This window comes from Paraburkholderia ginsengiterrae, from assembly GCF_001645125.1.
Taxonomy (GTDB): domain Bacteria; phylum Pseudomonadota; class Gammaproteobacteria; order Burkholderiales; family Burkholderiaceae; genus Paraburkholderia; species Paraburkholderia ginsengiterrae.
The window spans coordinates 1-41122 of record NZ_LXKA01000346.1; the positions used below are offsets into that span (position 1 = coordinate 1).

Annotated in this window: 40 protein-coding genes and 1 pseudogene; 20 read left to right on the forward strand and 21 right to left on the reverse strand. The window is 63.3% G+C overall.

What is annotated here, in order from left to right:
- Positions 1-108: 108 nt before the first annotated feature.
- A complete protein-coding gene (locus A6V37_RS42910; RefSeq protein ID WP_064286602.1) occupies positions 109-927 on the reverse strand; it encodes a hypothetical protein in 819 nt (272 codons plus the stop codon).
- Positions 928-1379: 452 nt separating this feature from the next.
- Here A6V37_RS42910 and A6V37_RS29555 point away from each other — a divergent pair, with 452 nt between their 5' ends.
- The 3 genes from A6V37_RS29555 (at position 1380) to A6V37_RS29565 (ending at position 3325) form a co-directional block, all read left to right on the forward strand.
- Entirely contained in the window at positions 1380-2234 is an 855-nt protein-coding gene (locus A6V37_RS29555) for a carbon-nitrogen hydrolase family protein (protein WP_064270144.1), read from the forward strand.
- Positions 2235-2409: 175 nt separating this feature from the next.
- Positions 2410-2763, forward strand: coding sequence for an FKBP-type peptidyl-prolyl cis-trans isomerase (locus tag A6V37_RS29560; RefSeq protein WP_242665884.1), 354 nt, complete (start codon positions 2410-2412; stop codon positions 2761-2763).
- A gap of 100 nt (positions 2764-2863) precedes the next feature.
- Positions 2864-3325, forward strand: coding sequence for a DUF488 domain-containing protein (locus A6V37_RS29565; protein ID WP_064270146.1), 462 nt, complete (start codon positions 2864-2866; stop codon positions 3323-3325).
- Between the two features lie 48 nt (positions 3326-3373).
- Here the strand turns inward: A6V37_RS29565 and A6V37_RS29570 are convergent, their stop codons facing one another.
- The gene (locus A6V37_RS29570) at positions 3374-3604 is read right to left on the reverse strand and encodes a DUF2964 family protein (RefSeq protein WP_064270147.1); all 231 of its coding nucleotides are present in this window, start codon (positions 3602-3604) and stop codon (positions 3374-3376) included.
- 350 nt (positions 3605-3954) lie between these two features.
- Between A6V37_RS29570 and A6V37_RS29575 the strand changes: the two genes are divergently transcribed.
- Positions 3955-5028: a DUF6765 family protein gene (locus A6V37_RS29575; protein WP_064270148.1), complete on the forward strand. Its 1074-nt coding sequence runs from the start codon at positions 3955-3957 to the stop codon at positions 5026-5028.
- A gap of 101 nt (positions 5029-5129) precedes the next feature.
- Here A6V37_RS29575 and A6V37_RS29580 read toward each other — a convergent pair whose 3' ends face one another.
- Entirely contained in the window at positions 5130-5435 is a 306-nt protein-coding gene (locus tag A6V37_RS29580; RefSeq protein WP_064270175.1) for a hypothetical protein, read from the reverse strand.
- A 499-nt stretch (positions 5436-5934) separates the two neighbouring features.
- Between A6V37_RS29580 and A6V37_RS29585 the strand changes: the two genes are divergently transcribed.
- The gene (locus tag A6V37_RS29585) at positions 5935-6726 is read left to right on the forward strand and encodes an H-NS family nucleoid-associated regulatory protein (protein WP_064286604.1); all 792 of its coding nucleotides are present in this window, start codon (positions 5935-5937) and stop codon (positions 6724-6726) included.
- 22 nt (positions 6727-6748) lie between these two features.
- A complete protein-coding gene (locus tag A6V37_RS29590) occupies positions 6749-7234 on the forward strand; it encodes a hypothetical protein (RefSeq protein ID WP_064270150.1) in 486 nt (161 codons plus the stop codon).
- Positions 7235-7262: 28 nt separating this feature from the next.
- Here A6V37_RS29590 and A6V37_RS29595 read toward each other — a convergent pair whose 3' ends face one another.
- The 7 genes from A6V37_RS29595 to A6V37_RS29625 all read right to left on the reverse strand — a co-directional run bounded on the left by A6V37_RS29595 (position 7263) and on the right by A6V37_RS29625 (position 14802).
- The gene (locus A6V37_RS29595) at positions 7263-8135 is read right to left on the reverse strand and encodes a hypothetical protein (protein WP_242665883.1); all 873 of its coding nucleotides are present in this window, start codon (positions 8133-8135) and stop codon (positions 7263-7265) included.
- Positions 8129-8929, reverse strand: a complete 801-nt coding sequence (locus A6V37_RS29600; protein ID WP_064270151.1) for a MetQ/NlpA family lipoprotein — start codon at positions 8927-8929, stop codon at positions 8129-8131. Before A6V37_RS29600 ends, A6V37_RS29595 begins: the two co-directional genes overlap by 7 nt.
- The gene (locus A6V37_RS29605; protein WP_064270152.1) at positions 8926-10011 is read right to left on the reverse strand and encodes a formylglycine-generating enzyme family protein; all 1086 of its coding nucleotides are present in this window, start codon (positions 10009-10011) and stop codon (positions 8926-8928) included. The genes A6V37_RS29600 and A6V37_RS29605 overlap by 4 nt, the downstream gene beginning before the upstream one ends.
- Positions 10012-10045: 34 nt before the next feature.
- On the reverse strand, positions 10046-11992 hold the full coding sequence (locus A6V37_RS29610; RefSeq protein ID WP_064270153.1) for an arylsulfatase: 1947 nt from the start codon (positions 11990-11992) through the stop codon (positions 10046-10048).
- Positions 11993-12150: 158 nt separating this feature from the next.
- A complete protein-coding gene (locus A6V37_RS29615) occupies positions 12151-12693 on the reverse strand; it encodes a hypothetical protein (protein WP_064270154.1) in 543 nt (180 codons plus the stop codon).
- A 49-nt stretch (positions 12694-12742) separates the two neighbouring features.
- Complete coding sequence (locus tag A6V37_RS29620) at positions 12743-13390, reverse strand: response regulator (protein WP_064270155.1); 648 nt, start codon at positions 13388-13390, stop codon at positions 12743-12745.
- Positions 13391-13392: 2 nt separating this feature from the next.
- On the reverse strand, positions 13393-14802 hold the full coding sequence (locus A6V37_RS29625) for a cache domain-containing protein (RefSeq protein ID WP_064270156.1): 1410 nt from the start codon (positions 14800-14802) through the stop codon (positions 13393-13395).
- Between the two features lie 171 nt (positions 14803-14973).
- On the opposite strand from A6V37_RS29625, the gene A6V37_RS29630 reads away from it, so the two are divergent.
- Positions 14974-15171: a DUF3311 domain-containing protein gene (locus tag A6V37_RS29630; protein WP_064270176.1), complete on the forward strand. Its 198-nt coding sequence runs from the start codon at positions 14974-14976 to the stop codon at positions 15169-15171.
- Positions 15168-16649: a monocarboxylate uptake permease MctP gene (gene mctP / locus A6V37_RS29635; RefSeq protein WP_064270157.1), complete on the forward strand. Its 1482-nt coding sequence runs from the start codon at positions 15168-15170 to the stop codon at positions 16647-16649. Before A6V37_RS29630 ends, mctP begins: the two co-directional genes overlap by 4 nt.
- Positions 16650-16755: 106 nt before the next feature.
- Here the strand turns inward: mctP and A6V37_RS29640 are convergent, their stop codons facing one another.
- From A6V37_RS29640 to A6V37_RS29655, 4 genes are all read right to left on the reverse strand, one after another.
- Positions 16756-17439 (reverse strand): Fe2+-dependent dioxygenase, encoded by a 684-nt coding sequence (locus A6V37_RS29640; protein WP_064270158.1) that lies wholly within the window; start codon positions 17437-17439, stop codon positions 16756-16758.
- Positions 17436-18224 (reverse strand): tetratricopeptide repeat protein, encoded by a 789-nt coding sequence (locus tag A6V37_RS29645; protein WP_064270159.1) that lies wholly within the window; start codon positions 18222-18224, stop codon positions 17436-17438. Before A6V37_RS29645 ends, A6V37_RS29640 begins: the two co-directional genes overlap by 4 nt.
- A 10-nt stretch (positions 18225-18234) precedes the next feature.
- Positions 18235-20484, reverse strand: coding sequence for a TonB-dependent receptor (locus A6V37_RS29650; RefSeq protein ID WP_064270160.1), 2250 nt, complete (start codon positions 20482-20484; stop codon positions 18235-18237).
- 300 nt (positions 20485-20784) lie between these two features.
- Positions 20785-22017 (reverse strand): NAD(P)/FAD-dependent oxidoreductase, encoded by a 1233-nt coding sequence (locus tag A6V37_RS29655; protein ID WP_064270161.1) that lies wholly within the window; start codon positions 22015-22017, stop codon positions 20785-20787.
- A 209-nt stretch (positions 22018-22226) separates the two neighbouring features.
- On the opposite strand from A6V37_RS29655, the gene A6V37_RS29660 reads away from it, so the two are divergent.
- The 4 genes from A6V37_RS29660 to A6V37_RS29675 are packed head-to-tail and all read left to right on the forward strand — an operon-like array spanning position 22227 to position 27105.
- Positions 22227-22991, forward strand: a complete 765-nt coding sequence (locus A6V37_RS29660) for a DUF3348 domain-containing protein (protein ID WP_064270162.1) — start codon at positions 22227-22229, stop codon at positions 22989-22991.
- A gap of 10 nt (positions 22992-23001) precedes the next feature.
- On the forward strand, positions 23002-25791 hold the full coding sequence (locus A6V37_RS29665) for a DUF802 domain-containing protein (protein ID WP_064270163.1): 2790 nt from the start codon (positions 23002-23004) through the stop codon (positions 25789-25791).
- Positions 25788-26435: an OmpA family protein gene (locus A6V37_RS29670; protein WP_064270164.1), complete on the forward strand. Its 648-nt coding sequence runs from the start codon at positions 25788-25790 to the stop codon at positions 26433-26435. Before A6V37_RS29665 ends, A6V37_RS29670 begins: the two co-directional genes overlap by 4 nt.
- Positions 26428-27105, forward strand: a complete 678-nt coding sequence (locus A6V37_RS29675; protein ID WP_064270165.1) for a DUF2894 domain-containing protein — start codon at positions 26428-26430, stop codon at positions 27103-27105. The genes A6V37_RS29670 and A6V37_RS29675 overlap by 8 nt, the downstream gene beginning before the upstream one ends.
- Positions 27106-27168: 63 nt before the next feature.
- Here A6V37_RS29675 and A6V37_RS29680 read toward each other — a convergent pair whose 3' ends face one another.
- Both A6V37_RS29680 and A6V37_RS29685 read right to left on the reverse strand, forming a co-directional pair.
- On the reverse strand, positions 27169-27462 hold the full coding sequence (locus A6V37_RS29680) for a TFIIB-type zinc ribbon-containing protein (RefSeq protein WP_064270177.1): 294 nt from the start codon (positions 27460-27462) through the stop codon (positions 27169-27171).
- Positions 27463-27530: 68 nt separating this feature from the next.
- The gene (locus A6V37_RS29685; protein WP_064270178.1) at positions 27531-28301 is read right to left on the reverse strand and encodes a TerC family protein; all 771 of its coding nucleotides are present in this window, start codon (positions 28299-28301) and stop codon (positions 27531-27533) included.
- 119 nt (positions 28302-28420) lie between these two features.
- Between A6V37_RS29685 and A6V37_RS29690 the strand changes: the two genes are divergently transcribed.
- Positions 28421-29302 carry a LysR family transcriptional regulator gene (locus tag A6V37_RS29690; protein ID WP_064270166.1) on the forward strand — a complete coding sequence of 294 codons (882 nt, stop codon included), beginning with the start codon at positions 28421-28423 and terminating at the stop codon, positions 29300-29302.
- Here the strand turns inward: A6V37_RS29690 and A6V37_RS29695 are convergent.
- Both A6V37_RS29695 and A6V37_RS29700 read right to left on the reverse strand, forming a co-directional pair.
- Positions 29275-29736, reverse strand: a complete 462-nt coding sequence (locus A6V37_RS29695; protein WP_064270167.1) for a TerB family tellurite resistance protein — start codon at positions 29734-29736, stop codon at positions 29275-29277. The genes A6V37_RS29690 and A6V37_RS29695 overlap by 28 nt on opposite strands.
- Positions 29737-29920: 184 nt before the next feature.
- On the reverse strand, positions 29921-30244 hold the full coding sequence (locus tag A6V37_RS29700) for a DUF4148 domain-containing protein (protein WP_064270168.1): 324 nt from the start codon (positions 30242-30244) through the stop codon (positions 29921-29923).
- A gap of 207 nt (positions 30245-30451) precedes the next feature.
- Between A6V37_RS29700 and A6V37_RS29705 the strand changes: the two genes are divergently transcribed.
- The gene (locus A6V37_RS29705) at positions 30452-30643 is read left to right on the forward strand and encodes a hypothetical protein (protein ID WP_064270169.1); all 192 of its coding nucleotides are present in this window, start codon (positions 30452-30454) and stop codon (positions 30641-30643) included.
- Between the two features lie 132 nt (positions 30644-30775).
- Entirely contained in the window at positions 30776-31549 is a 774-nt protein-coding gene (locus A6V37_RS29710; RefSeq protein WP_064270170.1) for a hypothetical protein, read from the forward strand.
- Here A6V37_RS29710 and A6V37_RS29715 read toward each other — a convergent pair.
- A complete protein-coding gene (locus A6V37_RS29715; RefSeq protein WP_165614471.1) occupies positions 31521-32432 on the reverse strand; it encodes a LysR family transcriptional regulator in 912 nt (303 codons plus the stop codon). The genes A6V37_RS29710 and A6V37_RS29715 overlap by 29 nt on opposite strands.
- Positions 32433-32560: 128 nt before the next feature.
- Here A6V37_RS29715 and A6V37_RS29720 point away from each other — a divergent pair, with 128 nt between their 5' ends.
- Positions 32561-33709, forward strand: a complete 1149-nt coding sequence (locus A6V37_RS29720; RefSeq protein ID WP_064286607.1) for a M20 aminoacylase family protein — start codon at positions 32561-32563, stop codon at positions 33707-33709.
- A 29-nt stretch (positions 33710-33738) separates the two neighbouring features.
- Complete coding sequence (locus A6V37_RS29725) at positions 33739-34539, forward strand: transporter substrate-binding domain-containing protein (RefSeq protein ID WP_064270172.1); 801 nt, start codon at positions 33739-33741, stop codon at positions 34537-34539.
- A 36-nt stretch (positions 34540-34575) separates the two neighbouring features.
- Here A6V37_RS29725 and A6V37_RS29730 read toward each other — a convergent pair whose 3' ends face one another.
- Positions 34576-36069 (reverse strand): sensor histidine kinase, encoded by a 1494-nt coding sequence (locus A6V37_RS29730; protein WP_075643579.1) that lies wholly within the window; start codon positions 36067-36069, stop codon positions 34576-34578.
- Complete coding sequence (locus tag A6V37_RS29735; RefSeq protein ID WP_064286605.1) at positions 36066-36812, reverse strand: response regulator transcription factor; 747 nt, start codon at positions 36810-36812, stop codon at positions 36066-36068. Before A6V37_RS29735 ends, A6V37_RS29730 begins: the two co-directional genes overlap by 4 nt.
- Positions 36813-37033: 221 nt before the next feature.
- Between A6V37_RS29735 and A6V37_RS29740 the strand changes: the two genes are divergently transcribed.
- From A6V37_RS29740 to A6V37_RS42625, 3 genes and pseudogenes are all read left to right on the forward strand, one after another.
- Positions 37034-38929, forward strand: coding sequence for a cytochrome c biogenesis protein DipZ (locus A6V37_RS29740; RefSeq protein ID WP_064270174.1), 1896 nt, complete (start codon positions 37034-37036; stop codon positions 38927-38929).
- A gap of 49 nt (positions 38930-38978) precedes the next feature.
- Complete coding sequence (gene msrA, locus A6V37_RS29745) at positions 38979-39719, forward strand: peptide-methionine (S)-S-oxide reductase MsrA (RefSeq protein WP_082902801.1); 741 nt, start codon at positions 38979-38981, stop codon at positions 39717-39719.
- Positions 39720-40677: 958 nt separating this feature from the next.
- Positions 40678-41122, forward strand: a pseudogene (locus A6V37_RS42625) (hypothetical protein); the annotation flags it as partial.

Genomic DNA, 41122 nt, shown 5'->3' on the forward strand with positions numbered 1-41122 from the left:
GGTAGCGGTGGATCAGGTAGCGGTGGATCAGGTAGCGGTGGATCAGGCAGTGGCGGATCAGGCGGAGATGGATCGGGTAGTGGCGGATCGGGCAGCGGCGGCACAGGCTCAGGAGGGGATGGCGGTAGTAGCGGAGGGACAGGTGGGCATCATGGTGGCGATGGCGGCCACGGTGATGGCGGCCACGGCGATGGCGGTCACGGTGATGGTGGCCATGGCGATGGCGGTCACGGTAATGGCGGTCACGGTGATGGCGACCACGGCGATGGCGGTCATGGCGCCGGCGGTCACGGCGATGGTGGTCACGGCGATGGTGGTCACGGCGATGGTGGTCACGGCGACGGTGGCCACGGTGATGGCGGCCATGGAGATGGTGGTCACGGTGATGGTGGTCATGGCGCCGGCGGTCACGGCGATGGTGGTCACGGCGATGGCGGTCACGGCGACGGTGGCCACGGTGATGGCGGCCATGGCGATGGTGGTCACGGCGATGGCGGTCACGGCGACGGTGGCCACGGCGACGGTGGCCACGGTGATGGCGGCCATGGAGATGGTGGTCACGGCGATGGCGGTCATGGCGCCGGCGGTCACGGTGACGGCGGCCATGGCGACGGTGGTCACGGCGACGGCGGCCATGGCGACGGCGGTCATGGCGACGGCGGTCACGGTGACGGCGGTCATGGCGCCGGCGGTCACGGCGACGGTGGCCATGGTGATGGCGGTCATGGCGATGGCGGTCACGGCGCAGGCGGTCATGGCGACGGCGGTCATGGCGACGGTGGCCACGGCGATGGCGGTCATGGAGCAGGCGGTCACGGCGATGGCGGTCACGGCACAGGCGGCCGTGGTGATGGTGGTCATGGCGACGGCGGCCACGGCGGCAAAGGCAGCAGCGGTTCCGGCGCCGGCAACGCGGGCCAGGGTCACGGAGGCGGCTACGGCTCCGGCTCAGGCTCAGGCGGTCACGGCGGCGGCAACGGCCACTAACGAAGCAACGTCAAGGAGGCCATCGCGCGGAGGGCGGGAAACCCGGCCTCCCGCCGATGGCATCACGCAAAACGCGCGGACCGTCCACACCCCAGCGGCCCGCGCGCTCCATCAATCACTGAGTCCACGACCAGCGCGTCATACAGTGCGCCAAGCAAACAAGTTCAGTCATCGAAAGCACTCGCCAGAATCGGATTCCTCTCTCGCCCAACGACTCGCAGACAACATCCCGCGTCGACCGTCAAACCCCGCAGCCGGCTCACAACAGACACCTCCCACTTACGCACACCCAGCCGCTCGTGTTCAAATACCGCGGTCCAGCCCGCCCATGTCGAAGAGAACAATCGACGTAGCGGGCACATCGCAACGATCCATTGACCACGGAGTGCGCGTTGAATCTCAAACAGGCATCGTTACCGCAAACCTCGTTGCGTATTGCAGCCGCCCAGGCGCAGCCCGTTTGCGGCGACGTCGCGGCCAACATTGCCAGAACCGCCGAACTAACCATTCTGGCCGCGACCCGCGGCGCGAAAGTGGTGGTGTTTCCCGAGAAATTCCTGAGCGGCTACGAACCTGACCTGATCGCAAGCGACCCCGCGAAATACGCGTTCGACGCAAACGACGCGCGGCTCGAACCGATTCGGCAAGTGTGCCGGCAGCACGAGATTGCCGTGATCGTCGGTGCCGCGACGCGTGGCGCGGGTGGCCTGCACATTTCTTCGCTGGTGTTCAGCCGTTCCGGCGAGCAACTCGAGCCGTATCACAAGCAATACCTCTACAGCAGCGAGACAAAGTTCTATCAGCCGGGCACGCAAGGCCGCATGCTGGAAATCGATGGATGGCGGCTCGCACTCGGCGTCTGCTATGACTCGGGCTTTCCGGAGCACGCACGGCTCGCGGCGGTCAACGGCGCGCATGCATATCTGGTGAGCGCGCTCTTCAGCGTGAAGACGGGCTATCACCAGTCGCGTATCTGGATCCCCGCACGTGCTTTCGACAACACCCTGTACGCGCTATTGTCGAATCACGTTGGCACAACCGGCGGTTGGGACACGTGTGGTGCGAGCGCAATCTGGAGTCCGTATGGCGACGTCGTCGCGCAAGCGAGCCGTGACCGCGAAGAAGTGATTACCGCGCTACTCGATCCGGCCGTGCTGGCCGGCGTCCGCGAGCACGAAACCATGCTCGCGGACTTCAACGCGCGCGGCGTCGAGGCAACTGACTACGCGATACAACGTCTGGACTAACGCGCGACACTTTCCTTCGCTGGAACAGACCGTCCGGCGAGACAGTTTTCTTCGTTTTACCCGATGGTGGTGCGTCACATGCGATCCGTTACAATGGGACGCACTTCCCACCTGGAGACTTGCTTTGAAATCTATTGTTGCTCTGCTGGCTGCGACTGTTCTTTCTTCAACGGCTATGGCCGCCGGGCCGACTACCGAAAAACTGCCTTCCGGCGTTGTGGTTGAACACCTGACGGTGGGCACGGGCGCTCAACCCGCTGCTGAAGACGTCGTGAAGGTCAACTACCGCGGCACGCTGGCTAACGGTACCGAGTTCGATAGTTCGGCGAAGCACGGCGGCCCGGCCACTTTCCCGCTGAATCGCGTGATTCCGTGCTGGACGCAAGGCGTGCAGAAGATGAAGGTGGGCGGCAAGGCAAAACTGACTTGCCCCGCAGCTACCGCATACGGTGAGCGCGGCGTCGGTCCGATTCCGCCGAACAGCGATCTGACCTTCGAAGTCGAACTGGTCGGCATCGTCAACAAGTAATTCTCGAAAACGAGAACCGAGACTAAGCCCCGCTTAGGCTACGCCAGCGGGGCTTTTCTTTTACCGGGCATCGAATCTGCCCACTGACACGCATGCTGCAATGAAACGCGACGACAAAGCGGTACAGGTGGCCACGATCGGATTCACCGGCAAGAGCGCGCAGGAGTTTTTCGACCTGCTGAAAAACGCACATGTGCGCACGGTTCTCGACATCCGCCTGAGTAACACGTCGCAACTCGCCGGCTTTGCGAAGAAACAGGATCTGCCTTTCTTCCTCGACAAAATATGCGGCGCCGGCTACGTGGAAATGCCGGAGCTGGCGCCCGAGCCGGACCTGTTCAAGCGCTACAAGGCGAACGAAATGAAGTGGGACGAGTTCGCCGCCGCCTACGTCGACGTCATTGCGAAGCGCCGCGTGGAAAGCAATCTGGACATCGATCTATTCCGCTCGGCGTGCCTGCTTTGCAGTGAACATTTACCTCATCACTGTCACCGGCAGATCGCGCTCGAATACCTGAATTCACAGTGGAATAGCCGCCTGAAAATTACCCACCTGACCTGATCGCCCATTCAATGGGGGCGCATTTCCGAAGAGCGAGAAAGCCGGATCTCACTCGGTCGACGTAAAGAGCATGGACACATAGACAATAGTGGACACGATCGTAATGCCAACTCCCACGAGGACTTTGGTGCGATTGAACTCCAGCCCGCCGTTAATGGCCACGCCGATACCCACTACCGAAGTCAGCGTGCCGATTGTCGCAAGCACGACGTGAGCCTTGCTGCTTATCAACTTGCGCCGAGGCGGACTTGCACCTTCTTTCCATTGCTCGAGTTTCATTGGAATTATCCTTTTATCGCGTGTAGAGGCCCCAAGTTCTGAATTGGAGGATGTGACCCGGTATGCCCTCGCGCATTACGAACATCTTCCAATTGAACCAAGCATAGTCGAGCCGCCGGACAGTGCAAATAATAAACACGGGAAAAAGTGGCACCTGATTGTCACAAGTCTATTTATCAGCATGACGGCTGGACGCTGGCCAGGGCTGGAAAACAGGACCGCGCGGTGTTTTTTTAAAGTCTCGCCGGGCTCGGTCGTCTACTATCTAGTCACGCGCCGACGCGGCACCGGCCTTGCCACGCAGTCTGGAAGACGCAACTGTCATTCGTCGCGCATCAGGAGCAATTCCCATGAATATCGACTTCCACTATGGAGTGGTGTATATCGCTGCCCGCGTCGGCGGAATGCCGGCCGGGGATGCCATCACCGTGGCGCACGCCTGCCAGTACGTCGACGACGCGACGACCGCCGGCATACTGCGCTTCAAGGGCGGAGAGACTTTCGAGCGCTTCGCCACCGCGCACAAACTATTCGATTACGCCACCACGGAAGACGACAAGAACCGTCTGGTGTGGACGCCATTTCATTTCCTGCCGGCGGCCGAAGGCACGACACTGCACGAAAAAGCCATATGCCGTCCAGATAGCGTGGTCGCGCGCGAGGTCGTGCGGCGGGCGATCCGGCAGCAGGGAACGGCGACAGGTTTGCACCGCCTCGGTGTGACGCTTCACACGTATGTCGACACCTGGGCGCACCAGGGATTCGCGGGAATTGAAAGCCCGGGGAACCGGGTTCATTTGCTGGAAGCGCAGGACTGCACGCGCAAAGGCTGGCTGGCGAGGCTCAAACTCGCCACCGAGCATCTGATTGAACACGTCGAGGAGGATGTCCTTACCATCGCGCTACCCGTCGGACATGGCGCCGCTTTGCACTATCCCGATCAGCCGTGGGCAAAATGGCACTATATCGACGGTAGAAACGAGTTCGTCCAGCGGCACAATTTGCCGGAATTCGTGCAGGCGGCCGAGATGACGTGCCGAGTAGTGCGTGCTTATCTGGCGAAGCGGGAGGATTTCGAAACGCAGCCCGGCCTGCCGGACAATGTGAAAGACGTGCTCACGAATCTGCTCGACACCAATCGGAACGAGGACGACAACGCGCGTCTGCTGCACATCCGCAACGTGGTGGAGAGCGGCGGTATTCCCGGTTTGAAAGAGTCGATTCCCGAGTATGTGCCCAAAGGGGTGGGCTCCTGGAAGTACAAAGCCACTGGTTTGACGCACGACGACGACACCGGCGACGATCCGGAGTGGACGGAAGCCTTTGAGAATAGCGATTACCGGCTATTTCACGACGCGGTAAAGGAGCACCGTTTCGTGACGACGCAGGAGATTTTGCCGTCGCACGGATTGCGGATTGCGTGAACGGGGCGGCGGGACGCCCCGAATTCCTCCGCTATTGCGCCCATTCATCTGAATGTACCGCGACAGTGTGATTGTATGAAGTGACGCTATTCAGCGCCGTTTCAATAGCCGTTCCAGTGACGCTCACGCCATTCATGTTCCCGCCACTGCTCGCGGCGCCACTCGTGTTCCCGCCATTCGCGGCGTTCGCGCCACTCGCGCGCACGCCAGTCGCCGTAGCCGTAGCCGTAGCCGTAGCCGCCGTAGACAACCGGAACCGGAGCCGGTTGCGCGACATAGACCGGCGGCGACGCAATCACGCCGACTGGAATACCGACTCCAACAGCCACATCCACGTGCGCCGATGCCGCCGACGATGCGGCCAGCACGGCCAGACCCAATACTGCGCCAACGATCTTTGTATTCATGATGATTTCTCCCAATACATCGAAGTGCGATGCGTCCGATAACTCCACGTTTGCCAGAGAGCTTTGCCGCTGACTGACTACGGTTTTGAGTGTAGAAGGACAACCCGGACACAGGTGCAACAGCGCTGCGAGATTGGTAACGCGGGATTACCGAGGCCTGGGGTCGAGTACTTCGCCGCCGGCGGGATGAGTTAAGCGGGTCGCCATTGCACAATCCCTCTTAATTCGGACCCACGCCAACGCACCAGAACAATAAAATATTCTATGACTCTCCTTTGAATCTCCGAATGCTTGCCTATAGTGCAAGTACGAAGTGTCTACGCAGCCGTTCCTCCCACGTATTGGAGAAAACAGGCGGCAGCGGAGTAAAGGAGACGAAAGTTCGTACTCCACCGGATGCGCAATAGAAGTGGAATCGTGTCTTAATGGCGACGCCAATCTGCCTTTCTTGCGTCATTCGTGGCATAGTTCGGTCGATTACCACATAAGGAGCAATCAAATGCCCACGTTAGAGCAAATCCAAGCAAAGCTTAAGAAGCTCCAGGCGCAAGCTGACATCCTTATTGCCAGGAAGGCGCAAGGCGCGGTGGACCAGATTCGCGAGTTGATGCTCAAGCATGGCCTGACTACCGCGGATATCGAAGCCAAGGCAAAGGCCGGCCGAGTCGCCAGAGGATTGCATGGCAACACCGGCAACGGCCACGCAAAAGGCGCCGGCGCCGGTAAGTCAGTGGCGAAGTACCGTGACAATAAAACCGGGGCGACCTGGACAGGTCATGGCCGCGCGCCGGGTTGGATTGCCGGCGTGAAAGACCGCACTCAATTTCTGATTGAAGGCGCGAGCGAAACGAAGTCCCCGGCGAAATCCGCAGTCACCCGCGCGAAGGGTGGCAAAGGTCAGCCCAAAGGCGCACAACCGCCCAAGTACCTCAATCCGAAAACCGGCGCCACCTGGAGCGGACGCGGACCGGCGCCCGCATGGCTCGCGACGGTCAAGGATCGCAGCAAATTCCTGATCGACGCCGCGGCGGCAGCTGCCGGCGGTGCCAGCCAGGCCGCCACGAAAGTCGCGAAGAAGGCCGGCAAGGTGAAGCCGGCAGCGGCCAAAAAGGCGGTCGCAAAGAAGGCAACCGCGGCCACCAGAAAAGTAGCGGCGAAGAAAAGCGCCGCAAAGCCGGCCGCGAAGAAGCGTGCCTCGGCCAAGTCGGTCCGTAAAGCGCCGGTGCGCAAGACCGCGGTCAAGGTCGAAACCACTGCGACGAGCGCCGCGGCAACGCCAGCCGGCGCGTGAGCGCGGCAGAGTAGGGAAGTCGATGCCCAGCAATCCTGAAGCACCCCAGCAGGAAGACCAGGTCGTCCTGCTGGACTCTGTTCCTCATCCGGCAGCCGATGCCGCCGAACCCTTCATCGTCGCCAGCGACCATCGCCTGATTCTGTGCTATCCAATTGCGGAATCCGACTTTGAACGGTTCGGCCCATTCGATCCCGACGACGATCCCTTCTGCGCGGTGTTATTTCCCGACGCGGTGTTTCATCGGCTGGGGCCTCCGGGCGAAGTCGATCTCGAGGTTCATCCGCTCGCCTCCCAGGGGCTGGCCGGCTACTCGGTTCACGAAGTCATGAATTCGTCGCTCGCCGCCGAACTCGTGGCGATCGCCCCGGCGGGTTCGGCGCAACGCCATTTCGTCATTACGTTTCTGGAGTCGACGTTCGAGTGCGTGGCGTCGGACCATACGGTCGTCGGCGTCTTCGGCGCAGGCGAGATTGCCATGCGGGAGGCGTTTTCGCTGGTCAGGTGAGAGGAGCGCGCGCAATGCGCCCCGGCGATCACGCAAGAAACGCTCGTGTTTGTCGATAGGCTTGAGCGAAGCCACGCAACTCCTGTGTAACCGGACGGTCGTCCAGGCGTCGCCGCAACAATGCCTGTTCGATGCTGCGTTCGATCAGTCCGAGCTGGCTGTCGATATAGTCGAGACACAACCGGCGGTTGGGCGCGGAAGTGCCGGCTACTACCCGTAGCGCCGGCACAATGGATAGCGTCAAAAAGCCGCCCACAGGTATGCGTGCCAAAGCGGCGGGCGATACGAACAGGTCTTTGCGCAGCGATTCGAATACTGCGCGGCCCCATACCTCATTGTCTTGTTCGAGCGCGTTGCGGCGGCGTGCCAGTGCGTCCTGCGCGTTTGCATCGCTGATGTGGCCTGCCGCGACCATCAGCGCCGCATCGGCCCGTTCGCCCTCCTGAATGCAGTCGGCGCCGAGGTAGGCCGCGCTCTGCCTCCGTCCGGCCAGCACCAGGTGTTGCAACGTGTCCGGTACGAGCGGATCGAGCGGGACCACTTCGCACGTTACCGGTTTGCCTTGCAGGTGGATCGAACAGCGGCCGTCGTCCGCGAGCGCGGGGCAGCGTGCCAGAGACGGGTAGTCATAGCCCTGCGTCGTGATGCTGAACGTGTCGCCGGCGCGGTGCAGCAGCCGGTCCGCGATTGAATCGAAAGCGGCGATGTCAGCTTCGTCGAGCACGGTTTCATACTGACCGGCGCGCAGCCGCTCGCCTCTCCTTCTGCGCGGCACACGGCCAATCGCAATACAGCCGATGAACCGGTCGCGATGCCGGAACAACTCGGGCAAGGTCATGGCGGGCGGACTATTGCAGCATTTGCCGCAGGCCGTGCACGCGAACGAGAAAGCGTTCACCACGGCCGGCGCACCGAGTCCTGATACCGCGTCAGAATGAAATGCGCGACGTCGTTCGAATGATAGGCCGCGACCAGTTGCGCGACCCACGGCTCAGTACGATCGGCGTCGCGCACGGTTAGCACGTTGGCATAGGGGGAACGTGCGTCTTCGAGACCGAGGCTGTCGCGTGCCGGAAAGAGGCCCGCACGTGCCGCGTCGTCGCTGTCGATCACGGCAAAGGCCACGTGATTCAGCGTGTCGAACAGTTGCGCGCGCGGCACCTGGCGGATCTTCAGGTTCAGCCGGTTGCTCGTGATGTCGCCGAGCGTCGCGTGCAGACCCGCGCTGTCCCGGAATGTGAGCAGCGTGTAGTTTTGCAGCAGAACCAGGGCGCGCGCGGTGCCCTCGCGATCGTCAGGAATCGCAATCGTCGCGCCGCGCTGCAACTGGCCGAGGTTCGTCAGTTTGCGCGAGTACAACGCGATGGGAAATGTCACGGTGGTGGCGACGCTCGTCAATGCATAGCCATGCTGTTTGCACTGCGCCTCGAAGTGTGGCTCGTCCTCGAAACTTGCTGCATCGATCTGTTTTGCGGCGAGCGCGGCGTCGATGCGTTCGGGTTGATCGAAGACGACCACGTCCAACGTGAGTCCCTGGCTGGCCGCGACACGACGCACCTGCTCCATGATCTGCGTGTGCGTGCCGGGAGTTACGCCCACTTTGACCACCTGCACCTGCGAAGCAGCGGCCAGCGCGTCCTGAGCCGACAAAGCGGCGAGCAGGAGCGTGGCGGCAAAGAATGAACGTGGCGTCATGAAGCATCCCTCAAGATCGTGCGAAAACCAATGTGCGAAGCGGGCAAATCCGCTTCCTGCTGCTCGCGCGAGGCCGCGCGATACCGCACGCAGTAGTCGCGCGAGCACAGAAACGAACCACCCTTGATGACCATCGGCGTATCGTGCTTGCGCTCGCGCGGCGCGACCGCCGCGGTATCGCCGTTGGTGTGCGACTGGTGCGGGCCGGTGTAGACGTCCCTGGTCCATTCCCAGGCATTGCCAATCATGTCGTAGAGCCTGAAATCGTTGGCGGCGTAACAACCCACCGGTGAAAGACCCACATGACCGTCCTCGTTCGTGTTGAGTACGGGAAACACCCCTTGCCAGTAATTGGCGGTTGGTTTGCCATGTGCGTCGCGCGGCGCGGTGTCGAGTTCCGCGCCTTCGTGACCCGCCTTGCCCGCGTATTCCCACTCCGCCTCGCCCGGCAGATCGCGGCCGAGCCAGCGTGCGTAGGCGAGGGCGTCGGCTTGCGTGACCATCGTCACCGGCTGGTTCATGCGGCCCTCGAGATTGCTGCCCGGGCCAGTTGGATGATTCCACGCGGCGCCTTTCACCCACGTCCACCAGGCCAGATCGCGCGCGTTCATTTCTTCGCGTGTCGGCGTGTGAAATACGACGGCGCCGCCCTGGCGCTCCGAATCGCTGACATAACCCGTCGCGTTGACGAAGGCCGCGAACTGCGCATTCGTCACATCAGTCTGATCGATCCAGAAACCGCCGACGTGCGTCTTGCCGTCGCCGGCGGGACGCTCGTCTTCATAGCCGAGCTTGCTGCCGAACACGAACTCGCCGCCTCGCAGATGGACCATGCCGGCCTTCGGATCGTCGCGCCAGTGCGAGGGCAAGCCGCTGTAGCGCTCGCATTGCTGTTCGGAGCCGAGCGCGGACAGCGGGCGCGAGCGGTTCAGTACGTCGAACGCGCTCGCCTGTTGGCCGCCGCTGAAAACCGCGGAAGCGGCTGTCGCGGCGGTAAAGGCGGCAGCGAACGCGGCCACGGCGATTGCCGCGTAAGCGCCGTACAGCGCCGTGCGGCTTGTCAGCTTGAATCTAACGGTCATTGCGTGCTCTCAAGAAATGCTGGCCTGAAGGCACTCAGTAGTAACCGCGCGGACGCAACGGCTCGACGCCGCCGACGCTGCTCATATAGCTGTTCCACTGCTGCACGAGACCGTCGATCACCGAGGGATTCTGCGTCGACACGTCCTGCGTTTCGCCACGGTCGGCGCTCATGTCGAACAGTTGCCAGTGGCCATCCACGGGACCGAGCGGCGGTTCTGTCCACAAGGCTTTCCAACGGCCGTCGGCACTGCGCAGATAGCCGCGGCCGTAGGCTTCGTCGCCGAACGACGCGGTGTGCACGGTGCTCGCGGCCTGATCGTTCAGCAGCGGCAGCAGCGATTGCCCGGTGACCGGATACACGTAGCGGTTGTTGTAGACCACCTTGCCCTTGTTCTGATCGACGCCGGTCAGCGTGTTGATCAGCGGCGGCGCGGCCTGGGTGGGCGGCGAAACCTGCGCGACGGCGAGGAACGTGGCGGTGTTGTCGGTGACGTGGGTGAAGTCGCGCAGCGTCGGCTTCTGCGTGGTTTGCCCCGGCAGATGCACGATCAACGGCGTGGACACGCCGCCTTCTCCGGAATAGCCCTTGGTCAGACGAAACGGCGTGGCGCTCACTTCAGCCCAGCGCAAACCGTATTGCAGACGTTGCGCGTTCTGCTTGCCGTTGTCGGTGCCGAGCGCCGAATAAACCGGTTCCGCGGCGTTGGCGGTGTCGGTCGCGGTCGGGTCGGCGCCGGAGTCGATCGGCCAGCCTTCAGCGCCGTTGTCCGACTGAAACATGATGAAGGTGTTGTCGTATTCGCCAATGTCCTTCAGATGCTGGATCAGCAGGCCGACGTTGTGGTCGAGATTTTCGACCATGCCCGCATAGATTTCCATGTAGCGCGCCTGGGCCTTCTTCTCGGCGGGCGAGAGGCTTGCCCATGTCTTGTTGACGGTGCCGGGGCCGTAGTCGGTATAGCCTTGCGCGGCGCTGTGAACCGCGCTCACGTATTTCGCGTTCACGGTGCCGTTGTTCGCAGTGGCGGGGCTCGCTGCCAGCGTTTCAGGAGCGCCGCCGTATGGCACGAAGTCGTTCGGAATGATGCCGAGCGCTTTTTGCCGTGCAATACGCGCATTGCGGATCACGTCGTAGCCGGCGTCGTATTTGCCGACGTAGTTGTGCAGGTAAGGTTCGGGCACCTGCAGCGGCCAATGCGGCGATGTGTAGGCCGCGTAGGCGAAGAACGGTTTGCCGTCGCCCTTGTTCGAATCGATGTATGAGATCAGGCGCTGCGTGTAGAAGTCGGTCGAATAGAACACCGCAGGGCTGCCGCCCACGCCGCCGGGCTGCCCTGGCTGGCCGGGCTGAACGTACTGGCCGTCTTCGGTGTAGTTTTTCGATCCGGCCAGTTCGTGCGCGAAGTGGTTGGTCGCGGCGCCGCCGAGCAAGGCGTAGCTATGCTCGAAACCCCATTGGTCCGGCGTCTGTCCACCGCCCGTCGGGCTGCCGACAATGCCCGAACCGATGTGCCACTTGCCGGCCATATAGGTGTGATAGCCGGCGTCCTTCAGCAATTGCGCGACGGATAGCGCGCGGTCGTTCAGATAGCCTTCATAGCCCGGCAGCCCCTTGCGTTCATCGGTCGGCACACCCATGGTGCCTTCGCCGACCAGATGGTGGTCGGTGCCGGAAATCAGCATGGAGCGCGTGATCGCGCAGACGGTGCCCGTATGGTGATTCGTCAGGATGCGGCCCGATTGCACGAGCGCGTCGAGGTTGGGCGTATTGATTTCGCCGCCGAACGCGTGCAGGTCGGAATAACCGAGATCGTCGGCCATGATGTACAGGATGTTCGGCCGCTTCTGCGCGACCACGGGGGCGGGCGCCGGACCGGGCAGATTGTCTTCACCGCAGGACGCGAGTGCGACGAGGCTGGCGACGGCGGCGCCAATGATGCCGAGGCGAAGAGACGGGCGTTGCGATCGTTGTGTTGTCATTGTGCGCGGACCGGATATGTCGGGCCGCCGATAGTAGCAATGACGTTAAAACGCCCAAAGTTTGATTTCTGCGATGCTATGTTCGATTGCCGATAAAGCCGCTGCGGCGTGATACCGGATATCACGCATGCACGGTATTGCGCGGCTCGGTCGACGCGTTAGTTACCCGGATCGAGCACGGGCTTGTCCGGATCGGCGAGTGTCTTGTAGGGCAGTTGCGCCGCGTGGGGATTATTCGTCGTGTCGTCGATTACGCGTTCCACGTCGGCGGTTTTCGCGAGTTCGCTGAGGAATGCCGGTTTGTCGAAGCCGGGCGCAACGCAGCCTTGCACGTAGATGAAACGGCGTTGCAAGGTCAGCCACAGGGTCGACTGTTCGCGCCAGTGCGTGGCGAAGTTGATGTTGGTGAGGCGCCGCTGTACGGCATCGGCAATCTCCACGTCGTAGAGATACGCGTTCGAGAGGCGGCAGCGCCCCTCGATCCAGCAACTGTTGCCGCGTTCGATCCGGTAATGACTGTCGTCGAGCCATTCCTGCATGGTTTCTAGCGGACCTAACGGCACCGGGCAGTCGCTGATTGCTTTGGAGATCTGAAAGAACGGGTCATGGCCGCGATTGACACGCGCCGGTTCGACCTGCGCGTGAGCGGCGGCGCAGCAGATCAGCAGACTCGCCAGCGGCAATCGGATCGGGTATCTCATCCTCATCGTCTCCAGGGATCAGGTGTGAAGCGCTGCGTCAGCGGGATCGTTACCGGTTCGTGCGCCGGTTCTCGACGGCGAACTTGATCAACTCCGCCTGGCCTTCAATGTCGAGCTTGCGTTTCAGATTCAGGCGATGCGTTTCCACCGTGCGCACGGACAGGTCGTTGCGCTGCGCGATCTGCTTGCTCGACAGGCCTTCCGCGAGTGCGTCGAGAATATCGCGCTCACGCGGCGTGAGCCGTTCAACTGGCGATTGCGTGGCCGACGCCTGAATCAGACGCGCCCCCAGTCCCGCGCTGAAAAACGTCTTGCCCTCGAGCACCGCGCTGATAGCCTGAACGATTTCGGTGGCGGGCGAGTCCTTCAGCACATAACCGCTCGCGCCTGCGCGCACGGCCTGGGTCACGTATTCGAGGTTATCGTGCATGGACAGCATGAGCACGCGAATCGCCGGGAAGCGCTCATGAAACATGCCGGCCAGCGCAATGCCGTTCATTCCGTTCATGCCCACATCCATCAGCACCAGATGCGGCGAGAGGCTCTCGGCGAGTGCGAGTGCTTCTTCCGCGTTGCCCGCTTCGCCGGCGATTTCAAGGTTGCGCACCGCTTCGAGACGCGCGCGCAAGCCGTCGCGCACGAGCGGATGATCGTCGACGAGAATCAGGCGGGCGATGGCGGGTGAAGTGTCGTTCATAGTCAGGATTCCTGCAGGGCGGGCAAGGCCGGTTCGTTCGATCCGAGCGGCACGCGTGCGGTGACGAGCGTATGTCCGGCCTGTGAAGCAAGCGACAGCGTGCCGCCCAGCGCTTCGAGCCGCTCGCGCATATTGCGCAAGCCCACGCCCGAGCGCCGGCCGACGAAGGCATGCGTCACATCGAAGCCACGGCCATTGTCCGCGATGTTCAGCGTGACGGCGTCGTTCGATATTTCCAGAGCCAGCGCCGCACTCGAGGCTTGCGCGTGGCGCACGATATTCGTCAGCGCTTCCTGGGCGATCCGGAACAGGACCGTGTTGACCGCGTCCGGCAAAATCGCGGCATGGGTGTGAGCGATCTGTGTGAAGCCGATCTCGATACCCGACTGCTCGCTGAGTTCGCGCGTGAGCTGTTCCAGCGCCGCAGCCACGCCGAGATCGTCGAGCATGGAGGGGCGCAGCGCGTGAGAAATGCGCCGCACTTCACGCAGCGTATCGCCGAGCCGCGTGAGACTGGTGGCGAGCGCTGCCTCCGCCTCGGGCACGCGCACTTCGCTGCGTTCGAAACGCGTGAGCGCCGATTCGAGCAGCAGTTTCACGGAGACCATCATCTGGCTGATGCCGTCGTGCAGTTCACGCGACAGGCGCGCCCGCTCGTTTTCCTGCGACTCCACCACCTGCTGCGCGAGCCGCTTCAGTTTGGCGTCCGCGCTGCGGTACTCGGTGACGTTGAGCACGAGCGCGCATAGAGCGATCACCGCCAGTCCGGCCACGGCAATTGCGTCGATCCATTTCATCGTGCGGTCGATGTTGGCGGCCGCGCCTTCGTCGATATGCGCGAGCGTCGAATCCACGTCGTCGAGATAGATGCCGGTGCCGATCATCCAGCCCCAGCGCTCGAGCGGCACCACGTAGCCTAGTTTCGAGGCGACCTTGCCCGTCGACGGACGATGCCACAGGTAGCGCACGTAGCCGCCGCCCTGCGAGGCCGCGGCGAGCAGTTGCTGGATGACCGGCGTGCCCTGGCTGTCGCGCAGGTCCGAGAGATCGCGTCCTACGAGGTCGGGTTCGCGCGGATGCATCAGCGAACGGCCATGCATGTCGTAGACGAAGAAATAGCCGTCCTTGCCGAAGTCCATTTTCTCCAGCACGGCGAGCGCACGCGTGCGCAGCAGCGCGTCGTCGCGCGCATTGTCCTGGCCGGCGTCGTAGAGCGGCGCAATCGCGGTGGTGGCGAGTTCGACGTAATGCTTGAGTTCGATTTCCTTGCTGGCCAGGTACGCGGCCTGGGTGGTCGCATGCTGCGTTGCGGCGAGCGCGGTGGCTTGCTGGTGCACGCCGATTTCAATGCTCGCCATGGCTGCCAGGAAGGGCACGATCGCCAGCAGGACAATCTTTGCTTTGAGTTTCATCGGGTGAAAAGACCGCCAACGGGCTACGTACTATTACGTAGCCGGCTTACGTAGTTGCGCGCTTGTAAGGACGCTTACGAAGGCGAATACTACATCCCCGCGGCATACCGTGCTGCGTGCCGGACCACGAGTCGTGGCGCGCGATGTCAATAATAGACTTAGGAGATGTTTGTGGAGACCTCCCAACCCGCCGGCCGTTCATGGCTCTGGCTGATTCTGCTGATCCCGTATATCGCCTTGTTGTGGCTGCCGTTCTATAACGACACGCGTCCGTCGTTCGTCGGCTTTCCGTTCTTCTACTGGTATCAGTTCTTGTGGGTGCCGTTGACCTCGCTACTGATTTACGTCGTGTACCGAGGTGTCAAATGAGCGATACGAATCCCGTCAATCCGGTCGCGATGACCGTCTTCATCGCGTTCTTCGCGCTCGTCACGGTGATCGGTTTCTTTGCCGCTCGCTGGAAACGCGGCGACCTGACGCAATTGCACGAGTGGGGCCTCGGCGGCCGCCAGTTCGGTACGGTCATTTCGTGGTTCCTGGTCGGCGGCGACTTCTACACCGCCTACACCGTGATCGCGGTGCCGGCTCTGGTGTATTCGGTGGGGGCGTACGGCTTCTTCGCGCTGCCGTACACCATCATTGTTTACCCGTTCGTGTTCGCGGTGATGCCGAAGCTGTGGAAGATCTCGCACGCGAAGAACCACATCACGGCAGCCGATTACGTGCAGGGCGAATATGGCGGCAAGTGGTTCCCGGCGGCCGTCGCGGTGACCGGCATCGTCGCGACCATGCCGTATATCGCGCTGCAACTGGTGGGTATGCAGGTCGTGATCAAGGGGCTCGGCGTGACCGGCGAAATGCCGCTGATCGTCGCCTTCGTGATTCTCGCGCTCTATACCTACGCAAGCGGCCTGCGGGCGCCGGCCATGATCGCGTTCGTGAAGGACATCATGATCTATATCGTGGTGATCGCGGCGGTGTGGCTGATTCCGGCGAAGCTGGGCGGCTACGCGCATGTGTTCGACGCGGCCGATACGTACTTCAAGGCCAAGGGCGGCGCGACCGGCATCATTCTGAAGCCCGCGCAGTTCACCGCGTATGCGTCGCTCGCGTTGGGCTCGGCGCTGGCCGCGTTCATGTACCCGCACACGATGACGGCGGTGCTGTCGTCCTCGTCGGCGAATACGGTGCGCAAGAATGCGATTTTCCTGCCGGCGTACACGCTGCTGCTCGGTTTGATCGCGTTGCTCGGCTATATGGCGATTGCGGCCGGCGTGCACGTCAAGTCGGCGTCGGACATGGTGCCGGCGTTGTTCAACACGCTGTTCCCGTCGTGGTTTGTCGGCTTCGCAGCGGCCGCGATTGCGATCAGCGCGCTGGTGCCAGCCGCGATCATGTCGATCGGCGCGGCCAATCTGTTCACGCGCAATCTGTGGCGTCCGCTGGTTTCGCCGAACATCTCGCCGGAAAGCGAGGCGTCCACGGCGAAGGTCGTGTCGCTGGTCGTGAAGTTCGGCGCGCTGCTGTTTATCGTGTTCCTGCCGACGCAGTACGCGATTGACCTGCAACTGCTGGGCGGCGTGTGGATTCTGCAGATTTTCCCGGCGATCGTATTCTCGCTCTACACGCGGCGTCTGAACACGCCGGGCCTGTTCCTCGGCTGGCTGGCGGGCATCGTGCTCGGTACCGGGTTGGCGATTTCGCAAGGTCTCAAGCCGGTGTTCGCCTTGCATCTCGGCGATGCGGTCTATCCGCTGTATATCGGCCTGATCGCGCTGGCGGTGAATATCGTGGTGAGTTTCGGCGTGTCGGTGCTGTCGCCGCGCAGGGTGGCGGCCACGGCCTGATGGCCTGATCGTCAGATAGTCTTTGCGGAAAAGCCGCGGACCTTGTGGTCCGCGGCTTTTTTTATTGCATGCGCGGTTTGGTGTTGAAGGTCGTTTCAGGCGTGCGTCAGGCGTCGGCCCAGCGGCGCAGCAGATTGTGATAGATGCCGGTGAGACTCACGACCGTGGCGTCGTTGGCCCCTTTCTCCGCGGCCAGACGCTGCACGTCGTTGTCGAGCTGAAACAGGATGGCGCGCTCGCCGTCGTCGCGCACCATGCTTTGAATCCAGAAGAACGACGCGATCCGCACGCCACGCGTGACCGGGCTCACGTGGTGCAGGCTCGACGCGGGGTAGAGCACCATGTCGCCGGCGGGCAGCTTCACGCGATGCACGCCGTAGGTATCTTCAACGCAAAGTTCGCCGCCGTCGTAAGTATCAGGTTCGGCGAGAAAGAGCGTGGCCGACAGATCGCTGCGAATGCGGAAATCGGTGCCGCGCAATTGACGGATCGCGTTATCGACGTGCGTGCCAAAACCGTCGCCGCCCGCGTAGCGGTTAAAGAGTGGCGGAAAGACTTTCAGCGGCAATGCGGCGGAAAAGAACCGGGGATTGCGCCCGAGCGCGTCCTGAATCGCGTCGCCCACCGCGCGCGCGGCGGCTGAGCCTTCAGGCAGTTGCTGATTGCGCTTGGCATGCGCCGACTGTTCGCCGGAGGTCGCCTTGCCGTCGATCCATTGCGCGGCGTCGAGTATTTCGCGGCATTGCGCGACCTGCTGTTTGTCGAGTACACCCGGCAGATGCAGCATCATGTGCGCGACTCCTGCGTCGGGATGACGAAGGCGTCTGCACGTGCGGCGACATCCGTACCGACGCTGCCAGCGAGCGCCCGAAACGCGCTCACCGGCGAAGCGGCCAGCCACGTCCGCATCTTTCCGATGAACGCAGCGGTCGCGGTATGCGGCACACGCTGCAACCAATCCAACGCGGTGTCGATCTCTCCGCGTTCCGCCAGCAGGCGCGCGTAGTTGAACTGGCCGCGAAAATCGCCGCCTTCCGCGGCGCGACGGTAGTGATCGAGCGCGACCTCGGCGTCCGCATCGACTTCCCAGCCGTCTTCGTAAAAGCTGCCGACCAGGTTGATCGACTTCGCGTGACCGAGTTCGGCAGCGAGCCGGAACCACTGCAATGCCTCGGCGCGATCGCATTCCACGCCGTTGCCGAGCGCCAGCGCCGACGCATAGTTGTACATGCCCCAGTCGAGCCCGGCCCGCGCGGCGAGCCGGTACCAGTACACCGCCACCGGCGCGCACGCGGCGGTGCCCCAGCCATGTTCATAGCACCGGCCGAGCATGTTCATTGCCATCGGATGATCCCGGCGAGCGGCGTGCCTGAACCACGTGAAGGCTTCTTCGGCATTGCGCGGCACGCCGTGGCCGTCGAGCAGATATTGCCCGTACACGGCCTGCGCTTCGACAATGCCGTTGTGCGCCGCGGCCGCCACCCATGCGGCGGCCTCGACAGGCGGCCCGGAAAGAATCGCGGCGAACTCGTCGTGCGACACATTCGCGAGCGCCTTCAACGTCACCTGTTCCATTGCGCGATGCTTAGTAGTGCGCGTTGAGCGTCAGGAACGCGGAACGTCCCGGCGCGATCGACGCGTAGTGAGCCGGATAGGCCTGGTCGTAATACGTGCGGTTAAAGATGTTCTGCACGTTCAGCTGCAGATCGACCTTCTTGTTGATCCGGTACGTCGCCATGCCGTCGAAGCGCCAGTAAGAGGGTACCGCGCGCAGATTCGCCGTATCGCCGTAGACCTGGGACATGTAGAACGCGCCGCCGCCGATCGTGAACTTCGGCAGCACGTCGTAGTTGGTCCACAGGCTGATGCTGTTTTTCGGCGTATTCGGGAACTGGTGGCCGTTATCCGCCGTGTTTTTGCCGTTGTCGCGCAACTCGCTCTTCATGTACGTGTAGCCGCCGAACACTTGCCACTTGTTCGTCAACTGCCCGGCCACGCCGAACTCGAAACCTTGCACGCGCTTGTTGCCGGCCATCGCGTACTCGTTGTTCGGCAGCGTGACGCGCGCGTTGGTCGTGTCGATCTGGAACAGGGCGCCCGTCAATGACAGCTTGTTGTTCAGCACGTTCCACTTGGTGCCGAATTCGACGCTGCGGTTCTTTTCCGGCGCGAGTTGATCCGCGTTCGCGCCGACACCGCCACGGCCCGGCGTCAACGATTGCGTTTCGCTGCCCTGGCCAAGCAGGGCGCCCGCCGGTGTCGACGAGGTCGCGATCGACGCATACACGCTGCCATTCGAAGCCGGCTTGAAGACGAGGCCGAACTGGTAGTTGAACAGCGTATCGTCGCGCGAGGTGCGTTTGCCGCCGTTGGCGACCGTGTTGCGGAAGTCGGTTGAGTAGTCGTCGACGCGCAAGCCGATGTTGGCTTGCCAGCGCTTGGTCAGTTCGATCGTGTCGAACGCGTACACCGATTTCGTGATCGTGCGCTGCTCGCTCGGATCGTTCGCCTGGGCGACTGAACCTGCCCACGGATCGTTCGGATTCGGCGCCCACAGGCTCGTGCAGTTATAGCCCGAGGCCGCGCCAATGCCCTTGGTCTTGCAGATTGCGCCGGTCGCGGCCGCCACGAGGTACGAATCGTTCACGCTGGTTTCGCGCGACACTTCGAGGCCGGTGGTGAAACTGTGCTTCAGGAAACCTGTCTTGAACTCGCCGAACAGTTCGGTCTGGTTCGCGAGGCTATAGACGTCGCTCGCCCGCGTATTCGCGCGGCGCCACACCATGCCGTTCACCACGTTGCCCTGGCTGTCGTCCGGCTGGGTCCAGATGTAGTCCTGAGTCGATTTCGTATAGCGCGTGGTGTTGCGGATCGTCAGATTGCTGTTGATGTCATGCTCGATTCGCACCGTGCCGACATCCGACGTGGTCTTGCGGAAATCGCGGTCGATCAGGCCGTAGAAGTTGTGACGGTCCACGTTGGCCGGATAGATCGTGCTGACGCTGGCCGGCTTGTTGGTGGTTGTGTAGAGGTACGGAATACCGCTGTCGGGCAGGTCATCGGTCGAGAGATGGTAGTAGCTCGCCGTGACGCGCGTCGGCGTGCCGAGGCCGTAGGTGAACGACGGCGCGATGCCCCAGCGTTCGTTGTTGACCGCGTCGCGGCCGGCCACGTCGTTGTTGTGGCTCATCACATTCAGGCGGAATGCCGCGTGATCGGCCATCTGCCAGTTGCCGTCGGCGGTGAAGCGGCGGTAACGGTCGGTGCCGAGGCCCGCGCTGCCGTCGGCGGAATTGCCGAGATGCGGGGTCTTGGTGATCAGGTTGATGCTGCCGCCCGCGCCGCCGCGTCCGCCATAGGCGCCGTCCGAACCCTTGGTGACTTCGATGCTTTCGATGTTGAACACTTCTCGCGTGGTGGCGCCGATGTCGCGCATGCCGTCGACGAAGGTGCTGCCCTGCGCGTCGTAGCCGCGAATGAACGGCCGGTCGCCGAGCGGATTGCCTCCTTCGCCCGCGCCGAAAGTAATGCCCGGCACCGTGCGCAGCGCCTCGGTCAAGGTCGACGCCCCGGTGCTGTGGATCAGCTCCTGCGGAATCACGGTCACCGACTTCGGCGTGTCGACCAGCGGCGCGGTGAATTTGACCGACGCCGACTGATCCGTTTTGAAGCCGTGGTCCGCCTCGCTCTGAACGGCGATCGGCGCGAGCTGGCTTTCCTTGTCGGGCGGCGCCGCGCTCGCCGTGCCCTGGGCGAGGGCGGGGCCGGCAGCCAACATGCTGCACAGTGTCGTGCTGATTTTGCCGAGCTTGGGTTCGTCGGACCGCAACTTCATGTCTATCCCCGTCGAGTTCTGGTGACCGGGCAGATATCGCGAACCTTACCCGGAAATTCCATGTTTATTACAAAATGTTTGCGGCATGCATTCTATGCAATCAAGTTGTAATTGAGAAGCGTTCTCAACAAAAAATATCGAGACGGGTGTGGGCGTGACAGAGCGATCTCAGCGAGTTGATGTAAAAATAGCTGAAAATGGGTGTGGAATGATGGTGGTTGACGGCGTTTTGACGATGATTTCGAGCCGCTGGTCGGGCGACCGAGCGTGCGTTGCCGGCTTTCTTCCGCCGGCGCGCGACTAGAACCGCTCCACCCTGAACGGATGCGGGTCCACGACGGTTGCTTCACCGGTAATCATCTCGGCGATCAGACGCCCGGTTATCGGACCCAGCGTCAGCCCGTGATGCGAGTGGCCGAACGCAAACCACAAGCCCGGGTGGCGCCGCGCGGGCCCGATGATCGGCAGCATGTCCGCCGTGCACGGCCGCCGGCCCATCCAGGCTTCGTCGTCGAGACGGTTGGCGAGAGGGAACAGCGCGCGGGCAATCGGCTCGACCGCGGCGAGTTGCGTCGGCGTTTTGGGCGCGTCGCACTCGGCGATTTCCGCGCCTGTCGTCAAGCGGATGCCGCGCGCCATCGGCGCGAGCAGGTAGCCGTTTTCGACGTCGAGCACCGGATGATTCAGACGCGCGGTCCCTTGTGGCGCGTAGTGCATGTGATAGCCGCGTTTCACCGCGAGCGGCAGGCGGTAGCCGAGGCGCGCACTCGCACGATCCGACCACGGACCCAACGCCACGACAACGGACGGCGCCGAGATCGTTCCCGCTTCCGTATCGACCGCCCAGCCTTCACGCAGCGTGTCCGCGTCGCCGATGAAAAAGCGCCCGCCCAGCGCTTCAAAATGCTTCGCGTAGGCCGTGACGAGCGCGTTCGGATCGCTCACGGAATCGGAGGCCGGAAAATACAGGCCGCCTTTCAAGGTCTTGTCGAGATCGGGTTCCATCTGCCGCAGGCGAGCGGGGTCGAGCGATTCGCACTCGACGCCGTATTCCCGATGCCACCGCTCGACAACCCGTGTCTCCGCGTCGAGGCAGGACTCGGTGCGAAATACCTTCATCCAGCCGATCGGGCGTAAGAGTGCGCTTGCATCGGCGTCGGCGGCCAGCGCGCGATGCTCGCTCACGCAATGTTCGATCAGCGTCGCGTACGACTTCGCAAGGGCGGCGTGTCGCGCTGGATGCGAGTTGCGCCAGTATTGCCACAGGAATGGGGCGGTCTTGAGGATGGCATCGGCGTGGTAGCGCACGTCCAGCGACTGGTTGCGCGCGTAGCGAAGCAACGTGCCGAGGTCGCGTGGAAACGCATAGGGATACACGCCTTCACGCTGGATCAGCCCGGCATTGCCGAACGACGTCTCGTTGCCGGGCAGCTTGCGATCGACCAGCGCGACCTGGCGGCCGCGCTTCTGCAGATGCACGGCGACGCACACGCCGACAATTCCCGCACCGAGCACAACGGTATCGAATTTCATTCTGGTTATAGGCCTTGCCTGAGGTCGCTTCGTCTGAGCACAGCCTTGAAGTGTGTCCATGAGTGGCGGCGCTGTCCAGTCCATCCAGGACGGTCCTGAGGCGCGCCGGCCGCGTTGAGAAAACGCTTGCGCGCAGGCCATGAATTGGGCGTCAGATGCCTAGGCGCCGTCAGCGTGTAAACTGCTGACTTTTTTGTGATATCGGTGGTATGTTGCAAGCCCCCCAGCGCACAGCTCTCAGTGGCCCGGCGCTCATCCGCTTACTGGCTCGCCTCGCGGATGTCGATGTTCCCGAATCCAGGCAATCGCTCTCGGACCGGCTCAGCCAGTGGCTCGGCTGGACCGACGCCATTGCGCTGTCCTCGGCGCTGAACAGCAATCCGACTGCCGTCGCCGCGCACGCGCGCGCGTTCGGCAGCGCGGAGGAGGACGCGTGCGTGCGCGTGCGTGACGCGTTGGCGCAGACCATTACGGGCAAGAGCGGTTCTGCCGCCGACCGGCGGCGCGTGTCCGGACACGGGTTGGTCAGGACCGCGTCCCGGACTGCGCCCGTCGAGGAAGTGGCCGATTTTGCGGTGTTTCGCCAGCGCTACCTGACCATCCAGCAGTCGATGGAGACGGACATTGGCAATCTGCGCGGCCGCCTGCGGAGCATGCTGGCCGCCAGAACGCCGGCCATGGCGCGGCTCGCGGTGGTGGACGCCGTCATGGAGCGGGCGCTGAGCGAGCGTGAGCGGAGTCTGCTGGCGTCGGTGCCCGTACTGCTCGCCGGACACTTCGAGCGCCTGCGCGAAGCGGAGCAGACGGCGCTGGCCGCCGCGGAAGCCTCGGGCGATGCCGCGCCCGACGCGACGGTCGCGCCCGGTACATGGCAGGAGACGTTCCGCAAGGATATGCAGAGCGTGCTGCTGGCCGAACTGGAAGTTCGTTTTCAACCGGTCGAAGGGTTGCTCGCCGCCCTTCGCACCTGCTAATTGGGACACCATGTCCAGATATCGTATTGAATTCGTTGTGTTTTTGGCAGGTTTGGCCGCAGTGTGCTGGATCGCCGCCGGCTACCTTGGTTCGAACCCGCTGGCGTTGGCCGTTACCTTGCTGATCGGCGTCTGCTATCTGAGCGGTGCGCTTGAATTGCACCGCTACAGCCAGGCCACCGGCACGCTCACGCGCGCCGTGACGGACCTGGCCGGGCCGCCGCCGAGTCTCGCCGCGTGGCTCGAGCCCTTGCATCCGAGCCTGCGCAACGCGGCGCGTCTGCGTGTCGAGGGCGAGCGCGTGGCCTTGGCCGGCCCGGCGCTCACGCCGTATCTGGTTGGCCTGCTGGTGCTGCTGGGCATGCTCGGGACGCTGCTCGGCATGGTCGCGACGCTGCGCGGCACCGGGGCGGCGCTGGAAAGCGCGACGGACCTGCAGGCGATCCGCGCGTCGCTGGCCGCCCCGGTCAAAGGGCTCGGTTTTGCGTTCGGCACTTCGATTGCCGGCGTGGCCACTTCCGCGATGCTGGGGCTGCTGTCGGCGCTGTGCCGGCGCGAACGCATGCAGGCGGCGCAGATGCTCGACGTCAAGATCGCGACGACCTTGCGCGTCTACTCGCAGTCCCATCAGCGCGAGGAATCTTTCCGGCTCCTGCAGCGCCAGGCCGAGGTGATGCCCACGCTGGTCGACCGTCTGCAAACGATGGTGGCGGCAATCGAGCGTCAGGGCCTTGCCGCGAGCGAGCAGCAGGCGGCCAGCCAGGATGCTTTCCACAACAAGGCGGAGGCCGCTTTCACGCGTCTCGCGAGTTCGGTTGAACAGTCGTTGAAGGCGAGTGTGGCCGACAGCACGCGCGCGGCCGGCGCGGCGCTCCAGCCGGTCATGGAAGCCACGATGGCAGGTCTCGCGCGCGAGACCACCGCGATGCACGGCACTGTCACGCACGCCGTGCAGCAGCAGTTGGACGGATTGACGAGCGGCTTTGAGGCGGCGACGTCGAACGTCGCGGAGATCTGGAACCAGGCCCTGGCGGGTCACCGGCGTGCGAGCGAGGAACTGGCGCAGCATTTGCGCGCCTCGCTGGACGGCTTTACGGAAACGTTCGAACAGCGTTCGGCCGGTTTGCTGGACGGAGTCTCAGCCCGTCTTGATGCTACGGCCGATAGCGTGTCGAAGGCGTGGCACGAGGCGCTGTCGAGACAGGAGAGCGTCGGCGAAAAGCTGGCGGCAGGTAATCAGCAAGCACTGGCGGAAGCCGCGGCAACTTTTGAACGGCATTCGGCTGCTGCGGCGGCGACTTTCGAGCAGCACGTGGCGACGACAGCGACGACCTTCGGGCAGCAAGCGGCGACGACCGCTGCGACTCTGGAGCAGCACGTAGCGACGACTGCAGCGACCCTTGAGCAGCATTCCGCGGCAGCCGCTGCGGCCTTCGAAAAACATGCGACGTCGGCTGCGGCAGCCTTCGAACAACATTCAACCGCTGCTGCTGCGACTTTCGAGCAGCACTCGACCGCTGCTGCGGCGACCTTCGGGGAGCATTCGACTGCGGCTGCGGCGACCTTCGGGGAGCATTCGGCTGCGGCTGTGGCGACCTTCGGGCAGCATTCTGCTGCAGCCGCTGCGGCGTTCGAGCAGCATTCGACAGCTGCTGTGGCGACTTTTGGCCAGTATTCGAGCACGGCTGCTGCGGCCTTCGAGCAACACGCGGCGTCGCTGCTGCGCGGCGTGAATCAGTCGCACGCGGATTTGCAGGCGGCGCTGGCCTCGAAGGACGAAGCGCGGCTTGCTGTCTGGACCGAGACCCTCGGTGCGACCGCCGCGACGTTGAGCCAGGAATGGGAGCAAGTGGGCGCGCGCACCGCGAGCCGTCAACAGGACATCTGCGACACGCTGGCACAAACCGCGCGCGATATCTCGGCTCAGACGCAGGCGCACGCGAGCGAAACGATGGCCGAGATCGGCCGGATCGTGGAGGTCGCGGCGCAAGCTCAGCAGGCCGCGGCGAATCTGCAGGCAGAACTCGCTGCGAAGGACGAAGCACGCCTCGCCGCATGGACCGGGGCGCTCGATGCGATGGCCTCTGGCTTGAACGAGGCATGGGAACAGGCAGGCGCGCGCACCGCGAGCCGCCAGCAGGAAATCTGCGAGACGCTCGCGCAAACCGCGCGTGATATTTCGGCTCAGACGCAGACCCATGCGAGCGCGACGATCGCCGAAATCGGGCAACTCGTGCAGGCGGCTTCGGAAGCACCCAAGGCGGCCGCCGAAGTCGTGGCCGAACTGCGTCAGAAGCTGTCCGACAGCATGGTGCGCGACACGGCGATGCTGCAGGAGCGCAGCCGTTTGCTGGAAACGCTGGAAACCCTGCTCGACGCGGTCAATCATGCGTCCACCGAGCAGCGCACGGCGGTGGATGCGCTGGTCGCCACATCGGCGGATCTGCTCGAGCGCGTGGGTACGCGATTCACGGACCACGTCGAGCACGAAACCGGCAAGCTCGGCGCAGTTGCCGCGCAAGTCACCAGCAGCGCCGTGGAAGTGGCGAGCCTTGGAGAAGCGTTCGGCGGCGCCGTGCAAGTGTTCGGCGAATCGAACGACAAGCTGGTGGCGCATCTGCAGCGTATCGAAACCGCGCTCGACAAATCCCTCGCGCGCAGTGACGAGCAGCTTGCGTACTACGTCGCGCAAGCGCGGGAAGTCATTGACCTGAGCGTGATGTCGCAGAAGCAGATTGTCGAAAACCTGCAGCAGCTCGCCGCCGGCCGGCGTGCGTCAGCCGGAGTTGAAGCCGCATGACCGAGGACATCGACGGCGGCGTGGAGCCGGCCGCACCGATATGGCCGGTCTTCGGCGATCTGATGTCGGTGCTGTTGGGCGCGTTCGTGCTGATCCTGGTCGGCGTGATCGGCGTGCAACTGGAACTCTCGAGCAAGCTGGAGCAGGAGGTCAAACAGCGTCAGCTGGAAACGCAGCGCCGCAAGACGCTGGAGCAGGCGCTGGCCGGGCCGCTTGCGGCCGGGCGCGTGACGCTGGTGAACGGGCGTATCGGTATCAGCGGCAACGTGCTGTTCGCGCTGAACTCGGATCAACTGCAGCCGCAAGGCCGGGATCTGCTGAAGAGCCTCGCCGGGCCGCTCTCCGCGTATTTGCAGACCAACGACGAAATCCTGATGGTGAGCGGTTTTACTGACGATCAGCGTCTGCGGGAAGGCAACCGGCGCTTTGCCGACAACTGGGAACTGTCGGCGCAGCGAGCGTTGACCGTGACGCGCGCGTTGATCGACGACGGTGTGCCCGCATCGTCGCTCTTTGCAGCCGCGTTTGGCTCCGGGCAGCCTGTGAGTTCGAATGCCGACGAGCAGGGCCGCGCCAAAAACCGCCGCGTGGAAATCGCGCCGGTCCCGAGGCCGTCCACCGCAGCGGTGAAACCTCATGAGTGACCACGGCCGCGATGTGGCGAGCGAAGCCCGTGCAACGCTCGACGCCTGGCACGAGCGCGGCGCCGATCGTCTGGATCCCGTCCGTTTTCATTTCATCGAGGCGCTGGAGCGACGCACGGCCGGCCACAGCGGCGAGGCGCGGCGCATCCTCGACGAGCGCTTGTCCGCACTGCTCGAAACGTATGCGGACAATCTCGAAGGCGCGGCATTGGCAACGGAAGAATCCACGGTCCCCGCGGATTCCGCGGAGAGCGCGGCGTTGTCGACTGATGAGCCCGCAACGGCAACGCTGGCAGGCTTGCTCGACTACATGGCGAGCCGCGCTCACGACGTGCCTGCGGCCAACGGCTTGCCGCGCGCCGCGTCGTATCCGGAACTGGCCGCGCTCGATGACTTCAGGCAGATGTGGTCGAAAGTCCGCGCCGAGAAGCAGATGCGCCAGTCGCTGGAGCAGGTGCCGGGCAACACCGGTCCGCTCAACTCGAGCAGCCTCGTGCACCGTGCGCTTTCGCTGATGAGCGAGTTGTCGCCGGGTTATCTCACGCAGTTTCTGGGCTACGTCGACGCGTTATCGTGGCTGGACCAGATGAATGGTGGCGCCGCCCCAACGGGCAAGGACGCACCACGGGCCGTCAGCGCCGGCAGGAGTGCGCGCGGCAAGGCGCGCTAGCGTCATCCATACGCCGGGCCATGAATGAATGCCCGGCGTCTCTTCCTGCGCGGCAGGCCACGCTCAATCGAAATCGAATACGTCGAAGATCGAGCGTTTTTTGCGCTGCGTTCCATATCCCGTTCCATGATCGCCGTGCCCGCGGTTGCGGTCGTATGAATGGTCCCGGTCACGGTGGCCCTCGCGGTTTGCACGCATGGCAGCGGACGTGTCGGGATGCGCGGCGTCCTGCGCTATCAGCTTGTCGAGTTCGCCGCGATCGAGCCACACGCCGCGGCAATCCGGGCAGTAGTCGATTTCAATCGAGCGGCGCTCGGTCATCAGCAAGTCAGTCGTCTTGCAAACAGGGCATTTCATGATGTCGCTCCTCAAGGGTACAAAGACATCGGGCACGCGATCCGGCGAGGTGCCCGATCCGGAATAAATCATTTCGTACTGCTGGTCAGCACGCCCGTGCCGGCCACGCGTTTCGATTTCGCGCGGCGCACCAGCAGGTTCATCGCCTCGACGAATGCGGAGAACGCCATTGCCACGTAGATGTAGGCCTTGGGTACATGCGAGCCGAAGCCCTCCGCAATGAGCGTCATGCCGATCACGAGCAGGAAGCTGAGTGCGAGCGTGACGATGGTCGGGTTGCGATCGATAAAGCGCGACAGCGGCTGGGCAGCGAACAGCATCACCATGACCGCGCTGATCACCGCGACGAACATGATCGGCATGTGATCGGTCATGCCGACTGCAGTGATGATGCTGTCGACCGAAAACACGATATCGAGCAACAGGATCTGGCCGATCGCGGCCGCCACCGTCAATTGAGCCGTCGTGGTTGCCTTGCCCTGTGCTTCTTCCGCGTGCATCACGTGATGGTGCATTTCACACGTCGCCTTCCAGACAAGGAACAGGCCGCCGCCGAGCAGCACCAGATCGCGCCATGAGAACGCGTGGCCGAAGAGCGTGACGGCGGGCGCGGTCAACTGCGCGATCCATGCCACCGTGCCGAGCAGGCCAAGCCGCAGAACCAGCGCGAGCATGATGCCAAGGCGCTGCGTGTGAGCGCGCTGTGCCTCCGGCAGCTTGTTGCTGAGGATCGAAATGAAAATCAGGTTGTCGATGCCGAGCACGATTTCCATCACGACCAGCGTGAGGAGCGCGGCCCATGCGGCAGGATCGGCGATGAGAGTGAGCAGGGAGTCCATGGTGTCCGTCAGCGAAGGAATGGTGGTGCGTTGCAATAGCGTTATGATCGCCGACTGGATGCTTCGAATAAATCAGTGATAATCTGATCAACATATCGTTTTTTTCGACATATCGCGCCATGCTCAACTATCGCCATCTGTACTATTTCTGGATCGTCGTGAAGGAGGGCGGCTTTGCGCGCGCGGCCGAGCGCCTCGACATGGCCGTTCAAACCATCAGCGCGCAGGTGCGCGAGCTGGAAAAGTCGATCGGACGCCAGTTGCTGAAACCGGCTGGGCGCGGCGTCACGATGACGGAAGCCGGCGAGTCGGCATTCAATCGTGCGGAGCAGATTTTTCAGCTCGGCGAGGCGCTGCTCGACGAGCTGCGCGAGGCGGGCGGGGAAGGCGTGGCGCGGCTCGCCGTGGGGCTGTCCGACGGTATTTCGAAGCTGGCGGCGCACGCGCTCCTTGCGCCGGTGCTCGATACGCCGTCGCTCAGGCTCCTGTGTCACGAAGGCGAGCATGCCGAATTGATGTCCGAACTCGCGCTGCATCGGCTCGATCTGGTGCTCGCCTGCCAGCCGGCGCCGCATAACGCGGACCTGCGCGTGATCAGTCAGCGCATTGCCGGCTCACCGGTCGACTGGTATGGCCCGGCGGAGATTGTCCGCAAGGCCGCCCGAGCAGGTTTTCCGCAGTGTCTCGCGGACATCCCCGTGCTACTGCCGACCCGGCACGCGGCGTTGCGCGCGCGGCTCGACCGGTGGTTCGAGACGCACGGTATCCGGCCAAGCATTGTCGGCGAGTTCGAGGATAGCGCGCTGATGGCGGTATTCGCCGCGCGCGGCCTCGGTGTGTTTCCCCTTGCGGAACTGGGCGCGGAGGACCTGTCGCTGTTGCGGGGCTTGCGCTGGCTCGGCCGCGCGGATGGCGTGATCGAGGAGATCCACGCCATCCGCTCGCGCCGCGGCCAACATCATGCGCTGGCTTCTCAGGTGGTGGCCGGCGCGCGCCTGTAACCGCGCAGCGCGTGTGAAGAGAGGCCCTGCCGGCTGGTGGACGGTGTCAGGTTGGGCCCCCATGCGTTCAACACGGCGGCGAGCAGGGCGATTTCGCCATCCGCCAGATAGTCGTCAGCGACCGCCACGGCCACGCACAGGCGAATGACTTTGCGGCGCAACGCCGGATCGTCGATTTCGCCAATCAGGGTGTCGAGCATGGTTGCATCGGGATGACCCATCGGCGGCGCGAGCGACATTTGCGCGACCGAGCGGTCCTCGCACAGCGTCTGCACGATCTGCGCGAATTGCTCCGGCGCAAGACCGAGTTCGCCGGCAATGTTCAACTTCTCCAGCAGGCGCTCTTCCGAACTGCACACATGGCCGTCGGCCGTGATGGCCAGCGCCACGATGCGTGCGGCGGCTTGAGGGCTATTGCGCGGATAGGTTCGCATGATCGGGATCCTTAAGCGGACAATGTCCGTAGTGAAGATGGATCCCAGTCTGCGGCAGGTTGTGAGTCGGATAAATCTGCTAATTGTGGATGAACAGTTCGGAAAAAACGAAGTATCGGGAATGGGCCATTCTTCGGATCGCTCCGTAGCGACACGAATCAGGCCCAAGCGCCGGGTTCGCGCGTCATTGCGTGGGTGTGGCCTGCATGGCCGGTTGGTTGTTCATGAGCGCGCTCTTTTGGGCTGCATGCATGGCGGCGACTTTTCTCTCCGCTTCCTGAATGTCGGCAGGATAGTCACCGTCATCGCCCTGAGACGCGTTATACCCGACGGCCTCCAGTTCTTCGAGTTCATGCCGCACTTCCGCACGCGTGACCTGATGGGGGGCGGGGGCGGAAGACGACGCTTGCGCGTACACGCCGGTCGAGGTGATCAGCAGTGCGGCGCTGACCATGAGCGCACGCGAGATGGTCCGGACTGCGAGCGGGTTCTGCGAGATCAGTTTCATGTCGATACTCCTCAATATGCGAGCGCATGTTCGAACTCGATTGAAGTCGACAGCAACACGCTCTGCATCGGTAAACCCCGAGTGCGGCCTGGTTATTCCCGGAATCGTCGCGCCGGGACGCGGCGGTGCGCACCGGTTGGCGAACGGGAATAAACGGGCAGGAGCGGTGGTTATACAGACGTGAGGAAACGAATTGAGGTGATCAAAATGGACATTATCGACATGGCGCGTGAGTCGGGGATGGCGGTTGTTCTCAATGCCAGAATCGGCCGTGAGGAATACCACAGCGTGTGCGGTTCGCTGTCCGCCTTGCAAAAATTCGCCGAAGCCGTACGCCAAAGCACGGCGAATCACGCGTCGGGCCGCAAGCGCCGGGACCGGTCCGCGCGTTCCGTCTGACATGATGCGACCACGCAACGTTGCCGAGGGGGCCTTAGGCACGTTGCTATCATCCGGAAAGCGGCGTTCGATGTCATCGCGCGACGGCACTCGCGGCTGCGGCCGCGCGCGTTCAAACACAGGGACTTTGCCATGCACACTCTGCTGCGCCGTTTCCAGTTCATCTCAGGCGTGGTTCTGCTGATCTATCTCTTTCTGCATCTGGTCAATCATGCATTGGGGATCTGGTCGCTGGATCTCGCCGGACACGGCCTGACGCTGGCGCTACGGCTGTGGCATAGCGTGCCTGGCACGGTGCTTCTCTACGGCGCGGCGCTGATGCATTTTTCGCTGGCGCTGCGTACCATCTACGGCCGCCGCCATTGGGCGTTGCCGCTCACGGAATGGGTTCGGCTCTGGGCGGGATTGAGCCTCCCTCTGCTGCTGATCCGGCATGCGGTCGCGACCCGTCTCGCCGCGTCTCTTTACGGCTTCGAGCCCAACTACGAGCGCATTGTGATATCGCTCATCACGAGCGGCACGCAAGGCTTGCAGCTTGCGCTGCTCGCGCCGGGCTGGTTGCACGGTTGTCTTGGACTCTGGCTGCGCATGCGCCACCACGCCTGGGTGCGTCGCGCGAAACCGGTGCTCGTTGCGTTCCTGGTCCTGTTGCCGCTGCTGTCCGCCGCGGGTTTCGTGCGCATGAAGCAAGCTGTCATGGCAATCAACGCCGGCCCGCTGCACCCCGATCCCAAGCTGGTCTCGCACCAGGTCGCGCTCGATACGTGGCGCCACGACATTCTGATGCTGTACCTGTCGCTGCTGATAAGCGCGCTCGTAGCCGGTCAGTTGCGCAACTGGCTGGAACGCCGGCAATTACGCAAGCAAACGCGGAGTCTTACGGCGCCGCGTCGCTCGGATTGTTGAAGCCCATGGACACGACGCACTCCGTGAAGTATTCCGCGGTCGCGCTGAACACATGGTCCTTGCGATACATCAGGCTCACGGTCAGTTCGGGCAAGTGTGCGTCGGTGGCGAGGCGCGTCAACATGCCTGAGCGGACGTGCTCGTCGAGAAGGAAGTCGGGCCACACGCTCACCACGCCGGGCTCGCCGGCGAGTTTTGGGTAGAGCCGCTGCGAGGTGCAGACACTGACACGTTGCGGCTCCTGAGCCGGGCGGCCGCCGCACAATTGCGACCAGAATTCCGGCCAGCTTTCCCGCGTATGGTTGTAGAGCCAGCGGTCGCGCGACAGAACGTCGAGCCGGGTTTCGCCGGCGAGCGGATCGCCGCTGCGCACGGCGAGCGATTGTGTCCGCACCGCGACGGGGTCCACCTGGAATTCCGCCGTCACGTCCCGCTGTGCGACGGCGGCGACGCAAAGATCGAATGTGCCGTCGCGCAGACCGTCGGTGATCTGCCTCGGCTGACATTCGTACACGTTGACCAGCGAATCGGGAAACCGGCGCCGGAATGCCTGAATCGCCGCGGGCACGGCGATCGATGCCGCAAGCAGCGACACGCCGATCGACAGCGTGCGCTCCGACGACGACTTCATGTCCTTCAGTTCCTGCTCGGCGCGGGCAATTTCCGCGACCACCCGGCGCGCCCGGTGCAGCAGCGCTTCCCCGTACGGCGTGAGCCGGACGCCGGCGCCGCTGCGTACGAGGAGCTGCACCCCCAGGCGCGTCTCGAGTTCCTTCACGCTCTTCGTCACCGCGGGCTGCGACAGATTCAATGCCTCAGCGGCGGCCATGAGCGTGCCGTGTTCGGCAATGGCGACGAGCATCCGTAGCTGGGTCGTTTTCATGACTGAGGGCGCCATAAGCTTTCGCTATGGCCATAAGGAATTGGAAATCGATCTGCCCGCGCAATCGCTAGCATGGGTGCCTCATGAGCGCCGTGTCGGCGCGCAAAGTATACAGGGAGGCACCGGGCATGCAGCATACCGAAGCGGAGATCGCGGAACTGGTCGCGTTACGCCGCGATATCCACGCCAACCCCGAGACGGCATTCGACGAAACGCGCACCAGTGAACTGGTGGCCGCCAAACTGCGGGCGTGGGACATCGAGACGCATACGGGAATCGGCAGCACCGGTGTGGTCGGTGTGATTCACGGAAGGCTTGGCCCCGGCCGCTCGATCGCATTGCGCGCGGACATGGACGCGCTGCCGATGCAGGAAGAAGGCATGCCTTTGCATCGTTCGTTGCGCAACGGCGTATTTCACGGCTGCGGACACGACGGGCACACGGCGATGCTGCTCGGCGCCGCGCGCCACTTCAGCAAGCATCGCGAGTTTCACGGCACGCTCGTGCTGGTGTTCCAGCCCGCGGAAGAAACCGGCGGCGGCGCGAACGCCATGCTCGCGGACGGCCTCGAAACGCGCTTCCCGTTCGACGAAATCTATGCCATGCACAACGCGCCGCATTTCTCGCCGGGCACCTTCGGTGTCAGGGACGGCGCGATGCTCGCCTCCTGCGACGAACTGCGCATCGAAGTCACCGGCGTTGGCGGACATGGCTCCTCGCCCGAAAAGACGATCGACCCGATTGCCGCCGCCGCGCAATTGATCTGCGCCTTGCAAACCGTGGTGAGCCGCTCGGTCGATCCGAGCGCGATGGCGGTGCTGAGCATCGGCAGCATTCACGCCGGCACGACGTCGAATGTGATTCCCGCCCATGCCTCGCTCACCGGCACGCTGCGCACCTTCGACGAGAGCATTCGGTCGCTCGCGAAAAGCCGCATCGAAACCATTTGCGCGGGCGTGGCGAAGGCGACCGGCTGCGCAATCAGCATCGAGTTCTACGGCAGCTCGCCGGCGACGATCAACCATCGTGAGCAGGCGGACGCGGCGGCTCGCGCGGCGCAGACGGTGTTCGGCGCGGCCAACGTGCTGCGCGAATTCGCACCGCTCAACGGTTCGGAAGACTTCTCCGAGTTCCTGCTGCGCCGCCCGGGCGCCTACGTTCTGCTGGGGCAGGGCGGCGTTTATTGCCACCACCCTGAATTCGATTTCAACGACGACGTATTGCCGCTTGGTGTGCGCTTCTTCGTTGCATTGGCCGAGCAGCGTCTCGCGGCCTGAACACTTCACACACTTTCTGGATCGCTCTCATGAATCTTGTAACGCGCCTTGTGGGCGCGGCCTTTGCTGCGTCCGCCGCCGTCGCCCTTGCACTGCCTGTCAACACGTTTGCCGCGGATACGGCAACCCTGCGCTTCGGCACCGACGCCGCCTATCCGCCGTATGAATACAAATTGCCGGATGGCAAGCTCGCCGGACTCGAGATCGACATCGACAACGCGATTTGCGCGGCGGCCAACCGGAAATGCGAGTTTGTCGTCGGCAGTTTTGATGGACTGATTGCAGGGCTGCAGTCGCGCAAGTTCGATGCGATTGCCGCTGCATTGGCGCCGACTGCCGCGCGCCGCGCCGTAATGGATTTCACGGTGCCCGTGTATCCGGCGGATATTCGCCTGGTGGCGGCCAAATCCGCGAAGCTGGCGCCGACTGCCGCGGCGCTCGCCGGCAAACGCGTCGGCGTGCTGCAAGGCTCGACGCAGGCGAATTTCGCCAAGGCGAATTGGGCGGATCACGGCGTGACGATTGCCGAGTATCAGGATCAGGACAGCGCGTACGCCGATCTCCAGACCGGACGCCTCGACGCCACGCTCGTACTTGGCCCGGCTGCGCAAGCAGGCTTTCTCAGCAAACCCCAGGGCGCCGGGTTCGCGTTCGCCGGAGACCGCATTCAGGATCCCGCGATTCTCGGCGCCAGCAGCGTGATCGGCGTACGCAAGGGCGACACGAAGACGCTCGAGATGCTCAACGCCGCGCTAAAGAAAATACACGACGACGGCACGGTCGACCGGCTGATGCGCAAGTACCTCGGCGCCGACGCGGTAACGCAATGACGCGCGCGGCACCTCGTGATGCGGCCGGGCCGCCCGTCACATAGGGACGCCTGCGGAGTTGGACCTGGCGGTCACCGGCAGTTCGAAGCAGAACGTCGTTCCCGTTCCCGCGTGCTCGACCAGGCGTATCTGACTGTGATGCAGTTGCAGCATGCGGTGGACGATCAGCAAGCCGAGTCCGCCGCCTCGATGCGCGCCGCCGGAGCTGAAGGGCCGCTCGAACAGGCCCGCGCGCTGGTCCGGCGGAATGCCGGGGCCGGTGTCGCTCACCGTGACCGATACCTTGCCGTCCTTATGCGCAAGATCGACTTCGATTGACCCTTCGGCGGGCGTGTGGCGAATCGCGTTGTCGAGCAGGTTCGTCAGCACGCGTTCGATCATGCCCAGGTCGGCCGTGACGTTCGGCAGGCGTGGCGGAATGCCGGCCCGCAACTGGATGTGCCGCGCCTCGGCCGGCAACTCGAATTTCTGGAAAACGTCCTGCACCAGATCGACCAGCGAGAATGGTTCGAGAGCGGGTTGCACATTGCCGTGCTCGAGCCTCGCCAGTTCGAACAGGCTTTGCGCGAGCCGCCCCACCTTGACGCTCTGTGCGAGCGCGATCGCCAGATAGCGTTTGCGCTCCGCTTCGCCCAGCGTGTCGGATTTCAGCGACAGCGTCTCCAGGTAGCCGTGCAGCGAGGTCAGCGGGGTGCGCAAGTCGTGGGAAATATTGGCGATCAGCTCGCGCCGCTGCTGGTCTTGCCGCGTCAGCGCGCGCCATTGTTCGCCGATGCGGTTCGCCATCTGCGCGAACGTGGCTTCGAGCACGGCAATTTCGTCGCCCCGTCCGGCAGGCGATGAACGCGGCACGTTCGGCTGGGTGTCAGGCTCGCCCTCCGCATCGAAGCGGCGCATGGCTTCAGTGAGGCGGCGCAGCGGCCGCGTGATCAGGCCGAATGCCATCAGGCCCGCAATCAATCCCAGCAGCGCGACCAGCGCCATGGACCACAACGTGGTGCGCAGCACCGAGCTGGCCGCCACGCGTGCAGCGAGCGCGTCATGTTCTTCGCCAAGCAGAACCACATACACATAGCCGGACGGCGGCTGCCCGCTCAGTTGCAGCGGCGCGGCGCTGAACACCTTTTTGCCGGCGACGCTGCGCGGATCGTCGCCGAGAATGGGTAGCGCCTCGCCCGCAATGAATTGCCGGATCGGCTCGAGGTCCACCCGTTCGCGTTTGACGTGCCCGGCGGGCGCGTCGTCGCCCTCGATGCGCCCTTGATTGTCGAGCAGATAGACCTCGACGCTGGGGTTCACTCTCATCAGCTGGCCGAACAGCTGCCGGACCGCGTCGGGCCGCAGACCGTTGGCGTCCATGAGCGACGTGCGGTGGGCAATGTGGTCGGCGAGATTGCGCGACAGACTCTGGATGACCTCTTTCTCGTGCAGATCGCTCGAACGGATTTGCAGGTAGGCCGACGCGCCGCAGCAGGCCAGCAGGAGCACGGAAAAAACCAGCGAAAGCCGCTGGGTCAGCGTCAGGTTCACGATGCGTCCTTCGGTGCGCCGGCGGGCGTGGGCGTCTCGCCGGGCACGGCGAGCTTGTAGCCGCGTCCCCAGACAGTCAGGATGCGCTCGGGCTGCGCCGGGTCGGCCTCGATCTTCGCGCGCAGCCGGTTGATATGGGTGTTGACGGTGTGTTCGTAGCCCTCGTGCTGATAGCCCCACACCGCATTGAGCAGATCCATTCGTGAGAAGACTTTGCCGGGATGCTGCGCAAAGTAGTACAGCAGGTCGAATTCGCGCGGCGTGAGTTCGATCGGCTGGTCGTCGACGGCGGCCTCGCGCGTGAGCGGATCGATCGACAGCCCGGCGATCCGCAGACTGCCGGCTTCGATCCGGGAATCTTTCGCCATGGCGTCGACGCGGCGCAGCAGCGCTTTCACGCGCGCCACGAGTTCGAGCACCGAGAACGGTTTGGCGAGGTAGTCGTCCGCGCCCAGTTCGAGGCCGAGAATCCGGTGAACTTCACTCGAACGCGCGCTGGTGATGATGATGGGCGTGTAGCGCGTCATCGCGCGGGCGCGCCGGCAGATTTCCAGCCCGTCCACGCCCGGCAGCATCAGATCGAGAATCAGCGCGTCCCAGCCGCCTTGCTCCAGCAGGCGCAGCCCTTCGTTGCCGTCGGCGCTGTGCACGACTTCATAGCGTTCGTCGCGCAGATGAAGACTCAGCACGTTGGCGATGTCGACATCGTCTTCGACGATCAGGATGCGCTTCGAATGGTCCATGGTTGGCTTCCGCCGTGGTTTGGGGGCGTGGATCGGCGCAAGGGCACGGCGCTGCCAGCGGCCCCTGCGGCCATGCCGCCATTGTGCAAAATTTTCCGGCGGCGAGTTATCACAAATAATTTAACTTTTCGTGAGGACTTCGACATCCACGGCGCTCTAGGATGTGGCCACTTTCCACACTAACCGTATCAACCGACCCTGACCGAACGCCTGGAGCCGACATGTTACTCATTGTTCTTGCCTATCTTGGCGGCGCTCTCACGATTCTCAGCCCGTGCATCCTGCCGGTGCTGCCGTTCGTGTTCGCGCGTGCCGATCAGCCTTTCGTGCGCAGCGGCCTGCCGTTGCTGGCCGGCATGGCGCTGACGTTTGCCCTCGTCGCAACGCTTGCCGCTGTGGGCGGCGGCTGGGTCACCCAGGCCAATCAGTATGGCCGCTGGGTCGCCATCGTGTTGCTCGCGGTGTTCGGCTTGTCGTTACTGCTGCCGCGCTTCGCTGATTATCTGATGCGTCCGCTGGTGAGCGCGGGCAACCGCCTGTCCAACTTTGCGCAGGCCGATGGTCAGCAGGTCCGCGCGGGTTCCTCGTTTCTGCTCGGGATCGCCACCGGCCTGCTGTGGGCGCCGTGCGCCGGTCCGATTCTCGGCCTCGTGCTGACCGGCGCGGCGCTGCGTGGCGCGAGCATCGGCACGACCTTGCTGCTGGCGGCTTACGCGGCTGGTGCGGCTACTTCGCTGGCGATTGCGCTGCTGATCGGCGGGAAGGTGTTTGCGGCGATGAAGCGCTCGCTGGGCGCGGGGGAATGGATTCGCCGCGGCATCGGCGCGGCGATGCTGGGTGGCGTGGTGGCGATCGCGCTGGGTGTCGATACGGGCCTGCTCACGCGTGTCTCGACCGTCGCGACCGGCGGTATCGAGCAGAAACTCGTCGATAAGCTCGCGCCGAAGGGGACTCCGGGCAAGCCGCCAGTCGCAGCTGATCCGGCCGATACGTCTGCTACGTCTGCTACGTCCGCTACACCGGACAGCGGTGCGATGACGAACGCCAACGCTGCGGCAAACCCGCCGGTCGACGCCGCTCCGGTTGCCACCGCAACGTCCGGCGGCGCGATGATCCGCACCGCCGCCGAAGCGGCACCGCTGCCGGTCGAAGGCGTGTTGCCGCCGCTGGACGGTGCGGTTCAATGGCTGAATTCGCAGCCGCTCACGTTGCAGGATTTGCGCGGCAAGGTTGTGCTGGTCGATTTCTGGACGTACTCGTGCATCAACTGTTTGCGCACGCTGCCGTATGTCAAAGCGTGGGCGCAGAAGTACAAGGATCAAGGGCTCGTGGTAATCGGCGTGCATGCGCCGGAATTCGCGTTCGAGCGCAATATCGACAACGTTAAGAAGGCCACGCATGACCTCGGCGTCGACTATCCGGTCGCCATCGACAACAACTACGCGATCTGGCGCGCGCTGAACAACCAGTACTGGCCGGCACACTATTTCGTCGATGCGAAAGGGCAGATCCGCTATCACCATTTTGGCGAAGGCGATTATGCGGAGTCCGAAAAGGTGATCCAGCAACTGCTGGCCGAAGCGGGCCATGCGGGCGCCTCGAAGGTCGCAATCGGGCTTGGCAACGCCAGCGCGCAGGGCGTGCAGGCCGCCGCGGACGAAGCCGACATTCAATCGCAGGAGACTTACATCGGGTACGACCGGGCGGAGAACTTCGCGTCGCCCGGTGGCGAAGTGCAGGACAAGGCGCACACCTATGCGGCACCGTCGCAGCCTGCTGTCAACGACTGGGGGCTGGCCGGCTCCTGGAACGTCGGCGCGGAGCATGCCACGCTGGTGAATGCGTCCGGACGTATCGTGTATCGCTTTCATGCGCGCGACCTGCATCTGGTGCTGGGTCCGGGCGCGGATGGCAAGCCGGTGCGGTTTCGCGTGAGCGTCGACGGTGCCGCGCCTGGCGCCGCGCACGGTGCCGATGTTGCCGCCGACGGCAGCGGCACGGTGACCGGGCAGCGTCTGTATCAACTGGTGCGGCAAACCGGCGACGTCACGGACCACACGTTCTCGATCGAGTTCTTGGACCCGGGCGTGCAGGCCTTTGCCTTCACGTTCGGATAAGCCGGTGCGCACGGCCCGGCTCAACCCTCACTGACCTTAAGGACTGACCATGCGTACGATATTCACCAGCACCGCGCCGCTGAAGAAGCGCTTTTCCGTCGCGCGGCTCACGGGCCTCGTTGCCGTTGCTTTGAGCGTCGTGGCTGCACAGCATCTGGCCCATTCGGCGGAAGCAGCCACCAAAATTCCTCCTCCCGCGCAGGACGAAAAGGCCGGCGCGGCGCACAGTGAAACGGCGGTGTTCGCGGGTGGCTGCTTCTGGGGCGTGCAGGGCGTGTTCGAGCACGTACGCGGCGTGCGTCAGGTCGCTTCGGGCTACACCGGCGGCGCGGCCTCCACGGCGCAATACGAAACGGTTAGCGAGGGCGATACGGGACACGCGGAGTCGGTGCAGATCACCTACGATCCGACGCAGATCACGTATGGACGCCTGCTGCAGATATTCTTCTCAGTCGCACACAACCCGACCGAGTTGAACCGTCAGGGACCTGACGAGGGCACGCAGTATCGCTCGGCGATTTTTCCCGTGAACGCGGCGCAGCGCGATATCGCCCAATCGTATATCGCGCAGATCGACAAAGCGCATGTGTTCGGCGGGCCGGTAGTGACGCGCGTGGAGAACTTCAAAGGCTTCTATCCGGCCGAAAACTACCATCAGAACTTCCTCGCGCTGCATCCGGACTATCCGTATATCGCGATCAACGATCTGCCGAAAGTGACCGATCTGAAGAAGATGTTCCCGGATCTGTATCGCAACGATCCGGTGTTGCTCGCGACCACTGCACGGTAACGCATGCGGTTTTGTCAGTCCGGAGTCAGTGCCGGATCATTTGTATTAATATTATTTAAACAGCCAGCAAATGATGGATGGCCCGAATATTGGCTATCCACTGACAAATCAAAGATTTGCCTTTTCTTCGGCCACGTGAGGCAGAGTCGTTCCATTCGGCGGCATTTGGAAAACCTTCCGGCACGCCTTACCAAACATTTCCGCTCTTATCACTTATCGCCCTGGCAGGCCGCCACGTTACACGGATGAAACGTTTATAATTTGTCTGCCAAAAACCTCTGTAATTAGTACCGGATGCAATTCGGAATCGTGCCAGCCGGGTAATGGTTACGTCAGTGGGTTAAGTCAGTGGCCATTGCGCAGTTGCGGGTAATATTTTCCTGTATCTGGTGGAATGGGGTTCAATGGCACGCTTTAAAGCGCAGCGTAACGAAAGCGAAGAAATTAGGGTGATTATTCGGCATCCTCAATTCATTCGGTGAATGCGTTGCGCCGCAATTTGCTTGTCAAAATGGGTTTGTCAAATATGGGCGGCGCCGGTTTGTCAGCGCGTGCCTTATCAGGTTTATCGCGTTACGTCGTCGGCATGGTTTGAACCCTCTCGGGGTGTCTACCCCGGTTGCGCGCCAGGAGAATCGCCTGGCACGGGCCGGGAAGCCGACTGACTTTTTCAGGCAGTGGGAATGTCCGTTCGAGCGTCGCTACGTGCCACGCCCGGTGATCTCCCTTGCGGATTTTGCTGTGTGATCGCTAACGGTGTGTGTCGAGCGGTCTTTATGCAAGATTATAGTAAGTTATCCGTAATAAATAAGTGGTGGCAGACACCACATCAGCAATGAACGTGTTCAGCGCGTTCTCTGGTTGACCTCTCTCTATTCAATAACGCCAAGGCGGGACGACGGTGATCGATCTCGCTGAATTCTCGGGGAAAACCTGTTCACAGCGATATATACGGACAATGACGAGATATTTGAAACTACTAGGCGTGGCGTCGGCGACTGTGCTGGCATCGTTTGCCGCGGAAAACGCGCAGGCTCAGGCGAGCACCATCACTGTCGGCGGCCAGCAATACAAGTTGTGCGCGCAAGAGAATGGCAATTGTTCCTTTCTTGGAACCGCCTCGGTCGTGTTCGGTGCGGTTCCGCCCAACGCGCCGTCGGTGATGCTGACCGCTCCGCAGACATTTAGCAATGGCGTGGGCTGCTATGTCGGCGCGGTTTCGTCGACTGATCCTGCATATGGCTACGATAAGGCGTGCTGGCTGAAGGCAGTGGCCGCAACGCCGACGCCGGCTCCTACGCCGACTCCGGCTCCAACCCCGACGCCGACGCCAACACCCACGCCGACGCCGACGCCGACTCCCACGCCGGCCCCAGCACCGACGCCCACCCCGACTCCGGCAC

Excerpts from the sequence above, each read along its gene's own strand:
- mctP (WP_064270157.1), top strand. The coding sequence starts at position 15,168 with ATGAGCGATACGAATCCCGTCAATCCGGTCGCGATGACCGTCTTCATC.
- A6V37_RS29565 (WP_064270146.1), top strand. The coding sequence starts at position 2,864 with ATGAAACGCGACGACAAAGCGGTACAGGTGGCCACGATCGGATTCACC.
- A6V37_RS29625 (WP_064270156.1), bottom strand. The coding sequence starts at position 14,802 with ATGAAACTCAAAGCAAAGATTGTCCTGCTGGCGATCGTGCCCTTCCTG.
- A6V37_RS29605 (WP_064270152.1), bottom strand. The coding sequence starts at position 10,011 with ATGACCGTTAGATTCAAGCTGACAAGCCGCACGGCGCTGTACGGCGCT.
- A6V37_RS29560 (WP_242665884.1), top strand. The coding sequence starts at position 2,410 with ATGGCCGCCGGGCCGACTACCGAAAAACTGCCTTCCGGCGTTGTGGTT.
- A6V37_RS29715 (WP_165614471.1), bottom strand. The coding sequence starts at position 32,432 with ATGAAAACGACCCAGCTACGGATGCTCGTCGCCATTGCCGAACACGGC.
- A6V37_RS29570 (WP_064270147.1), bottom strand. The coding sequence starts at position 3,604 with ATGAAACTCGAGCAATGGAAAGAAGGTGCAAGTCCGCCTCGGCGCAAG.
- A6V37_RS29650 (WP_064270160.1), bottom strand. The coding sequence starts at position 20,484 with ATGAAGTTGCGGTCCGACGAACCCAAGCTCGGCAAAATCAGCACGACA.
- A6V37_RS29620 (WP_064270155.1), bottom strand. The coding sequence starts at position 13,390 with ATGAACGACACTTCACCCGCCATCGCCCGCCTGATTCTCGTCGACGAT.
- A6V37_RS29640 (WP_064270158.1), bottom strand. The coding sequence starts at position 17,439 with ATGATGCTGCATCTGCCGGGTGTACTCGACAAACAGCAGGTCGCGCAA.
- A6V37_RS29615 (WP_064270154.1), bottom strand. The coding sequence starts at position 12,693 with ATGAGATACCCGATCCGATTGCCGCTGGCGAGTCTGCTGATCTGCTGC.
- A6V37_RS29670 (WP_064270164.1), top strand. The coding sequence starts at position 25,788 with ATGACCGAGGACATCGACGGCGGCGTGGAGCCGGCCGCACCGATATGG.
- A6V37_RS29600 (WP_064270151.1), bottom strand. The coding sequence starts at position 8,929 with ATGACGCCACGTTCATTCTTTGCCGCCACGCTCCTGCTCGCCGCTTTG.
- A6V37_RS29590 (WP_064270150.1), top strand. The coding sequence starts at position 6,749 with ATGCCCAGCAATCCTGAAGCACCCCAGCAGGAAGACCAGGTCGTCCTG.
- A6V37_RS29690 (WP_064270166.1), top strand. The coding sequence starts at position 28,421 with ATGCTCAACTATCGCCATCTGTACTATTTCTGGATCGTCGTGAAGGAG.
- A6V37_RS29665 (WP_064270163.1), top strand. The coding sequence starts at position 23,002 with ATGTCCAGATATCGTATTGAATTCGTTGTGTTTTTGGCAGGTTTGGCC.
- A6V37_RS29660 (WP_064270162.1), top strand. The coding sequence starts at position 22,227 with ATGTTGCAAGCCCCCCAGCGCACAGCTCTCAGTGGCCCGGCGCTCATC.
- A6V37_RS29580 (WP_064270175.1), bottom strand. The coding sequence starts at position 5,435 with ATGAATACAAAGATCGTTGGCGCAGTATTGGGTCTGGCCGTGCTGGCC.
- msrA (WP_082902801.1), top strand. The coding sequence starts at position 38,979 with ATGCGTACGATATTCACCAGCACCGCGCCGCTGAAGAAGCGCTTTTCC.
- A6V37_RS29685 (WP_064270178.1), bottom strand. The coding sequence starts at position 28,301 with ATGGACTCCCTGCTCACTCTCATCGCCGATCCTGCCGCATGGGCCGCG.
- A6V37_RS29700 (WP_064270168.1), bottom strand. The coding sequence starts at position 30,244 with ATGAAACTGATCTCGCAGAACCCGCTCGCAGTCCGGACCATCTCGCGT.
- A6V37_RS29695 (WP_064270167.1), bottom strand. The coding sequence starts at position 29,736 with ATGCGAACCTATCCGCGCAATAGCCCTCAAGCCGCCGCACGCATCGTG.
- A6V37_RS29645 (WP_064270159.1), bottom strand. The coding sequence starts at position 18,224 with ATGGAACAGGTGACGTTGAAGGCGCTCGCGAATGTGTCGCACGACGAG.
- A6V37_RS29740 (WP_064270174.1), top strand. The coding sequence starts at position 37,034 with ATGTTACTCATTGTTCTTGCCTATCTTGGCGGCGCTCTCACGATTCTC.
- A6V37_RS29705 (WP_064270169.1), top strand. The coding sequence starts at position 30,452 with ATGGACATTATCGACATGGCGCGTGAGTCGGGGATGGCGGTTGTTCTC.
- A6V37_RS29720 (WP_064286607.1), top strand. The coding sequence starts at position 32,561 with ATGCAGCATACCGAAGCGGAGATCGCGGAACTGGTCGCGTTACGCCGC.
- A6V37_RS29585 (WP_064286604.1), top strand. The coding sequence starts at position 5,935 with ATGCCCACGTTAGAGCAAATCCAAGCAAAGCTTAAGAAGCTCCAGGCG.
- A6V37_RS29675 (WP_064270165.1), top strand. The coding sequence starts at position 26,428 with ATGAGTGACCACGGCCGCGATGTGGCGAGCGAAGCCCGTGCAACGCTC.
- A6V37_RS29575 (WP_064270148.1), top strand. The coding sequence starts at position 3,955 with ATGAATATCGACTTCCACTATGGAGTGGTGTATATCGCTGCCCGCGTC.
- A6V37_RS29655 (WP_064270161.1), bottom strand. The coding sequence starts at position 22,017 with ATGAAATTCGATACCGTTGTGCTCGGTGCGGGAATTGTCGGCGTGTGC.
- A6V37_RS29725 (WP_064270172.1), top strand. The coding sequence starts at position 33,739 with ATGAATCTTGTAACGCGCCTTGTGGGCGCGGCCTTTGCTGCGTCCGCC.
- A6V37_RS29735 (WP_064286605.1), bottom strand. The coding sequence starts at position 36,812 with ATGGACCATTCGAAGCGCATCCTGATCGTCGAAGACGATGTCGACATC.
- A6V37_RS29710 (WP_064270170.1), top strand. The coding sequence starts at position 30,776 with ATGCACACTCTGCTGCGCCGTTTCCAGTTCATCTCAGGCGTGGTTCTG.
- A6V37_RS29610 (WP_064270153.1), bottom strand. The coding sequence starts at position 11,992 with ATGACAACACAACGATCGCAACGCCCGTCTCTTCGCCTCGGCATCATT.
- A6V37_RS29680 (WP_064270177.1), bottom strand. The coding sequence starts at position 27,462 with ATGAAATGCCCTGTTTGCAAGACGACTGACTTGCTGATGACCGAGCGC.